Here is a 57,671-nt window from a genome sequence, read left to right on the forward strand (position 1 = left end):
TCAGGGCGCGCACGGGGCGCACCGGCCGGGCGCAGGCCCGGTCGTCCGTACCCGCCCGGAGAACCCCCTGGCGCCATGTCGCTCCCGCGTGCGAGCGGGGCGGTGAGGCGCGCTGCCGGGCGCCTGCGACGACGCCGCCCGGCATCACCCCGTACGGGCGCGACGGCCCGGAGGGCGTGTGGCCGCGATCACTTCGCGCCCGCCCCGGGCCCCGTCGGCTGTGAGTCGGCCCATAGGTCCCAGATCACATACGAGGCCCGGTAGTAGGCCCCGGTGCGCGCTCTCGCGGCCCGGGCGGGGGCCGCTCGGCTTCTCAGGTCCTTCCCTACGTAGCCGAGCAGTACAGCCGGTCGTTGCCGATGCCCGGGAGGGCCGCTAACCATGGAGCCGGCCCGGGGAGTTCACCGCTCCCGACCGGCCGGGCACCACTCGCTCCGGCCGTCGCAGACCTCGTCGCGCAGCTCCGCTCCGCCGTCGCCGGTCCCCGAGGCCTCCCCTGTCGTCACCGAACGGAGAGTCACTCCCGTATGCCCGCTCAGTCGCTGAACCCCACCGCCCTCACCGCCCGGATCCGCAAGTTCTCCGTTTCCGGGCTGTGCGCCGCCGGAGCCGCAGCGGTGGCTCTGACCATCGCCCCGTCCCCCGCGCACGCCGCCGCCCCGGCACCGCAGAGCGCGGCCGCGTCGGTGGCCGGCGTCTTCACACAGGCCGACGCCATCGCCGCGAAGGCCAAGAAGGCGCCTTCCTACCCGGACAACCTGGACGGCTGGATCCGTGAGGCCCTGGCCATCATGAAGGACAAGGGCATTCCGGGCAGCTACGAAGGCCTGCACCGCAACATCATGCGTGAGTCCGGCGGCGACCCCGACGCGGCCAACAACTGGGACATCAACGCGCAGAACGGCACCCCGTCCAAGGGGCTGCTCCAGGTGATCCAGCCCACGTTCGACGCCTACCACGTCGAGGGCACCCCGGAGGAGCTGACCGATCCGGTCGCCAACATCACCGCGGCCGCCAACTACGCCGCCGACAGGTACGGCTCGATCGACAACGTCGATTCCGCCTACTGAGCGCCGCCTGCTCCACGCACGGCACCGCCGCGGGCGGCCCGGCCGAACGGTCCGCCGGGAACACCGCGCCGTGGGCCGCCGGACCGCACCGGTCCGGCGGCCCACGCCCGGTCAGCCCACCACCCCGCGGACGATGCCCAGATCCACCAGGTCCTGGGGGCGCAGCCGCAGCAGATCTGCGGTTTCCGGCACTTGCTCCGGGGCGCGCTTGAGGATGGCGGCGGCCGCCTCCGGGGCGATCACCGAGAAGTAGCTGTCGGGGGCGGCCCAGAGGTTGCCGGGCGCGGCCAGGGCGAGAGCGCCGCCTGACCCGCCTTCGCCGATGAGGAGGGTGGTGAGCGGTACGCGCGCCGTGGCCATCGCGCCGAAGAGGTCCGCGATGGCGGCGCCCGCGCCCGCCCGTTCCGCCTCGGCGCCGTTGGCCGCGCCCGGCGTGTCGACGAGGGTGAGCACCGGAACGCCCAGCCGGCCGGCGAGGCGGACCAGGCGGGCGGCGGTGCGGAAGCCGGCCGGGAGTGTCGCGGTGCCGCACTGGGCGGCGTACGCGACGACGCGGCCCCGCCGCAGCCCGAATCCGCAGCGCATGCCCGGATCCGCGCCCCCGCAGCGGTCCCCGCTGATCTCCTGGACCCCGTCGAAGTACGCGGCGAGATACGCGTCGGCGCGCGGCCGCCGCGGGGAGCGGGCCCGTGCGACCGCCTCCCAGCCGGTGGGGGCGGGCAGGCCGCCCGACGGGTACGCGGTGGGCGGTCCGGGAGGCTCGGGCGGCCCCTCCCAGGGGGCGGCGCCCAGGTGGCGCAGCCACCGGGCCAGCGCGTCCCGCAGGTCCTCGCGGCGTACGACCGCGTCGATCTGCCCGGAGGCGAGCTGTCCCTCGGCGGTGTACGCCGCCGGGTCGGCGCCCGGCGGCCGTACCCTCGACCCGGCGAAGCCGACCTGCGCGCCGGGCAGTGCCAGGATCACGTCCGCGCCGGCGCCGAGCGTCGCCCACCCGCCTCCGGTGGTGGGGTCGCGCAGAACGGCGAGCTGCGGCACCCCGGAGTCGCGCAGCAGGGCGGACTGGCGGGCCACGCGCTGGAGCTGGGACAGGGCCCGCATGCCCTCCTGCATGCGGCTGCCGCCGGTGGCGATCAGGGAGACCAGCGGAAGGCGCCGCTCCCGGGCCACGGTGTACGCGGCCTCCAGGAGGTCGCCCGTGCGCTCGCCGAGGGAACCGCCGAGGAACCCGAACTCGAAGGACACGACGACCGCTTCCGTGCCGCCGATCGAGCCGGTCCCGCAGACGACGGACTCCCGCTCGCCGGTGCGTTCCCCGGCGCGGGCCAGGGACTGCCCGTATCCCGGCCACCCGATCGGGCCGTCGGCGTTCCCGGACCGCCCCCGGGGCCGCTCCGGGCCCGGGGGCCCGGAGAGCTCGGCGAAGCTTCCGCCTTCCACGACCGCGGCGAGCGCCTCGCGGGCCGTCCAGGTGTCAGCCATGTCGCAGCGCCCGCCGGTACGAGCCTGCGGCCGGGGCCGGAAAGAGAGAGGACACGCGTCGTACTCCTTGCTGTGCGGCAGCCGGGACCCAGGCGAACGACGATAACCGGGTACCGGGCCGGCGGGCCGTGAACCGGCACACAGCAGGGCGGCGAAGGGCCCCGCACCGATGCCTCGGATAAGGTGTTTCAGTAGAGATGCGCCCTCCCGGGGTTAGGTCGATGCGTTGGACACCTACCAGTCGTCGGACGGCACACCGGGACAGCCCCCGGGGGTTGTCGGCTACGCGGGCGTGCTCCGTGAGCTGCTGCCGATCGCCCTCTGGCGCGAGGACGCGGACGGGCGGATCGTGGAGTGGTCGCTCGCCGCGCGCGACCTGCTCGGGCATCAGCCCGAGGACGTCCTGGGCCGGTCCGCCGGGACCCTCCTGGTGCCCGACGCCAACCGGGAACTGGCCGATCGGCTGACGCGGCGCGTCCAGGCGGGCGAGACCGTCGTCGGGACCCTGCCGGTGCGCCATCGCGACGGTCACTACGTGACGATGGAGATGTGGATCGTCCCCGCCGCCGATCCGCGGGGGCGGCGCGGCACCCTGCTGATCGCCGTCGAGACCTCCAAGGTCCTGCACATGCGGGACTCCCTGGCAGCCCTGGAGAGCCTCTTCACCCGGTCGCCCATCGGCCTGGCCACGCTCGGCCCCGACCTGCGGTTCCTGCGGGTCAATGGCGCTCTCGCCCGGATGAACGGCGTCTCCGCCGCCGAACACCTGGGCAAGCGGCTGACCGAGGTCGTGCCCGGCGTCAACGCCACGGCGCTGGAGTCGATGATGCTGCAGGTCCTGGACCGGGGGACGCCCGTCGTCGACGCCCGCAGGACCGGCCGTACCCCCGCCGACCCCGGCCGCGAACGGACCTGGTCCTGCTCGTACACCCCGCTGCTCGACAACGCAGGCCGGCGGCTGGGCCTGATCGCTTCCCTGATCGACATCACCGAGGGCCAGCAGGCACAGGCCGAGGCCGAACGGGCCCGGCACCGCTTCGCCCTGCTCGCCGAGGCCGGAACCCGGATCGGCACCACCCTGGACCTGCGGCAGACCGCCGAGGAGGTCGTGCAGCTGCTCGTGCCGCGGTTCGCCGACTCGGCCGACGTGCAACTGCTGGAAGAGGTCCTCGAACCGGACGAGGCCGCCGCGTCCACCCGTGGCGTGGTGCGCCGGATGGCGGCCGCCTTCCCCGATCCGGCCGCCCCCACGGCGAAACTGGTGCCCGGCACGACCTCCCGGATTCCGCTCGGCTCGCTGTACGAGCGCGTCATCGCCGACGGCCGGCCCATGAACCTGTACCGGCCCGACGTCCCGGCGCTGATCACCGACCCCCGGGCCGACAGCCTGCGCGCGTACCTCAGGACCCTCGGCTCCGCGCGGCTGATCCCCCTCGTCGCCCGGGGCAAGGTGCTGGGCGCGGTCGTGGTGACGCGCGTCCGCAGCCGCGACCCGTTCGACGAACAGGACTGCGTCCTCCTCGACGAGCTGGTCGCGCGCGCCGCGCTGAACATCGACAACGCGCGCATGTACACCAACCAGCGGGCGGCGGCCCTCACCCTGCGGCGGAGCCTGGCGAACAGCGCGCTGCCCGACGTGGCCGGCCTCGAACTCACCGGGCGCTACCTGCCCGCCAGCGACCACGCCGTCGGCGGTGACTGGTTCGACGTCATCGCGCTGCCGGACGGGAGGACCGGCCTCGTGATCGGGGACGTGATGGGCCACGGGATCCACGCGGCGGCCGTCATGGGGCAGCTGCGTACGGCCGTACGCACCCTCGCCCGGCACGGCATCTCCCCCGCGGAGATGCTCCGCTCCCTCGACGCCGTGGTGGCCGACGTGGGGGAGGACGAGATGGCGACCTGCGTGTACGCCGTCCACGACCCGGTGGCCGCGGAGTGCGTGATCGCCAGGGCGGGCCACCCCCCGCCGGCGGTGGCCACGGCCGGCGGGGACCTCGCGTTCCTCGGCGGCCCGCCCGGCGTGCCCCTGGGGACGGGCGGACGGGACTTCCGGACCCAGCGGGTGCCGCTGCCGCCGGGCAGCCTGCTGGTCCTCTACACCGACGGCCTCATCGAAGCGCGCGACCAGGACCTCGACGAGGGCATGGGCAAGCTCGCGCAGGCACTCGCGCATCGCGACCGGCCGCTGGAGGACCTCTGCGAGAGCGTCCTCGAACAGCTGCTGCCCCGACCCGGGCTGGACGACGTGGCGGTGCTCCTGGCGCGCACCCGGCGGACCTGAGTCCTCAGAGGGTGTCGATGCCCTCAAAGGGTGTCGATGTCGAAGAAGCCGAGGAGTTCCTGCTCCGGCTCCCCCGAGGCGCCCGGCAGCGCCTGTTCGGCCCAGATGACCTTGCCCGGCGAGGTGTACCGGGTGCCCCACCGCTGGCTCAGCTGCGCCACCAGGAACAGCCCCCGCCCTCCCTCGTCCGTGGTGGCGGCGTACCGCAGATGGGGTGACGTGCTGCTCGCGTCGGACACCTCGCAGGTGAGGGTACGGTCGCGCAGCAGCCGCATGCGGACCGGAGCGGAGCCGTAGCGGATGGCGTTGGTGATCAGCTCGCTGAGGATCAGCTCCGTACCGAACGCGAGAGCGGACAGGTCCCATTCGTCCAGCTTCTTCGCGACGACGGTCCGCATCGCGCCGACCGCGCTCGGTTCGAACGGCACGTCCCACTCGGCGACGCGGTCCGGGCCGAGCGTCCGGGTCCGGGCGACGAGCAGAGCCACGTCGTCCCGCGGCCGATCCGGCAGCAGGACGTCGAGGACCGCCCGGCAGCTCTCCTCCGGGTGCCGGTCAGGGTGGTGGCTCAGGGCCGAGCGCAGCAGCTCAAGCCCCTCGTCGATGTCGCGGGTGCGGTCCTCGATCAGGCCGTCGGTGTAGAGCACGAGCTGGCTGCCCTCGGCCAGGTGCACCTCGGCGGTCTCGAACGGCATCCCGCCCAGCCCCAGCGGCGGTCCGGTCGGCAGTTGGAGGATCTCCACCGTCCGGTCGGGACGGACCACCAGCGGCGGCGGGTGTCCCGCCCGGGCCATGACGCAGCACTGGGACACCGGGTCGTACACGGCGTACAGGCAGGTGGCGCCCAGCATGCCGTCGTCGTCGTCCGCGCCGTCCTCGCCGTTGTGGTCGATGCGCTGAACGAGGTCGTCGAGGCGGGACAGCAGCTCGTCGGGCGGCAGGTCGAGGGACGAGAAGTTGTGGACCGCCGTGCGCAGCCGACCCATGGTGGCCGCGGCGTGCAGTCCGTGGCCGACCACGTCGCCGACGACGAGGGCGACCCGGCTGCCGGACAGCGGGATCACGTCGAACCAGTCGCCGCCCACCCCGGACTGCGCGGGCAGGTAGTAGTGCGCCACCTCGACGGCGCTGTGCTCGGGAAGGCCGCGCGGCAGCAGGCTGCGCTGGAGCGCCACGGCCACGGTGTGCTCCCGGGTGTAGCGGCGGGCGTTGTCGATGCTGACCGCGGCCCGCGCGACCAGCTCCTCGGCCAGGGACAGGTCGTCGTCGTCGAAGGGCTCCGGCTTCTCCAGGCGCCAGAAGTTGACCAGCCCGAGGACGACGCCCCGCGCCTTGAGGGGCGCTGTGATCAGGGAGTGGATGCCGTAGTCGATGATCCTCTGCGCCACCGGCGGGTCCTGGGCGTACCAGCCCGGTGCGTCGGACAGGTCGGGCACCAGCTCGGCCTGTCCGCTGCTGAGCCCGCGGGCCTGCGGGGTGGACGGGAGGAAGTTGATCAGCATGCCGCGGGGATAGAGGGGCTGGTCGTCGCGGATGCCGCTGACCGCCGTGCGCCGCAGGTCCGCCCCGGAGCCGGTCGGCTCGTCGCCGTGCAGGACCTGGTCCGCCAGGTCGACGGTCACGAAGTCCGCGAACCGGGGGACGGCGACGTCCGCCAGCTCCTCGGCCGTCCGCCGCACGTCGAGCGTGGTGCCGATGCCGACCCCCGCGTCGTACAGGAGCTTCAGCCGGCGACGGGCCGCGTCGGCCCGGCCCGTGAGGACACGCATCTCGGTGGAGTCGCGGATGGTGACGGCGGCCCCCTCGGGCTGGCCGTGGGGTTTCGTCGGCCGCTGGTTCACCACCAGCAGCCGGTTCCCGGCCGTGAGGACCTCGTCGGTGGCCTCCCGGCCGGACCGCAGAAGGCCGGCCAGCTGCTGGTCGAGGTGGGGCAGCTCCCCGACGTGCCGTCCCTCCGCGTCGGCCGGCAGATCCAGCAGCCGCTTCGCCTCGTCGTTCGCGAGCAGCAGGCGGCCGTCCCCGTCGGTGATCAGGACGCCCTCCCGGACGGCGTGCAGGACGGCGTCGTGGTGTTCGTACATACGGGTCATCTCCAGGGTGCCGAGCCCGTGGGTCTGCCGCCGCAGGCGCCGGGCGACCAGGGCCGTGCCGGCCGTGGCCAGGGCCAGGGCGGCCGCGCTGACACCGAGGATGACCGGGAGCTGCCGTTCCACCACGCCGGAGACGTTCCGCACGGTGACACCGGCCGAGACCAGCGCCACCACCTCGTCGTCGGCGGTCACCGGAACGACCGCTTGGATCTCCTGGCCGAGCGGCCCGTCCACGCTCTCGGTGTGGACCCGGCCGGCCAGGGGCGGCCCGATGGTGCCGACGAAGCGCTTGCCGATCAGGTCGGGCTGGGGGTGCGTGTAGCGGATTCCGCCGGTGTCCATCACCACGATGAAGTCGACGCCCGCCCGCTCGCGCGTCTCCTCGGCGAGCGGCTGGAGGATCTCGGACGGGTCCGGAGCCCGCAGTGCCTCGCGGAGCCCGAGCGAGCGGGCGAACGTCTCGGCGACCGCGACCGACCGGTTGCGGGCCTCACGCTCGCCGTCGTGGCGCGACTGGAGCACCAGGGCCAGCACCGCACCGGCGGCGAGCAGCAGCACGACCGCCACCTGGAGGACGAAGACCTGTCCGGCGACGCTTCGCGGGCCCTTCCCGGTCAGTGACCGCACCGACCCGCCCGGCACGGGATGAAGAGATCGACCACAGTCTCATTTGTACTCCCGCGCGGGCTCCGGCGGCCAGGTGTGCACAAGCTGCCCGGTGCACCGAGGCGCGCGGACCAGTGAGCCGTGTCTCACCGGGGCCGTGCCGCTTGTCTATGCAACGAGTTGCATAGAAAGATCGGGGCATGGCGCTCGAACACGCGATCCTCGTCTCCCTGCTGGAGAAGCCGGGCTCGGGCTACGAGCTGGCCCGGCGGTTCGAGCGGTCCATCGGGTACTTCTGGAACGCCACCCACCAGCAGATCTACCGCGTCCTCAAGCGGATGGAGAGCGACGGCTGGGTCGACGTCCGGGACGTGCCGCAGCAGGCACGGCCGGACAAGAAGGAGTACTCCGTCGCCGCCGTCGGCCGGGCCGCGCTCTCCGGGTGGCTGCACGAGCCGATCGAACCCGAGAGCGTCCGCCACGACCTCGCCGTGAAGATCCGCGGCGCGGCCTTCGACAACCCGGCCGCACTCATCGGCGAGGTCGAGCGGCACCACCAGGCGCACACCGACCGCCTCGCGCACTACCTGGCGGGGGAGCGGCGTGACTTCCCCGGCCCCGGGGCGCCCGGGGCGCCCGATCCGGGGCGGGAGCTCCAGCATGCCGTCCTGCGCGGCGGCATCGCGTACGAGCGGATGATGCTCGCCTGGCTCGACGACGTGCTCGCCACCCTCCACCGGCTCGCCGCCGACCGCTGAGGCGGCGCCGGCGAGCACCCCCGTACCCACCCCACCCTCACGACCTCTCAAGCCGGAAAGGCGGACACCCATGGCCGACCCGCTGCTGTTCAACCCGCGCACCTACGACCCGGCGCACTTCGACCCGGAGACCCGCAGGCTGCTGCGCGCCACCGTCGACTGGTTCGAGGACCGAGGCAAGCGCAGGCTGATCGAGGACTACCGCTCCCGCGCCTGGCTGGCGGACTTCCTCGCGTTCTCCGCCAAGGAGGGACTGTTCGCCACCTTCCTCACCCCCGCCTCCGCCGCCGAGGACCGGCCCGGTGATCAGGGCGACAAGCGCTGGGACACCGCCAGGATCGCCGCCCTCAACGAGATCTTCGGCTTCTACGGGCTCGACTACTGGTACGCGTGGCAGGTCACCGTCCTCGGTCTCGGCCCGGTCTGGCAGAGCGACAACGCCGCCGCCCGCACCCGTGCGGCCGGGCTCCTCGCCCAGGGCGAGGTGCTTGCCTTCGGCCTGTCCGAGAAGGCCCACGGCGCCGACATCTACTCCACCGACATGCTGCTGGAGCCTGACGGTGCCGGCGGCTTCCGCGCCACCGGCTCGAAGTACTACATCGGCAACGGCAACGCCGCCGGCCTCGTCTCCGTCTTCGGCCGCCGCACCGACGTCGAGGGCCCGGACGGGTACGTCTTCTTCGCCGCCGACAGCCGCCACCCGACGTACCACCTGGTGAAGAACGTCGTCGACTCCTCGAAGTACGTCAGCGAGTTCCGGCTCGACGGCTACCCGGTCGGACCCGACGACGTCCTGCACACCGGCCGCGCCGCCTTCGACGCCGCCCTCAACACGGTCAACGTCGGCAAGTTCAACCTCTGCACCGCCTCGATCGGTATCTGCGAGCACGCGATGTACGAGGCCGTCACCCACGCGAGCAACCGCATCCTCTACGGCCGGCCCGTCACCGCCTTCCCCCACGTGCGGCGCGAGCTGACCGACGCGTACGTCCGCCTCGTCGGAATGAAGCTGTTCAGCGACCGCGCCGTCGACTACTTCCGCTCCGCCGGCCCCGACGACCGCCGCTACCTCCTCTTCAACCCGATGACGAAGATGAAGGTGACCACGGAGGGCGAAAAGGTCATCGACCTGATGTGGGACGTCATCGCCGCCAAGGGCTTCGAGAAGGACACCTACTTCGCCCAGGCCGCCGTCGAGATCCGGGGCCTGCCGAAGCTGGAGGGCACGGTCCACGTCAACCTCGCGCTGATCCTCAAGTTCATGCGCAACCACCTGCTGGACCCGGCCGGCTACACGCCGGTGCCCACCCGTCTCGACGCGGCCGACGACGACTTCCTCTTCCGCCAGGGACCGGCACGCGGCCTGGGCTCCGTACGCTTCCACGACTGGCGCACCGCCTATGACGCGTACGCCCACGTCCCCAACGTCGGCCGCTTCCGCGAACAGGCGGACGCCCTGTGCGAGTTCGTCACGACCGCCGCCCCCGACGAGGAGCAGAGCCGCGACCTCGACCTGCTGCTCTCCGTCGGCCAGCTCTTCGCGCTGGTCGTGCACGGCCAGCTGATCCTGGAACAGGCGCGCCTGACCGGCCTGGAGGAGGACGTGCTCGACGAACTGTTCGCCGTGCTGGTACGCGACTTCTCCGCGCACGCCGTCGAACTGCACGGCAAGGACTCCGCCACCGCGCAACAGCAGCAGTGGGCGCTGGGCGCGGTCCGGCGTCCGGTCGTCGGCGAGGCCCGTTCGGCCCGCGTCTGGGAACGCGTCGAGGCACTGTCCGGCGCATACGAGATGGCGCCGTAACAACGGCCGGGCGCGCACCGGGACGTCCGTCCGGTGCCCGGTGCCCGGTGCACGCACCGGGCACCGGACGCGGCGTCTTCGCCGTCGGCGCGGGGCGGAAGTGCCGGTGGCCGTCGTCCCGGCGCCTGCGCGGCGCATCGCGGAACGCGGTCGGCCCGGGTCCACGGCGTGGGTGAAGGGGGCCGGCGGGACCCGGCGGCCCTGCCCTGGTGAGTGGTGGGCGACTGCGGAACCAGATCTTTGGTGCCGGTCCGGCCGGGCCCGCGGTCCGATGCGACGAGCCCCGGCAACGGTCGGCGTCGCATCATGCGTATAGGACTACTCGGCACCGGAAACGTCGCTCGAGCACTGGCCCGCGGCTGGAGCGCCGCAGGGCACGACGTGTTCCTCGGTTCACGCCTGCCGAAGGAGCGGACGGACCTCGGTCTCCCCGTGGCGGGCCTGAGCGAGACAGCCGCCCACGCGGAGGTACTGGTCAACGCCACCCCGGGCACCGTCTCCGTGGAACTGCTGCACTCCATCGGGGCGCCGGCCCTGGCCGGCACCTTGCTGATCGATGTCGGGGTCGGCCTCTCCGACGACTTCACCGAGCTCTCGCACCCCAACAGCAGCCTGGGTGAACAGATCCAGGAGGCCTTCCCCCGGCCCCCGTCGTCAAGACGCTGTGCACCATGGACTCCACCGTGATGACGGCCCCGGAGGGCCTCGACGGCCCGAGCACCGTCTTCCTCTCCGGCGACGACGCCGAAGCCGAACGGACCACCGGCCGGCTGCTCACCGACCTCGGCCGGCCCCCGTCGTCCCAGCTGCACATCGGCGGCATCACCACCGCACGCGGACAGGAGCACTTCGCCCTGCTCTTCATGGGCATCGCGGGCGGCCTGGGGGCCCACACGTTCAACATCAACGTGGTCACCCGCCCCTCTGCCCAGGACCTATCGGCCGTGCGATCCAGGTCGACGGATCATGACGGGGCGATACGCCGTCATGAACTCCCGGGTGGTGGGGAGGACTTCGTGCGGTCGTTGCCGCCCCGTGCGCCGACGGTGCGGCAACGGCCCGACGTCCGGACGATGCTCAGCGGGACCTTCCGGAAGCTCCGGGCCGGGCGGCCGCGGGTGTGCTTTCCGTGGGACGGCGACGGACGCGAAGCGGGGGATCGTCCTCACCGGGGCCCGGCCGGGGTGCGCCCGGGGCGGCCGGCGAGCCATCCCGAAGCGGACCAGCGCCGCAGCACGTTCGGCGGGGCTGTCGGAGATCAGCCCGAACGCCCGGCCCGCGCGCGGGCGTCGTCTTCCACCCGCACCCGCTGCCGCGTCCGGTTCCTTCGCCGCGGGGGAGGTCGTCCGCCGCCCTCTGCGACGCCGGGCTAGCGCGGCCAGGGACACGGTCCGACTCCCGGTCAGACCTGTGTGCGTTGCCACGGACCTGGTGTCGTAGGGTCCGGCCGTATGCATGTGGTTGCTGTTCTGGCACTTGACACGGTGTCGGCTTTCGACCTGGCCATTCCCTGCCAGGTGTTCTCGTTCGCGCTGCACCCCGACGGGACCCCGGCGTACGAGGTGCGGGTCTGCGCCGACCGGGCCGTGACGGCGTCCGCGGGGCCCGCGCAGCCGTTCCGGCTCTCGTCCCCGTACCGGTGGGACGACGCCCGTGACGCGGACACCATCGTCGTTCCCGGTGTTCCCGCCGAGCAGATACCGCACCCGCGTGTGGTCCGGCTCCTGAGGGAGGCGGTGGGGGAGGGGACGCGGGTGGCCTCCATCTGCACGGGGGCTTTCGTGCTCGCCCGGGCCGGACTGCTCGAGGGGCGTCGGGCGACGACGCACTGGCGGTTCGCCGAGGCGCTGGCCGGCGAGTTTCCCGGGACGCGAGTCGACCCGTCGGTGCTGTTCGTGGACGAGGGGCAGGTGCTGACCTCCGCGGGGATCGCCGCGGGACTCGACCTGTGCCTGCACATGGTGCGCCGCGACCACGGTGCGGCGGTGGCGACGGAGGTCGCCCGCATGATGGTCATGGCCCCCCAACGCACCGGCGGGCAGGCGCAGTTCATCGACCACCGGGTTCCGGGGAGCGACTCCGCCGATCTCGGCGACACGATGCGGTGGATGCGGGACAAGCTGGACGAGCCGCTGACGATCGCCGACATCGCCGCCCACGCGATGATGAGCAAGCGCAGCCTGGCGAGGCACTTCCATGCGCAGACGGGCACGACGCCGCTGCGCTGGCTGCTCGCCCACCGCCTGCACCGCGCGCGGGAACTTCTGGAAAGCACCGACCTGTCCATGCGGCGGATCGCGGAGGCCACCGGGTTCGGGTCCGTCGAGACCTTCCGCCACCACTTCACGCGCCACGTCGGCACCACGCCGTCCGCCTACCGGGCGGCCTTCCGCAGGTGACCCCGCCCGGCAGCCGCACTGGCCGTATCTTGCGCACCATGGGCACGCGTGCCGCTGTCGCCGATCACCGCACGGCGCGAGACTGGGCAGGTCTTCGCACCCCGGGCGCCACGACAACAGGCGTACGGGGAACGCGCTTCACCTGCTTCACGTGCTCCCACGGAGGAATTCGTTGCCCCCCATGCACAGACGACAGATGCTCCGTACCGGCGCCGCCGCGGCGGCAGGTGCCGGTCTCGCGGGCGTCGTGACACCCGCTACGGCCGCGACCGCCGCGGCGCCGGCCTCCACTCCCGCGCCGGACCGCCCGCCCCGCCGGCCGCTGCGCGTCCACACGGTGCTGTACGACGGGGTGGAGGAACAGGATTTCGCCGGTCACATCGAGGTCTTCGGGATCGCCGGGAGGGACCGCATCACGCAGTCCTTCGTCACCGCCGACGGGCCCCGCAGTGTGACGACGACGGCCGGCATGGAGATCGTCTGCCGTACCCCGTGGACACCCCGCTCGGCCGACCTGATCCTGGTGCCCGGCGGCGGGTACGGCGACGGGTCCGGCCTCCAGCGGGAGATACGGCGCGGTGTGCTGCCCCGAGCCCTGGCGGCGGCACGGAGACGCGGGCTGATCCTGGGCGCGGTGTGCAGCGGCACCATGCTGCTCTCCGCCGCCGGGATCACCGCCGGCCGTCCGTGCACCACGCACCACATCGCCAAGGACGACCTCAAGGCACAGGGCGGCCGTGTGGTCGGTGGCCGGGTCGTCGACGACGGTGACCTGGTCACGTGCGGCGGGGTCACGTCGGGCATCGACCTGGGGCTGTGGCTGCTCGAACGGTTCTACGGCCCGGAAACGGCGGTGTTCGCCGAGGAGGTGCTCGAGTACGAGCGCCGCGGGACGGTATGGCGCTCGTAACCACGGACCGCATACCGGCCCCTGCCCGCGTCTGCCCGCACACCCCGACGAATGGATCGGATCCCCATGACGACGTACGGAATTCTTCTCTTCGACACCGCGGAGGAGCTCGACTTCGCCGGCCCCTGGGAGGTGCTGACCACCTCGTCCGCACTCCGTGACGGCGCCGACGAAGCCGTGCTCATCGCCGAGCGCCCCGGTCCGGTGCGCTGCTCCAAGGGCATGCGGGTCCTGCCGGACCACACGCTCGACGACCACCCCCCGCTGGACGTGCTGCTGGTCCCGGGCGGCAGCGGAGCCCGGGAGACCGAACCGGACAACCCCCGCGTCACCAGCTGGATAGCCCGTATCTCCGCGCAGGGAGCCTGGATCGCCGGGGTCTGCACCGGGGCCTTCCTGCTCCACGCCGCCGGACCGGCCCGGGGCCGCCGGGTGGCCACCCACTGGCAGTACGAGGAGGCGCTGGAGGCACGCGGAGACGTCACCGTCGTACGGGACGCCCGCTACGTCGTCGACGGCAGACTCCTCACCAGCCAGGGGGTTTCCGCCGGCATCGACAGCGCCCTGTGGCTCGTCGGCCACCTGCACGGCCGTGACCACGCCCGCGCCGTACGCCGCGCCATCCAGTACGACCCGGCTCCCCCCTACCTCGCGGACGAACCCCTCACCCGCTGACCGGACGGCACGGCCCCTCCCGGGCATCGGGACGGACCACCGGAACCTGTTCGCGGTCGCCCCCTCGCCGCCGCATCGCGTTCCGCGGAACGCGATGCCGCCTGATGCCCCGTCACGGGCGCGCCACCCACCGGCCCCACCCACCGGTCCCACCCTCATGAACGAGGAGAAACGACATGAACCGACGGACCCTGCTGCGCACCACGACCGTGCTCGGTGCCGCGACCCTGGCAGCCGGCGCGGCCGGCCACGCGGGGGCGGCACCCGCCCCCGCAGCCGCGGGAGTCTCCGGTGCCCCCCGCCCCGACGGACCGCTGCGCGTGCACGTCGTCCTGTTCGACGGCGTGGAGGAACTCGACTTCACCGCGCCCTACGAGGTGTTCTCCGCCTCCGGGTACTTCACCGACCGCGAGGTCGCCGTCCGCTACGTCACCATGACCGGCGCCCGCGTCGTCGAAGCCGCGTACGGCACCCGGGTCCGCGTCGACCACCGCTGGGCACCCGCAGAGGCGGACGTTCTCGTCGTGCCCGGCGGCGGATACGCGCGCCCCGAGGACCCGGGGGTGTGGGCCGAGATCCGGCGCGGCACCCTGCCCCGGGCACTGGCCGCCGCACAACGCCCGGGGCTGACCATCAGCGCGCTGTGCACCGGGGTGATGCTGCTCTCTGCCGCCGGGCTGACCCGGGGGCGCCCCTGCACCACCCACCACAGAGCGCGTGCCGACCTGGAGCAGCAGGGCGGGGTGCTGAAGAACGCCCGCGTCGTGGACGACGGGGACCTGGTCACCGCCGGCGGCGTCACCTCAGGCCTGGACCTCGCCCTGTGGCTGGTGCGCCGCGAGCTGAACGCCGAGGCGGCGATCGGCCTGGAGGAGATGCTCGAATACGAAGCACGCGGCACGGTCTGGACTGCGGGACGGAGCTGACGAGGGCCGCGCCCCGCCCGATCGGGCAGACACCTTGCCCCCCTGGGAGCGACACCCGCATCCAGGCTGCACGCTGACCTTGAGGAGAGCTTGATTTCCCAACCGCGCAGCCGCACCCGGCCTGGATCCGGAACTGCCGGCCGGGCGGCAAGGACCATTACGCGGCCGGCCAGGAGGCCGGTGACCGGATCCGCGAACTGCGCCCGGGCATCGGTGACCGCGCCCGGGCCGCCGGCCGCGGGATCCGGCGGTTCCCGGACACGGGCACCGCTCCGCCGGCCGCCGGCCGCACCTACGAGGCCGCTCGGCGGCCGACGCCGGAATCCCGCATCGTCCACGCCGGCGACGGCCCGCCGGTGCTCGCCCACGCGTGTGCCCTGCCCACCGGCACACCGGACCGGAGGGGAGGGCCGGCCGCCTCGACGGGGACCTGCGCGATGTCGGCCGGCGCGTCCGGGCCACCGCCGACGTCGAGGGCGGTACCGGCTCTGCCCTTCGGGCGCACGTGCGGTGACGGTGCGTCGTAACCTGAAGCCGTGACAGCCGATCCGGACCCCGCGGTCGCCGAGGAGGGCGGCGCCGGAGCGGCTCTGAGTACGGGTGCGGTCGCCCGCAGGCTCGGTGTCGCTCCCACCACCCTCCGCTCCTGGGAGCACCGCTACGCGATCGGTCCCGCGACGCGTCAGGACGGCAAGCACCGCCGGTGGACCCCTCAGGACATCGCCCGCCTCGAAGAGATGTGCCGCCTCACCTCACAAGGCGTTCCTCCCGCCGAGGCCGCCCGTGCGGCGCTGCGTCCGCTGCCCGGCGGAGACAGTCGGCCGTCCGACCTCCCGGCACCGCGCGCCGCTCCGTCGCCCGGGGGCCGCAACGCCTTTCCGCTCGGGGACGTGAGGCAGGAGTGCCGCGGCCTCGCCCGTGCGGCCGTACGCCTCGACGCGCCCGCCGCCGAGGAACTGCTCGACGCCGCGCTCGCCGAACACGGCCTGGTCGCGGCCTGGGAGGAGGTGTTCGCTCCCACGCTCCGCGCGGTGGGGCGCAAGTGGGCCTCTTCCGGCGAGCGTTACGTCGAGGTCGAGCACCTGCTGTCCTGGCAGATCTCGTCGGCCATCCGCCGCGTACGAACGGTCCGCGGGCCGGCGGGCGTCGCCCCCGTGCTGCTCGCCTGCGTACCGGGCGAGCAGCACACCCTCCCCCTGGAAGTGCTCACGGCCACTCTGGGACGGCGGGGCCTGCCCGCGAGAATGTTCGGCGCCGCCCTTCCGGCCGAGGCCCTCTGCGCGGCGGTACGCCGGATCGGCCCGTCGGTGGTGGTGCTGTGGGCGCAGACCCGTTCGACCGCCGTCCGCGCGCCGGTCCAGCTCCTCTCGGGGATGGAATGGGGTCTGCGAGGCGCCAGGGCCCGTCCGGCTCTGCTGCTCGCCGGCCCCGGATGGACGACGACACCGCAGGTGCCGGGCACCGGGCGGCTGCACGGCCTGCGTTCCGGGGCCGGGGTCGTCGAGTCGTTGCTCCTCGGGTGACACGAGAACCCGTACCGCCGAACGGCTGTTCGCCTTTCGTGTGCGTCACACGTTCTCCCGTGTGTCATTGAAAAGCCGGATCGTCCGCGTGTGATCGAGTGGATGCCGACCGCCATCCCACGCGAAACGGTGGTGGCGCATCCGAACGGCCTGTCTTCCCAGAAGGACGAGCAACACCCGTCGATCCCCGCGGAGGACCATGATGCATCCGAGCGTTTCCACCGAGCCGGTCCCGGCCACGCGCGGGCCGGACACGGGCCGCGGTTCCTGCGCCGGCGTCGACGGGGATGTGCCCGCCGCGGTGGGCGAGGTGCTGGAGGGACTGCTTCGGGAACGGATCGCACAGGCACGGACACTCGACGAGACCTTCGCCCGGGACCTCACGGAACGCGTCGCCGACTTCACGCTCGACGGGGGCGGACGCACGCGGTCCCAGTTCCTGTGGTGGTCGATGCGTGCGTGCGGGGGATCGGAAGGGGAGAGGCCCGCGGCGCTCCGCGTGGCGGCGGCGCTCGAACTGATCCAGACATGCGCCCTTGTCCTGGACGATGTGATGGACGGGTCGTCCAGGCGCCGCGGCCGTCCCGCCCTCCACACGCGGCTGGAGGCTCAGTACCCCCCGTCGGATACGGCTCCGCCGGGCGCCGTTTCCTTCGGAGCCTCCGCCGCCGTCCTCGGCGGAGACCTCGCACTGGTGTGGGCCGACGACATCATCGCCGACACCGCCTACGGCCACGGCGTCCGGCCGAGGGTGCTGAGCCTGTGGCGCGCGCTGCGTATGGAGATGGTCGCGGGGCAGTACCTGGATCTGCAAGGGCAAGGGCGAGGGCGAGGGCAAGGGCAAGGGCCGGGGCAGGCGGCCGGCTTCCGGTCGGTCGCCAGGGCGATGCGCACCGCCTGCCTCAAGTCCGCGCTGTACTCGGTCGAACGGCCGCTCGCGCTCGGAGCCGCTCTCGCGGGAGCCGACGACAGGACCACAGGGGCCCTGTGCTCCGCCGGTCGCAACGCGGGCATCGCCTTCCAGCTGCGCGACGACATCGAGGGTATGTTCGGCGACCCCCGCACGACCGGAAAGCCGTCGGGCGACGACATGAGGGCCGGCCGGCTCACCTGCCTGGCCGCCGTCGCACGCGCGACGGCGGCCTCGCGAGGCGATACGGACTCCCTGTCCGTGCTCGACAAGGCGCTGGGCAACCCTGCCCTGACCCAGGCCGGTCTGGAGGAGGTACGGCAGGTCCTCGTCTCCACGGGGGCGCGCGACGCCGTGGAGACGAGGATCGAGAAGCTGCTGGCGGTCAGTGCCCGCCGGCTGGCCTCGGCCGCCCTGTCGTCGCCCGCGTCGGCCCGCCTCGCCCGGCTGCTGAACGCCGTGGCCGCGCCCCGGACCGGCGTGGCGCCTGCGCGCACCGGGCCCGTGCGGGACGCCGTACCGGCTCTGTCGCTGACGGCCGGGGCCGCGGAAGGAGACCGGTGATGCGAACGGTCAAGGGGCGGACCGACCACGTCGTGGTGGTCGGAGCCGGACTCGCCGGTCTGTCCGCCGCGCTGCACCTGCTCGGCGCGGGCCGCCGGGTCACCGTCGTCGAGCGCGACACCCAGCCCGGTGGGCGGGCCGGCCGTGTGGACCGGGGAGGCTACCGGTTCGACACGGGCCCGACCGTGCTGACCATGCCGGAGCTCGTCGAGGACGCGTTCGCCGCCGTCGGCCAGAAACTCACCGACCGGCTCGAACTCGTCGCACTGCAGCCCGCCTACCGGGCGCAGTTCGCCGACGGCAGTGCCCTGGACGTGCACACCGACGCCGAGGCCATGGAGGCGGAGATCGAGAGCTTCGCGGGCGCGCGCGAGGCCCTCGGGTACCGCCGCCTGCGCGGCTGGCTGCAGGAGCTGTACCACGCCCAGATGCGGCGCTTCATCGACACGAACTTCGATTCGCCGTTCCAGCTCCTGCACCCCGACCTCGCCCGTCTCGCGGCGCTGGGCGGCTTCGGCCGCCTCGACCCCCGGATCGGCCGCTTCCTCACCGACGAGAGGCTGCGAAGGGTCTTCTCCTTCCAGGCCCTGTACGCCGGAGTCCCGCCCGCCCGCGCCCTCGCCGCGTACGCGGTCATCGCCTACATGGACACGGTCGCGGGCGTCTACTTCCCCATGGGAGGCATGCACGCCCTTCCGCGTGCCATGGCCGATGCCGCCGCCGAGGCCGGCGCCGTCTTCCGGTACGGCCGGCACGTCACCCGGCTGGAACGCAGGGGGGAGAGAGTCACGGCCGTCGTCACCGACCAGCTGCGCATTCCCTGCGACGCGGTCGTGCTGACACCGGACCTGCCCGTCACCTACCGCCTGCTGGGCCGCAGGCCGAAGCGCCCCCTCGCCCTGCGGCACTCCCCGTCCGCCGTCGTCCTGCACGTCGGCACCGACCGTACCTGGCCGCAACTGGCCCACCACACCATCTCGTTCGGAGCGAAATGGAAGGAAACCTTCCGTGAGCTGACCGGCACCGGACGGCTGATGAGCGACCCGTCCCTGCTCATCACCCGGCCGACCGCCACCGACCCGCGGCTCGCCCCGGCCGGACGGCACGTGCACTACGTCCTCGCGCCCTGCCCCAACACGGACATCGGACCGAGCCGCGAGCAGTGGCACGACCTCGCCCCTCACTACCGCCTGAGCGTGCTCGCCGAACTGGAACGACGCGGGCTCACCGGCCTCGCAGGAGCCATCGAGGAGGAGTGCCTGATCACCCCCGCCGACTGGGCCGGGCAGGGACACGCGGCCGGTACGCCGTTCTCGGTGGCCCACACCTTCGCCCAGACAGGCCCCTTCCGCCCCCGCAACCTGGTCCGCGGAACGGCGAACGCCGTCATCGCGGGATGCGGAACGACCCCGGGCGTCGGCGTGCCCACCGTCCTCATCTCCGGGAAACTCGCGGCCGCCCGCATCACCGGAGCCACGGGGCCCGCCCGGGCCCGCGGCAGCCGCCGGGCCCCGAGGGCGGCACCCCATGACGCGCCGGGAACTGGCGGCCGCGGGCATCACCGAGCCCCGCCTGCGCGCCGCCTACACGCACTGCCGCGGCCTCAACGCCCGCCACGGCAAGACCTACTTCCTCGCCACCCGGCTGCTGCCCGTCGAGCGGCGGCCGGCCGTCCACGCCCTGTACGGTTTCGCCCGCTGGGCCGACGACATCGTCGACGACCTGGGCTCGCGGGCGTCCGCCGCCGAACGCGGCGCCCGGCTGACCGCCCTGGCGGCACACCTGCGAGAGGGACTGCGAACGGGCCGCAGCCCCGAACCCGTCGTCCACGCCCTCGCCGACACCGCGGCCCGGTACGGCATCGACCCCCGGCACTTCGACGATTTCCTCGCCTCCATGCGCTGCGACCTCGAAGTCACGGACTATCCGACGATGGACGACCTGAACCGGTACATGCACGGATCGGCCGCCGTGATCGGTCTGCAGATGCTGCCGGTGCTCGGCACCGTCGTACCGCGCGCCGAGGCCGCACCGCACGCGGCGGCCCTCGGAGTGGCGTTCCAGCTGACGAACTTCCTGCGGGACGTCGGCGAGGACCTCGACCGCGGGCGGGTCTATCTGCCCGCGGATCTGCTGGCCGCGCACGGAGTCGACCGCGAGCTGCTGCTCTGGAGCCGGGCGGCCGGCCGGAGCGACCCCGAATCGTCGAAGCACTCAAGGCCGCGGCGCACGTCACCAAGGGCGTGTACCGCAGGGCCGCCCCCGGACTGCCGATGCTCGACCCCGTCTCCCGCCCCTGCGTCCGGACTGCCTTCACCCTGTACGGCGGCATCCTCGAAGCCATCGCCGACGACGGGTACGCGTGCGTCCACCGGCGCGCGGTGGTCCCGCCCCTGCGGAGGGCAGTGGTCGCTCTCGACGGCCTCAGCCGGCTGGCCGTGGCCAGGAGCAGGGCGTCGCGCACGAGAGCCGGGCGCCCCGCCGGCCGGCCGCCACGCCCGTGGAGGAGCAGCTCGCATGACGTCCCCGCCACCCGCCGGCCGCCGCCGCTTCCCCCTCAGTCTCCGCCGTACGCCGACCCCTTGGGAGAAGCAGCGTCCGACCTGGCGCGACGCCCGCCCCGTCGTGATCGACGCCGCGCTCAAACGTGCCCTCGCCCGTCCGTCCGGGAACTGGTACGTTCTCGCGGGCGCCCGCGAGATCACGTCGAAGGGCTCGTTCGGGCGCACCGTCGCCGGCGTGGAGGTCGTCGCCTGGCGTGACGCGCGGGGGCGGCCGGTCGCGGGTCCCGGAGCGTGTCCGCACCTCGGCGCGCCACTGGACCGCAGCCCCGTCCGCTGCGGCACCCTCGTCTGCCACTGGCACGGGCTGGCCCTGGACGGAAAGGCGTACGCGGGCTGGGAGCCGTTCCCCGCGTACGACGACGGTGTCCTGGTGTGGGTGCGGCTGGACGAGGCGGGCGGTGAGGCACCGCTGGAGCTGCCCGTCGTACCGGCGCGTCCGCGGTCCGCCGTGGCCGCCGTGTACACCGGGACGGGTGTGTGCGAGCCGCAGGACATCGTGGCGAACAGGCTCGACCCCTGGCACGGTGCGTGGTTCCACCCGTACTCCTTCGTCGACCTCCGCGTCGTCAGTGCTCCGGGCGGTGAAGTGGAGGACGGCGACGACGCGTTCGCCGTGCGGGTGTCCTTCAGACTCGCGGGCCGCGTCGTCGTCCCCGTGACCGCCGTCTTCACCGCGCCCGAACCCCGCACCGTAGTCATGCGCATCACCGAGGGGGAGGGGGCGGGATCGGTCGTCGAGACGCACGCCACCCCACTGGAGCCGGACCTCCACGGCCGGCCGCGCACCGCGGTGACCGAGGCGGTGGTCGCCGCGTCCGACCGGCCCGGGTTCGCCGCGGCCCGCGCTCTGACTCCCGTGCTGCGGCCGCTGATGCGCGCCGCCGCCGGACGGCTGTGGCGCGACGACCTCGCCTATGCGCAGCGCCGGTGGCAGCTCCGCAGCACCGGCCGGTTCCCGGGCTGACGCCGCGGCCCCGCGCCGGCCCGGCCGTCAGCGCGTGCCGAGCCGCCCGAGCGCCCGCAGGACGGAGGAGCGGCCCCGGTCCGGCACGGTCCACAGGGCGTGCCCCTGGAGCCCCCACCGTGCGAGCAGGGCGTTCGCCGCGAGGAAGCCGCTGGTCGCGGCGCGCTCCATCAGTGCCACCGGCAGTCCCGTACGCACCAGGTCGCCGGCCACCATGACGGACGGGTCGGGCGTGCGGACCGTCGGGCGTCCCCGGTAGCCGCCGACGGGGAACAGCGGGCAGTCGTGCCGCCACTCGTGCCGCTCGTCCACCACCTTCGCGTCGCGGGTCTCCGGGTACACCCGGTGCAGCTGCCGCCGCACCCGGTCCTGGACCGCTTCCCGGTCACCGGCCCGTGCCACGGCGTAGGCGTGCAGCTCGACGACGGATCCGCCGGTGCGCAGGGCCCACCGGTGGGCCTCGCCCTCCCAGCGTTCCAGCACGCTGACGTTGTCGAGGTCGCCGTATCCGCTCGTGCCGAGGAAGCCGGGCCGGTCCGCGGCCACCGGCCGGTCCAGCCACAGACGCGACACCAGGAACGGCGGCGCGGTGCGAAGGGCCGCAATCCCGGCGCGCCAGGCCCGGTCGCCCAGCGACGGCGAGGCGGCCACCACCCGCCGCAGCCCCTCCGTGTCCAGGGCCAGTACGACGGCGTCGTGGCGGGCGGCGCGTCCTGCGGCGGTCACCTCCAGCGCGCCGCCGTCGACCGGACGCACGGCCTCCACCGGTGTCCCGGTGCGGATGCGGGCGCCCAGGCCGTCGATGTGGCCGGCCAGCGGCTCCCACAGCGCCTGCGGGAACGGTTCGCGTGGTACGTCGAACAGCAGGCCCTCGCTCGATCCCAGGAAGTAGATGTGGAACATCAGGGCCAGCTCGGCCGCGGACAGTTCGCGGGGATCGGCGAAGAAACTGCGGGAGAACACCTCGAAGGCGAGATGGTGTGCGGCCTGCGGGAACCGGATGTCCGCGAGGAAGTCCGCCGCGCTGACGCCGTCGAGCCGCTCGTAGACACCGGGCACGCGGACGTCCAGCAGCGGCAGCGCGGCCCGCGGGCTCATGCGCAGCAGGTCCGCCCATCCGAACGACGGGCTGCGGGCGACGAATCCGAGTGCGCTGAGCGGGGGAGTGCGCGGCACCTTCGCGAAGCTGTCGTACATGCCGCGGCTGTGGCGCAGCGGGTAGTCGGGAAGGCCCGTGAGGGTGTGCAGCCCGGGGTCGGCGCGTCGCAGCAGCGCCCGCAGGTTGTAGTACTGCCGGAAGAAGGCGTGGAAACCACGGCTCATCGTCGCCGTCGAGCCGTCGGTCAACTCGAGGGGCCAGCCGGCCAGCCGCCCCCCGAGCCCGCTGTCGCGCTCGTACAGGGTGACGCCGACGCCCCGTTCGGCGAGAGCGGCCGAGGCGGCGAGGCCCGCGATGCCGCCGCCGACGACCGCGACCCGCGGCGCGGGCTCCGGGGCGCGTGCACGGCCGGGGCGTGCCGGAAGCACACGCGCCTTGTGGTCGCGGCCGTGCCGCAGCGGGATGCTGACGCGCCTCACGCGTACTCCTCCGTCGTGTCCGTCGCGCCGGGCGCGTACGCCACGAAGGTGTGCGTGATCCCGGTCTGCCATCCCGGCAGGGGGAGGACCCGCACTCCGGCGAAGCCGGACCCGCGCAGCCTGGCCGCGAACGCGTCCGCGGTGTCGAACGCGACGACGCTGTGCCACAGATGGTCGTACAGCTCGGTGTCTCCATGACGCCGGCCGAGCGGCATCACCAGAGCCTTGCACACCGCCGTCCACACCGCGCGGTCCGCCGGGCGGCCGCTGAGCGTGTACTCGTGGACGGCGAGGCGCCCGCCCGGCGCGAGAACGGAGCGGACCGCTGCCAGGACCTGGTCCGCATCGTCGACATTGCGGAACAGGTACGCCGCGAACACGGCGTCGAACGGTCCGCGGACACCCGCTGTGTCCAGCAGCTCCACGGGGCTGTGCACGAAGGAGACACCGGGTGGCCAGGGCTTGGCCCGTGCCCGCTCCAGCATGCCCGCGGAGGCGTCCACGGCCGTGACCTCGGCGAGGGGAGCGGCACGGAGCAGTGCGGCGGTGGAGGCACCGGTGCCGCAGCCGAGGTCGAGCAGGCGCAGGCCTCTGCCGGCGGCCGGGAGAGCGAGCCTGCGGGCCGAGCGGCGCAGGTGGCGGTGGTAGCCCGGGCTGGCCGAGGTCATCCGGTCGTACGTCCGCGAGGCGTGGTCGAAGGCGGCGGACAGGTCGGCATCGCGCAGGAGGGACATGCGGTCCTCTTCGTGGGGGAGGCGGTTCGCCCGGGTGGGCTGTTCATGGGGTGGGCGCGCGCCTGGGCAGACGCGGGACTTCGAGGACGGTACGGAGCATGGGGCGCACGGGCGTGTGCAGGCCGATACGGACGTCCTCCCACCAGTGGGTGCGGCCGTCGAGGAAACGGAGCAGCTGTTTCGTCGGGACTTCGCGGAACAGGCGGGTGAAGAACGAAGCGCCGTCCACGCGCCCGGTGTCCAGCGCCCGCAGCATGACGGAGTCCAGCGCCCTGGACCGGGCCGGGTGGGGGGCGGGGACGAGCGGCGTGCGCCCCTCCAGCAGCGCCTCGGCGATGGCCCCCGTCTGACGCTGCGTCGCGGAGAAGGTGTAGCCGGTGGAGGGCCGGGTCGCTCCCCCCGCCGCGCCGATGAGGAAGACGCACCGGCCCGTCCTGCGGGGGAAAACGGCGTCGGTCATGGGGATCACCCCCTGCTCCGTGGCGGTGACGCGCAGATCGCCGAGGCCGAGCACGTCCCTCGTGTAGTGGCGCAGGGCGCGTTCGTAGGCCTCCCCGGTGAGAACCCGCCGGGAGAACTCCGTGTACTCCACCAGCGCTTCGTGGGCACTGAACGGCAGGACGTAGCCGAAGGAGAGGCCGTGGCCGGGCTGCGGTGTGCGAAAGTCCATGAGTTCCGCGACCGAGGGGTCGAACACCGGACGTCCGGTCTTCACGAACCAGCCCCGGAAGTGCTGGAGCAGGGTGGTGCGCGCCGGATACGGCTCACGGGGCGGACGGGAATCGAAGGCCCAGCGCGCCCGGATCCGCACGTCGCGGCCCGCCGCGTCGCGCCCGCGCACCTCGGCGCCGCCGGCGACGTCCCGGACCGTCTCGACGACGGCCTCGAACCTGCGGTGCCCGGCACGGCGCAGGCGCTCGGACATCAGCCGCTCGAAGTTCTCCGAGGTGAGCATCTTGTACTGGAGCGGGGAGGGTTCGCCCAGCACCCGGGTCCCGTCGGGTCCCGTCACCCGCAGCCGGTCCCAGCGGGCGGACAGGGCGTCGTCGTACTCCCCGCCGGGCTCCTCCCAGAAGCACCACGTACGCCGGGCCGGCCGGAGCGGGCCCGCGGGGGCGTCCACGACGACGACCGACAACGGCCGCCGCGCAGAAGGCGCTCCGCTCAGCCGGTGCGCCAGGGACAGACCGGCCGCGCCGGCGCCGATCACGACGACATCGGCGTCCCACACCGCATCTTCCACACCGTCTCTCCCTCCCCGGAGCGTCCGCGGATCCGCGCCGTCCACCGATCGGATACCGATGTTTCCGCAGGGGACCCGGCGGCGGACGCACTCACCGGGCGCGTGTCGTACCCGGATCCGGTTCCATGGACCGGCGCAGGGAACGCAGCGCCCGGCGGATGTGGCTCTTCACCGTTCCCAGGGGCAGGCCCGTGCGGTCCGCGATCTGCGTCTGTGTGAGGTCGCCGTAGAAAGCAAGGCCCACCACGCGTCGCTGAGCCGACGGGAGCCGTTCCAGCTTCTGCGTGACGAGGACACGGTCGAGCGCTTCGTCCGCGCCGCCGCGGGTGCCGGGCGCGGGGACCGCTCGTACCGTGTGGAAGCCGCCGCCACCAGCTCCGCCCGGCGCGCCCGGGCGGCGAGAGCGTCCGCGGTCTTGTGGCGCGTGATGCCCACCAGCCAGCCCGCCAGGCCGCCCTGCCCCGGGCGGTAGCCGTGGCGGCCGCGCCAGGCGGCGAGAAAGACCTGCTGGGTGACGTCTTCGGCTTCGTGGTCGTCGCCGAGGGCCCGGCGGGCCAGGGTGTGCACGAGCGATCCCCAGCAGCGGTACACCGCTTCCACGCACCGTTCGTCGCCCGCGACGAAACCGGTGGCGAGCAGCTCGTCGTCACGACTTTCTTCGGCGGGCCGCACGACGTGCGACGTCCGTGTGAGCACAGCGGAACACGTGGTGGTCCCGGGGCCTAACTGAGGCATGACCGGCTCCTCGTCCCTCGGATGAGCCCGCGCCGTTCGGGCGCGATGACACCCCGAGGGTTGTCCTCGGCCCCGAGGGACGCAACTCGCATCGTTGGTGCGTCGGTTTTCCTGACGCCGTCGCGCCGCACCGCCCGGACGGGCGAGAACGGGCACATGCCGCCGTCTCCGCCGAGGACACTCGGCGGAGACGGCGGCATGTGCCGGGGTGCGTGCCCGGGCGGCTACTCCGGCAGGGAACCGGTGCGGTCCGTTACGTCGGACACCTTCCAGCGCTGGTTGGAGCCGGAGTTCGGCGTCCACAGCGTGACGGCGGCTCCGTCGTGCGTGGCCTGGCCGCCGACTTCGAGCAGTTTTCCGGTGGCGGCGTTGACGAGGGTCCAGGTGCCGTCGCCGGTCGTCGACATGATCCACTGGGTGGCCTCGTCGCGGCGGCCGCTGTCGGCCTCCAGCACCGGGACGCCGTCGCGGGCGGCCAGGCGCTTTCCTTCCGCCGGGTTGGTGAACACGTACCGCTTCCGGTTGCCGGTGTCACCGCTGATCTGCCGCAGCTGCCACTGCCGGCCGGTGTCGGCCGTGTCCGCGCCCGCGGCCCTGATGACAAGACCGGTGCCGTTGCCGGCGGTGGCGAGTTCCTTGCCGCTCTGGACGCCGGTCAGTTGGTACGTGTGGCCCTTCCGCAGCAGGGCGGCGTCCCTGGCGACACCGGACACACCGTTGACGACGAAGGAGGTCACCGACTCGGCGGGCACGGTGAAGGTGGCCTTCCGGTCGCTGACCGCGACGGCCCGGTGCCGTTCGAGCTTGCTTTCGGCGCTGGTCACGACGGGGGTGACGGTGGCGTTGCGGGAGACGTGGCCGAACTTGGACAGGTCGACCGTGACCGCACGGGCGCCGGTGGTGCTGTTGACGTGGACGACCGTCGCCGCGTCGCCCTTCCCGGAGACCGCGGCGGCACTGGAGGTGTCGTCGACGTTGACCAGCCGGTCACCGGGCTTGATGTAGTGGGTGAAGTTGCGCGCGGTGTCGAACTTGGTGTTGGTACGGATGGGGCACGTCGCGAGCGTGTCCTTCGCGGTGCAGCTGAACGGGAGCTGGATGCTGCCCCAGTTGCCGCCCTCGGCCGACTCCCCGCCGGGCTTCATGTTGTCGTAGTCCTCGACGGGCTGCCAGAACACCCATGCCCGGGGCTCCAGTTCACGGAGGTCGTCGACCATGCGCCGGGCCAGTCCGAGACCGGGCGACATGTCCTCGAAGTCCTGGCCGTCGCCCCAGTCGCCCTCGACCTCGCTCATCCACAGCGGCTTGTCGGCCGCCTTGGCCAGGTCGCGCACGGAGGTGCGGCCGCCGGTGCCGTAGGTGTGGACGTTCATCTGGTCGACGAGGTCGCGCACCCCCTGGGGGTAGGTGTTCCAGTTCTGCGCGAAAAGGGTGGGGTTGGTCTCGTCCATCGCGGAGATCCTCGCGTCGGTCGTCGACCGCTTCAGTGCCGGGGCCAGCGCGAGGAGCACCTTCTGCTGGAGCCCGGGGCCGATGTGGGCCCCTTCCTGGCGGCCGCCGACCGGTTGGCCGTCGGCTCCCAGGCGGGTGCTCCAGTAGTTCGTGTTGGGTTCGTTGAACGGGTCGACGGTGTCGACGTCGATGCCGTGTGCCTTCTCCAGCCGCTCGGTCGCGCCCGCCAGGTAGGCGGCGAAGTCATCGACGGATCCGGTCTTGAGCTGGTCGGTGGTGGCGTCGAAACCGCCGGAGACGTAGCCGCTGGTGGTCATGAACCAGGGCGGTGAGTTGCTGAACGTCTCCCAGTGGTCGATGTCGTTCTTGATCCGGTCCACCCACCAGCGCTGATCGGCGTCCGCCTCCGGATTCCAGTCGGCCGGGTCCTCGGCGCTCCACCAGTCGGTGTCTTCGCGGGTGGTGCCCTCCGGGGCCTTCCACCAGCCCTCGACCGCTCCTCCGGCACGGAGGTAGTCCTTGACGTCGGGGGCGTTGCCGCCGCCGATGTTGTAGCGGGCGATGTTCAGGGCGAGCCCGTCGTCGCCGAAGAGGAGCCCGGCCAGCTTCTGGCGTATCTCCTCCGGGTAGTCGCCGGTGGCGTTGGCGAACCAGACCAGGCTGGTGCCCCAGCCCTGGAATCTCTCGTGCTGGTAGGAGGGATCGGGCCGGACGGTGACGGAAGAGGCCGGCGCGGAGGCCGGCGCTGCGGTCCGGACCGGTGCTGCGGTCCGGGCCTGTGCGTCCGGCTGCGGAACGGTGACCAGGGCGGCCCCGGTGGCCAGCGCGGTGATGCCGACGGCCCCCAGGAGTCGTCGTGTGCGGGTGCGGCGTGCCATCGTGTGCTCCCAACTCGTGGTTCGGGGTGTCAGAGGGCGGGCTGTCGCAGTACGACGACCTCCCTGGGCGCCAGGACGAGGGCGTTGTGGGTGTGGGTCCGGCCCACCAGGAGTTCCCCGGTGAGTCCGGGCAGCGGCACCGGCTCGTCGGTCCGGTTGGCCAGGAACAGGTAGCGGCTGTCGGCGCTGCGGCGTACGGTCTGCTCGACGCGTCCCCGTGCGGCGTCGGGCAGCTCGCTCTCCACGCCGGCGGTGGCCAGGAGCCGAGGCAGCAGGCCGGCGAGGCCGTCCGTTCCCAGCCGGGTCGAGACGTACGAGGCCGATCCCCGGCCCACGGCGCGGCAGGTGACGGCGGGGCGGCCGGCGTACGCACCCGTGCGGTAGTGGGCGAGTACCTCCACCCCCGGATCGGTGACGGTGATCCGGTCGGTCCACAGCGTGCCCGTGCTCGCGTCGTCCAGCTCCACGGAGTCCTCGGCCGGCAGCGGGCCGAACTCCTCGATGCGGATGCCGAGCAGGTCGCGCAGAGCGCCCGGATAGCCGCCGAGCCAGATGTGGTCGTTCTCGTCGACCACACCGGAGAAGTACGTGGTGACCAGGTGGCCGCCGTTCTCGGCGTACCGCGTGAGTTCCTTGGCCAGTGGCGCGGGGACCATGTGCAGCACGGGCGTGATCAGCAGCTGGTACCGGTCCAGGTCGTCCTTGGTGGTGACGACGTCGGTCCGGATGCCGAGGGCGAGGAGCGCCGAGTACCAGTCGAGGGCTTCCTGGTGGTAGTCGAGGCGGGAGGTGGGGTGCGAGTCCTGCTCGCTCGCCCACCACGACTCCCAGTCGAACACGATCCCCACCCGCGCCGGCTCCCGCTCGGTCCCCGCGACCGGCGCCAGCGCCCGGAGGGTGCGCCCGAGGCCGGTCACCGTGCGGAAGAGGTCGCTGTCGGCCCCGGCGTGCGGCACCATCGCCGAATGGTACTTCTCGGCGCCGGCCGCGGACTGGCGCCACTGGAAGAAGCACACGGCGTCGGCGCCGTGCGCGACGTGCAGCAGGGAGTCGCGGACGAGGTCGCCCGGGCCCTTGGGCAGGTTGACGGGCTGCCAGTTGACGGCGCTGGTGGAGTGCTCCATGAGGAACCACGGGCGTCCGCCGGCGATCGCGCTGGTGAGGTTGGCGGAGAAGGAGAGCTCGTCCCGGTCCTGGGGGCCGGGGTGGACGTAGTGGTCGTTGGAGACGAAGTCGACCTCGCCCGCCCAGTCGGCGTAGTTCATGCCCTTGGTGCCGCCCATCACCATGAAGTTCGTGGTGACGGGCACGCCCGGCGTGATCTCGCGCAGGATGTCCCGTTCCGCGCGCAGATGCTCCTTCAGCGCGTCGGAGGAGAAGCGTTTGAAGTCCAGCTGCTGCGTGGGGTTCGGGTGGGACGCGGCCAGCCGGGGCGGCAGGACCTGGTCCCAGTCGCTGTAGCGCTGGGACCAGAAGGCGGTTCCCCAGGCGTGGTTGAGGGCGTCCACGGTGGTGTAGCGGGCGCGCAGCCAGTCCCGGAAGGCGGTGGCGGCGTCGTCGGAGTAGTCGTAGACGTTGTGGCATCCCAGCTCGTTGGAGACGTGCCAGGCCACCAGGGCGGGATGGCCGGCGTACCGCTCCGCCATCCGCCGCACCAGACGCAGCGCGTGCCTGCGGAAGACCGGCGAGGTGGGGCGCCAGTGCTGCCGCGCTCCCGGCCACACCGTCTCGCCGGAGGCGGTCACCGGGAGGATCTCCGGGTGCGCCGTGGTGAGCCAGGGCGGCGGAGTCGCGGTGGCGGTGGCCAGGTCGACCCCGATGCCGCCCGCGTGCAGGAGATCCATGACCTCGTCGAGCCATGCGAAGTCCCACACGTCCTCGGCCGGCTGGATGCGGGCCCAGGAGAAGATTCCCACGGAGACGATGTTGACGCCGGCCTCGCGCATCAGCCGGACGTCCTCCTCCCACACTTCGCGCGGCCACTGCTCGGGGTTGTAGTCGGCGCCGTACGCGAGGCGTGGGGCGGAGTCATCGTCAGGCCCGTTCGGCTGGGACAGGAGGGTGGAAATCATGGCGGTCCCTTTACTTCTCAACGGTGAAGCCCTGCTCGTTCCCGTACTTGACGGAGGCGTCCTGCCAGGACTTCAGGCCCTGGGAGAGCGTGGTGCCGGAGACGTATGCCTTGCCGGCGGTGTTGTTGAAGATCGAGTTCGCGTAGACCTGGTAGGGCAGGTACGACCAGTCGTCGGCGACGTTCGCGGCCGACTCGGCGAAGACCTTGTTGGCCTTCTGCCCGCCGAAGTAGGGGAACTCGGTGTTCTGGAACGCGTCCGACTGCAGGTCCGCGGTGGTCGCCGGGAAGGCACCGCCCTCGATGCGGGTCTGCACACCTTCACCGGAGTTCGCGAACTCGGTGAAGGCGTAGGCGAGTTCCTTGTTCCTGCCCAGCGCGGGCAGGGCCAGGGCGCTGCCGCCGTTCTCCGCGCTGGCCCTGTCGCCCGCGGTCCACTGCGGCAGCGGTGCGGCGCGCCAGTCGCCGGAGGCGTTCTTCACGCCGGTGGTGAAGTTCGCGGGCATCCAGGCGCCGGTGGTCAGGGTCGCGATGGAGCCGTCGCCCAGGCCCTTGTACCACGCGTCGGTCCAGCCCGTGACGGGCGCGAGCAGTTTCTCGTCGAGGAGTTTCTGCCAGGTCTCGGTGTACTTCCTGGCACCGGCGTCGGAGAAATCGATCTTCACCTTGGTGCCGTCGACCGTGTAGGGGCGTGAACCGGCCTGCCACAGCATGCTGGTGGCCATGCCCGCGTCGCCCGTGTCGTTGGCGATGTAGACCTTGGGGTCGGCCTTCTGCAGGTCGCGGGCGGCCTCGACGTACTCGTCCCAGGTGGTCGGCACCTTGACCTTGTGCTTGTCGAAGACCTTCTTGTTGTAGAACATGGCCATGGGCCCGGAGTCCATCGGCAGGGCGTGGACGGCCTTGCCGGACGTGACGGCGTTCCACGGACCGGGCGAGTACGTACTGGCCAGCTTGTCGGCGCCGTAGGGGGCCAGGTCGTCGAGGCCCTTCGTCAGCGCGTACTGACCCAGTGCGTAGTACTCGATCTGCGCGACGTCGGGGACACCCTTCTTCGCCGAGATGGCGTTCGACAGGGCGGTGTACGCGTCGTTGTTGGTGCCCACGTTGGCGACCTTGACGTCGACGGCGGGGTACTTCTTCTCGAAGTCGGCGACGACCTGCTTCAGCGTGGGCTCCCAGGCCCAGACCGTGAGCGTGCCGCCCTTCTCCAGGGCCGCCCGTATGTTCTCGGCGGAGACCTGCTTCTGGTGGGAGCCGCCCTCCTCGGAGCCGCCGCAGGCGGCCGTCCCGAGGCTGAGGGCGCAGACGACGCCGATGCCGCGCAGCAGGCGGCGGGTGTTCATGGGCATGGTGGCGCTTCCACTTCTTCGTGGCGGAATTCGGACTATTCCTTGACGCTTCCGGCGGCGAGGCCGGACTGCCAGTACTTCTGGAGCAGCAGGAACGCTGCGATCAGCGGCAGGACGGTGATCAGCGAGCCGGTGATCACCAGATGGAAGACGGGTTCGCCGCCGGCCGTCGCGGCCTGGGCGTTCCAGCTGTTCAGGCCCAGGGTCAGCGGATACCAGTCCGGGTCCTTGAGCATGATCAGCGGCAGGAAGTAGTTGTTCCAGGTGGCGACCATCGTGAACAGCAGCACGGTCACCATCCCGGGCGCCAGTAGGGGCAGGCCGACCTGGAAGAAGGTGCGCACCTCGCCCGCGCCGTCGATGCGGGCGGCCTCCATCAGTTCGGTGGGGACGGCCTCGGTGGCGAAGACCCACATCAGGTACAGGCCGAAGGGCGAGATCAGTGAGGGATGACGACCGCCCACGGGGTGTCGGTCAGCCCCATCTTGCTGAACATCAGGAAGGTGGGCACGGCCAGGGCTGTTCCCGGCACGGCGACGGCGCCGATGACGACGGCGAAGACGGCGCGTTTGCCGGGGAAGGCGAACTTCGCCAGCGCGTAACCGCCCAGCACCGCCAGGAAGGTGGCACCGCCCGCGCCGAGACCGACGTACATCAGGGTGTTCAGGAGCCAGCGGGTGAAGACGCCGTCGTTGTACGTGAACGTCGTGCCGATGTTGTCCCAGAGGGCGAAGTCGCCGTCGAACCAGAGCCCGAACGAACCGGCCAGTCCCTCCTGCGTCTTGGTGGCGCTGATGACCAGCCACAGCAGCGGCACCAGGGCGTAGAGCACGACCAGGCCGGTGAGCACGGTCAGCAGCACGCTGCGCCGGGGGCGCCCGGGGGAGTGCCGTTTTCCGCGGGGCGTGCGCAGGCGGGGCGCGGAGCCGGATGTGCCGGCCGGCGGACGGGCGGGCGGGGAAGCGGTGGTGGCGGGGCTGCTCATCGTTCACGCTCCCTTGCGCATGCCGCGCAGCTGGACGACATAGGCGATCACCATCGTGATCAGGCCCATGACGATGGCGACCGTCGCGGAGTAGTTGTGCTGCTGGCCGTCGAAGGACAGTGAGTACGTGTAGAAGTTCGGGGTGTAGTCGGTGGTGATGGCGTTGGGAGCCAGGTCGCGCAGAATGACCGGCTCGTTGAACAGCTGGAAGCTGCCGATGATGGAGAAGATCGTCGCGATGACCAGGGCGCCGCGGATCGCGGGGAGCTTGATGGCCGTGACGACGCGGAACTGTCCGGCGCCGTCGATCTCCGCGGCCTCGTACAGCGAGTGCGGACGACCCGCAGCGCGGAGTAGAAGATCAGCATGTTGTAGCCCACGAACTCCCACGTCACGATGTTGCCGATCGACGCCAGGACCAGGCCGGTGGAGAGCGGGTCGGGCAGCGAGACACCGAGAGCGTCGTTGATGTCGCCCACCAGGCCGAACCGGGTGCCGTACATGAAGCCCCACATCAGGGTGGCGACCACGGCGGGCACGGCGTACGGCAGGAAGATCGAGATCCGGAAGAAGTCCTTGCCGTACAGGCGCCCGCTGTCCAGAGCGAGGGCCACGAACAGCGCGATGAACAGCATGACCGGGACCTGCACCGCGAGGAACGCCGAGACCCGGCCGAGCGAGGTCCAGAACCGGTCGTCGGCCAGCGCCTGCTGGTAGTTGTCCAGGGCCACGAAGGCGGTGCCGCCGATCAGCCGGTCACGGAAGAGGCTGAGGTAGACCGAGTAGCCGATGGGGGCCAGGAAGACAAGGGCGAAGACCGCCGCGAAGGGGCCGATGAATCCCCATCCCGTCCAAGAGCGGCGGCTCCGTTTCACCGGGGCCGGGCGCCGTCCCGTGGCCACCGGCGGTTGTAGCGTCGTCATGTCGTTCCTCGCTCGTCCGTCCCGGAACCGGCGTCGTGCACCGCCGTGATGTTTACGCAAACATCACGCTCCGCAAGGGGGCTCGAGGCTGTAATGTTTGCGCAAACATCCGATGGCGGCATGTCTACACTGCCCCGAAGACGGTGGTCAAGGGTCGTTCGGGAAACCGCGGTTCGGGCAGCGAGGGATACGGGTGGAGACAGCGGACAGCACCTCGGCGGGCAGGCCGCGGGTGAGAGCACGCACCGGGAAGCGGACCGCCGGCCGCGGCCAGAGCGCGTCCATGGCGGACGTCGCCCACCTGGCCGGGGTCTCCTCGCAGACCGTCTCCCGCGTCTCCAACGGGTACGCGGGCGTGACGGAGGGGACCCGGCGGCAGGTGCTGGCGGCCATGAAGGAGCTGGGCTACCGGCCCAACAGTGCCGCCCGGGCCCTCAAGAGCGGCGAGTTCCGCACCATCGGCGTCATCACCTTCGGCCTCTCCACCACGGGCAACGTACGCACCCTGGAGGCGATCGCCCTCTCCGCGGCGCACGAGGGCTACGCGGTCACGCTCCTGCCCGTCGCCGTCCCCACGCAGGACGAGGTGCGCGGCGCGTTCTCGCGGCTGGGAGAACTGGCCGTGGACGCCGTCATCGTCATCCTGGAAGTGCACCTGCTCGATGCGGTGGCCCTCTCCCTGCCGCCGAACGTCCAGGTCGTCGTGGCCGACTCGGACGCCGGCGACCGGTACACCGTGGTCGACACCGACCAGGCGGGCGGAACCCGCACCGCCGTGCGCCATCTGCTCGACCTCGGCCACCGCACGGTCTGGCATCTCGCGGGCCCCGAGGAGTCCTACGCGGCGCAGCGCCGCACCGACGCCTGGCGCGCCGAACTCACCGCGGCGGGCCGCACCCCGCCGCCCCTGGTGAGGGGCGACTGGTCGGCGGAGTCCGGCTACCGGGCCGGCCTGCAACTCGCTTCCCGGGAGGACTGCACGGCGGTGTTCGCCGCCAACGACCAGATGGCACTGGGACTCCTGCGAGCCCTGCACGAGCGGGGCCGGAAAGTGCCGGAGGACGTCAGCGTCATCGGTTTCGACGACATCCCCGAGGCCGGCTCCTTCCTGCCTCCCCTGACCACCGTTCACCAGGACTTCGCCGAAGTGGGACGACGCTGCGTCGAGGGCGTCCTGCGGCAGATGCGTCACGACACGACAGAACACGGCACCACGCTCGTCCCCACGCGACTCGTGGTGCGCGACAGCACCGCACCGCCGCCTTCGCGCTAGCAGTCCGGCGGGCATCGCCCCGGTGCCGCTCGTCCGCGTACCGGGCGAGCGGCACAGTCCGCCGCGGAGACACGCGCGACCGCTCCCGGCCGGCGGACCCGCCCGCGAGGACGTCCGGCGCCGCCCCTTCCGGCCGGGACCCCTACGCGGCCGCGCCGGGCCGGGAGGGCGCGCGGTATGCCTTCGGGAGCTTGAAGCCGTGGTCGCTCATCACGGTGCGCAGCCGGTCGGGATAGTCGGTGATGATGCCGTCCACTCCGTCGTCGATCAGCTTGTTCATGGTGGCCGTGTCGTTGACCGTCCACGGGACCACCTTCATCCCGGCCGCGTGCGCCCTGGCCACCATGGCCCTGGTCACGTACGGCTCATAGCCGGGATCGTTCACCGTGCCGCCCTGGGGGTCGCCGTGAACCGGGGAGACGGCGTCCGCGCCGAACGACTTCGTCGCGGCGACGAGGTCGCCGTCGAAATCGTCGATGTCCAGGCCGCCCAGCCAGGGCGACCTGCCCTCCATGCCGGCCTGCAGGAACTGCTGTCCGTTGGTCAGGGCCACGATCGGCAGCCGCGGCTCGACCTGCCGCATCCGCATGAGCGCGCCCCAGTCGAAGCTCTGGACGGTCACCCGGCCGAGCACGCCGGCCCTGCGCACCTCGTTCGCCACGACCCGGACGAACTGCTCGCGGGGCGCGGTCTCGTGCGGAGCGCCGGCCTCGACCTTGGTCTCGACGTTCATCGTGACCTTGTGGGCCCTGTACCGCTCGACGAGGGCGAAGACCTCGGAGAGCAGCGGCATCTTCGCGCCGGGGCTGGGACGCTGACCGGGGTACTGGGGAAGGGTCCGCGTCCCGCAGTCCAGTGTCCGCACCTGGGCGAAGGTGAGACCGGCGATGTACTTGCCGACGTACGGGTACTGCGGGTCCCCCGCGTACGCCGGGCCCGTGTCACGGCACTTGGCCGCGGCGATCCGCCGGTCATGGGTCACGACGGCCTTGCCGTCCTTGGTGATCTGTACGTCGAGTTCCAGCGTACTGACCCCCGTTTCGAGCGCGTTCGAGAACGAGGCGAGAGTGTTCTCGACGACGAGCCCGAGTCCTCCGCGGTGAGCCTGCAGGTCGAACGCGTGAGGCCGGCCCTGCCGACTGCTGTCGGCGGCCGTCGCCGGACCGGCCGGAGCCACCGCTCCGACGGCTGAGAGACCGACGAGTGCGGCCGCCACGAGCCGGCGCCGGGCAAAGCGCCCGGGACGGGGGGTCGGGGAGGGAACACCATGCCGTGCCTTTCGAGAGCGGCTGAAAACCCGTTGCCGTACAGCTTCCGGCGAGAGCGGGGTCCGGAGGGCGGCTGCCGGGCGTCTTTCCGGCGGCGGCCCGGTGACGATCGCGCACTGTCCCTGGTACCGGTCGGCGGCGCGCGGCCGCGTCCGGGTTCCGGTCCGAGCGCATGGACGGCATGTCCTGCCAGACCAGGGGCCTGAGCCGGTCCGCGTGGTAGAACCACCGGTCGGGCCCGACCTCGATGTGCTTGCGCACGGAGTTGCAGCCGAGCTTCCTGTGCATCACCAGGTCGTACGCGAGCGCTTCGTCGGTCGGCGCCGTGTGCAGCCCGTCCGGCCAGAAGCCCTGGTCGAGCGTGGCCATGGGGAACACGGCTTGCCGTTGAGCACGGTGCGCTGCTTGCCGCCGACGGTTTCGACCCCGATGCTGCGCATGCCGAAGTAGCTGTCGGTCCCGTGCCCCGACCGTACGGTCGGGGTGAACGGTGCCCGGTGCGGCGCCAGGAGCGGCACAGCCGCCACCGCCACCACCGGCGCCGTGGCCACCGCCGGCTCCGGTTCGGTGAGGCGGGCGCCCGGTGGCGCGTCCGGGGCCTCGGCCGTGCGCACGCAGCTCCCCACCAGCCACTGCAGGGTCTCGGCCGGGGCCCCGCCGCCGGGCCACGACTGCGTGCTCAGCCGACGGCGGCGCCGAACCACTTCGGCAGCCGGCCGAGCAGATCCTGCTGACCCTCACCGACCCACGCCACATGACCGTCCGGCCGCAACAGCACTGCGGGCACGTCCAGTTCCTCGCTGACGTCGACGACGTGATCGACCCGGTCCGCCCAGCCTGCCACCGAGAGGCGGCCGGTCCGGTCGAGCAGCAGCCTGCGGCCGCCGTGCATCAGCTCGTAGAGGCGCCCCTGCTTCAGCTTCACGTCCCGCAGCCGCCGGCCGAGCAGTTCGTGGCCCTCGCCGAAGTCGCAGTGGACCCCGACCGCGGTGATCATCTCAGCCACGTACCGGTTCACCTCCTCGAAGTCCATCAGCTTCGAGAACAGCTCGCGCAGCGCGGTCGCACCCGGATCGCTCCCCAGCAGCGTGATCTGCGCGCGGGTGTCGTCCAGCACGCGGGCGCCCACCGGGTGCCGTTCGTCGTGGTAGCTGTCCAGCAGTCCCTCCGGCGCCCAGCCTTCGACCGCGGCGGCCAGCTTCCAGCCGGGGTTGAACGCGTCCCGCACACCGAGGCTGAGCCCCTGCCCGCCGGTCGGCGGGTGGATGTGCGCCGCGTCGCCGGCAGCGCCCGGCCGGCCCGGTAGCGCTCGGCCTGCCGGGTGGCGTCGCCGAACCGGGAGGGCCGGCGCGGCGAGTGCGCGCCGAAGTCGGTGCCCGCGAAGGCCCGCACTACGCGGTCGGCTCGGTCGGCTTCTCCAGCACGACCACGTGTACGCCGTGCAGCCGCAACTCGCAGGCCGGCATCGGACCGGTCGGCCCGCCGCCGGCCACGATCACGATCACGTCAATTATTCAGAACGCCCGTTCAACGAGAGGGAATTTGGGCCGGCGGCTCCGCACGGTCCGGCGGCGCGCACACCCGCACCTCCGCGCCGGGTACCCGCGACCGCACGGCGAGTCCCACCGGCGGTTCGGCGTTCCCGCGCTGCTCGTACGCAGGCAACAGCACACGCACTGCGTGAACCTGCCCTTTCCGCAGCTTCTGGCCCTGGCCGGCAATTCTGCGGCACCACCTGGGCCTTGCCGCAAGCCGCCCGGTGGCGATGCTGGCCGGCGCCGCCGAGCTGGAGGCATATCTGCGCAAGCGCGGATGAGGCTTCGGGCGCCGGCCGGGCGCAGGTGTCCTCCCAGTGCCGTTCGGTCCGCGGGAGGCCCCTCCTGTGGTGAGCACTCGGCCGATGCCGTAGCGGCGGCAGGCCGGGGCCGGGACGGCCGTCTGCGACCACGGGGCGGACGTCCTGGAGGGAGCGGCGGGCTGACCGGTTTCCTTCGCCCCGGTGACCCGGACCCGGACCCGGACCCGGACCGGACCCGGTGCGGACCCGCGCCGGGTCCGCACCGGGCCCGCGTCACCGGGGCGTCGCGCTCAGCGGTGCCTGAACCAGTCGGCGGCCGGCAGCGCGCGGTCGTCGTAGCCGAACAACGCCTGGTTCTCCCAGCCATTGCCGGACTTCGGGTCCGTCGGGTCCCAGCCGTTGCCGGGCACCGCGGTCCATGGCGCCTCCCAGTAGAAGACGCCCAGGCCGCGGCCGTTCGGGACGGCCTCGACCACGCTGGTGATGTCCGCCAGCCAGGCGGCCTGTCCGGCGGGTGTGGCCGGGTAGCCGGGGATCAGCTCGTTCTCCTGGTCGATGATGTCGGTGTGGGCGTCCTTGCTTCCCAGGCGGAACGGGTAGGCGGTCTCCGCGACGAACACCGGTTTGCCGAAGCGTGCCGCGCTGCCGTCCAGCGTCGTCTGGAGTTCCGCGAGGGTGCCGTGCCAGTAGCCGTAGAAGGAGAGCCCGATGACGTCGAAGCGCACGCCCTGTGCGACGGCGTTGTCGAACCACCACCGGATGCCGTCCCAGTCGCCGCCCTCGGCCAGGTGCAGGGCGACGGCCGTCGTGGGTGACACCGCCTTGGCCGCGTCGTGGCCCGCGTTGAGCAGCCCGGCGAGCTGCGGCCAGTTGGAGGTGGCACCGTCGGGCCAGAGCATCCCGCCGTTGATCTCGTTGCCGATCTGCACCATGTCCGGCGTCGTGCCCTGGGCCTTGAGCGCGCTCATGACGTCGTGCGTATGGGTACGCACGTCTGCCTTGAGCTGCTCGTAGTCGTGACCGGCCCACGCCGCCGGCCTGCTCTGGGTCCCGGGGTCGGCCCAGATGTCCGAGTAGTGGAAGTCGACCAGCAGCTTCATGCCCTGCGCCTTGACGCGCTTGGCCATCGCGAGGACGCGGGGCTTGTTGTTCCAGCCGTCGGCGGGGTTCACCCACACCTTCAGCCGGGCGTAGTTCATGCCGTGGGACTTCAGGATCGCGAGCCCGTCACCGGCGGCGCCGCCGGAGCTGCGGTAGACCCCGCCGAGGGCTTCGCTCTTGGGGAGGGAGGAGACGTCCGCTCCCTTGGCGGGAACGCCGGTCCGCCCCGGAGCGAAGGTGACGTCGTCGACGTTGATCCAATTGCCCGCCCGCGCGTCGGAGTTGATGCTGATGGTGCACTGGTTGCCGGTCACGGTGACGGACGTGACGATCCGCACCCATGGGCCGGTGGAGACGGGCAGTGCGGTGCGCTGCTCGGCCGAGCCGCAGTTGCGCAGGGCGAGGTGGGCGGAGTTCTGACCACCGCTGGAGCGGACCCAGGCGGTGAGCGTCCAGGGGCCGTTGGCGATGCCGGAGAGGTACTGGTAGGTCTCCACCTTGTAGGCGGAGGGCGACCAGTGACTGAGCCGGTGACCGCCGGAACGGCCGCCGGCCTCGGTGTAGGAGGCGGTGTGCTGGTTCGCCGCGGAGTAGGTGGACCAGCCTGCCGGGGTGGGTGTGGGGGCGGAGCCGGCCTCGAAACCTCCGTTGCCGAGCGAGGTCGTGGCCTGCGCGGTGGTGGAGGGGAGGCCGGCCAGGGCCAGGCCGGCGAACAGGGGCAGGAGCAGGGCTCGTACCGTCCGGCGCGTGGTGCGAGGTCTTGGGTGGAACCTGAGTGGGAACACCGTTGTCCCTTCGGCGGGGGATATGGATGGGAATGGGGCGGGGGTCGGGGTGGGACGAACTCGCGGCGGTCGGCTGCGAGGAGGTGTCACGCCTCAAGGGCGACGACACGGACGGCGCCGGCCGGCGCGGTGAGCGCGCCCGCGACGTGCTCACCGGTCAGCAGGTCGGTGCCGGGGGAGTCCAGCGCCACCTTGGCGTCCGCTGCTGTGTGGTTGATGACGAAGACGTACGTGCCGCTCCCGCCGGAGCGGCGGACGACCTCCACGTCGCGCGGCAGCCCGGTGCGCGGAGCGATCCCCGCATCCTCGCAGGCGCGCTCGAGTACGGAGTCCAGGTCGGGGCCGGACAGCCGGCTGGAGATGTACCAGGCCGTGCCTTCGCCCAGCCGGTTGCGAGTCACGGCGGGGCGGCCGGCCGGGATGCCGTCGGCGTACGTCCACAGGGTCTCGGCCCCACGCGGTACGACGATCTCGGACCACACGTCGCCCGTCAGGTCCGGGCCGCCGGCGCCGGTCAGCCGTACCGTCTCGCCCGCCAGCAGCGGTGAGAACTCCTCGACGGTCAGGCCCAGTACGTCCCGCAGCGCGCCCGGGTACGCGCCGGGGTGCACGGCGTCGTGCTCGTCGACGATGCCGGAGAAGTACGACACCACGAGCGTGCCGCCCCGCTCGACGTAACCGCGCAGGTTGCGGCCGGCGGCCTCGGTCGTGAGGTAGAGCGCGGGGACCACGACCAGCGGGTAGCCGCTCAGGTCGGACTCCGGATGCGCGAAGTCGACGGTCAGGTGACGGTCGTACAGCGACGCGTAGAACGTGTCGGCGCGCTCGCGGGCGTCGTGGTCCTCACTGGGACGCCATTCGAGCTGCTGGGCCCACCAGGACTGCCAGTCCCACAGCACGGCGACGTCCGCTACCGTCCGGGTGGCGCGCAGGGGTGCCAGCGAATCGACCGCGCGGCCGAGTTCGACGACCTCGCGCCAGACCCGGGAGTCGGTACCGGCGTGCGGAACCATCGCCGAGTGGAACTTCTCCGCGCCGCGCCGCGACTGGCGCCACTGGAAGAACATCGCGCCCTCGGAGCCGCGGGCCACGTGGGCGAGCGAGTTGCGCGCCATTTCGCCGGGGGACTTGGCGGGGTTGCGCGGCTGCCAGTTGACGCCGGAGGTCGCGTGTTCGAGCAGCAGCCAGGGCGCTCCGCCGGCCACGGAGCGGGTGAGGTCCGCCGCCATGGCGAGGTTGACGTGGGTGCGGCGTCCGTCGGTGATCAGGTAGTGGTCGTTGGTGACGATGTCGACCTCCCGCCCCCAGGCCCAGTAGTCGATCGAGTCGCACTGGCTGAGCGCGGTCATGAAGTTCGTGGTGACGGGCACGCCCGGTGCGAGGCGGTGCAGGATGTCCCGTTCGGCCACGAAGTTCTCGCGCAGGGTCGCGTCGGCGAAGCGGCGGTAGTCGAGCTGCTGGGCCGGATTGCCGGTGGTGGGTGTGGTGCGCGGCGGGTCGATCTCCTCGAAGCCGCGGTAGCGCTGGCCCCAGAAGGCGGTTCCCCAGGCCTCGTTGACCGCGTCGACGGTGCCGTACCGCGCGCGCAGCCACTGCCGGAAGTGGGCGCCGCACGTGTCGCAGTAGCAGGCCGAGACCGGGACGCCGTACTCGTTGTGCACGTGCCACAGGGCGAGCGCCGGGTGCCCGGCGTAACGCCGGGCCAGCTCGGTGGTGATCCGGGCCGCGGCCCGGCGGTACGCCGGTGAACTGTGGCAGATCGCTCCGCGCGAGCCGAACGCCAGACGCCGCCCGTCCCGGTCGACGGGCAGGGCGTCGGGATGGGCGCGGTAGAACCAGGCGGGCGGCGCGACCGTGGGGGTGCCCAGGTCGGCGCGGATGCCGTTCGCGTCGAGCAGGTCCAGGACCCGGTCGAGCCAGCCGAAGTCGTACGCTCCCGGATCCGGCTCCAGCAGCGCCCAGGAGAAGATCCCGACGCTCACCATGGTGACGCCGGCTTCGCGCATCAGCCGTACGTCTTCGTGCCAGACGGATTCCGGCCACTGCTCCGGGTTGTAGTCACCGCCGAAAGCGAGTCGGGTGAGGCCCCTGGGCGTGGTCTCCGGCATCGATGTCCCCCTGCGGGATAGCGGTTCGTCTGGTGATGGACTGGGAACGTACACAGAACTCTTCGTGCTCGTCCAGTAGTAAAAACGATGCATCGAATCCATTGACAAGTGTCGAGCCTGTTTCTCTACTGTGAACGTTCACAGAACAGTGCTGCGCCGCCCGCATTCGTCTCGGGCGCCGTCCGGCCCAGGGAGAAGCCCATGTCGTACGCCTTGTATCGCCGCTTTTTGGCCATGTCGGCCACCGTCGCGCTGGGGGGTTCGGTTCTTGCCGGCTGCGGCTCGTCGGACGACGGTGACGCCGGCGCGCGGTCCGGTCCGGTGGAACTGACCTACTGGGCCTGGGCGCCCGGGCTCGACAAGGTCGCGGACCTGTGGAACAAGGGGCCGGGCAAGAAGGAGCAGATCACCGTCACGGTCAAGAAGCAGGCGTCGGGCGACGACCTGGTGACCAAGATCGTCACGGCCGCCAAGGCGAAGCAGGCCCCTGACCTGGTGCAGGCCGAATACCAGGCCCTGCCGACCCTCGTCAGCAACGACGTGCTCGCCGACATCTCGGGCGAGGCCGACGGCGCGCGCGGCGCCTTCGCCCCCGGAGTCTGGCAGCAGGTCACCCTCGGTTCGGACGCGGTCTACGCCATACCGCAGGACTCCGGGCCGATGATGTTCTACTACCGCGAGGACCTGTTCGGGAAGTACGGCCTGAAGGTCCCCGCCACCTGGGACGAATTCGCCGAGACCGCCCGCGCGTTGAAGAAGAAGGCCCCGGACAAGGACCTCACCACCTTCTCCGCCAACGACTCCGGCCTCTTCGCCGGTCTTGCCCAGCAGGCCGGCGCCCGGTGGTGGACGACCGAGGGCGACAAGTGGAAGGTCGGCATCGACGACGCCGCCACCAGGAAGGTCGCCGACTTCTGGGGCGGCCTGGTCGCGGAGGACGTCATCGACAACCAGCCGATGTACACCCCGGCCTGGAACAAGGCGCTCAACACCGGACAGCAGATCGGCTGGGTCAGCGCCGTCTGGGCCCCGGGCACCCTCACCACCGCCGCCCCCGACACCAAGGGCAAGTGGGCCATGGCGCCGCTGCCGCAGTGGTCCGCGTCGAAGCCCGCGACCGGCAGCTGGGGAGGCTCCACCACCGCCGTCACCAACGACAGCGAGCACAAGGCGGCCGCCGCCGCGTTCGCGACCTGGCTGAACACCGACCCGAAGGCGCTCGCGGCCCTGGTCGAGGAGAGCGGCATCTACCCGGCGGCCACCGCGGCCCAGACCGGCGGCGCGCTCGCCGAGGCCCCCGACTACTTCTCCAACCAGCCCGACTTCTACACCGAGGCGGCCGCGATCGCGAAGACCACGGCACCCGCTGCCTGGGGTCCGAACGTCAACGTCGCCTACACCACCTTCAAGGACGCCTTCGGCCGGGCCGCCAAGAACAAGGCGGGCTTCGGCGCGGCGCTCACCGCGATGCAGGACAAGACCGTCGCGGACCTGAAGAAGAACGGCTTCGGGGTCGCACAGTGACACGCCCGACGCCTCGCACGGCCCCGTCACCCCCGTCGTCCCCGCCGCACCGGGCCCACCCGCCGGCCGGGCGGCGACAACGCCACCGGACAGGGGGACCGGGGCCGGCCCCCTACGCCTTCCTCGCCCCCGCCGTGGTCCTCTTCCTGCTCTTCTTCGCCCTGCCCATCGGCTATGCCGGTTACCTCAGCCTGCGCAAGGTCGAGATCGAAGGGCTGGGCCTGGGCCGCGGCGCACGCCAGGAGGTGTGGGCCGGACTCGCGAACTACACCGACGCGCTGACCGACTCCGAACTGCTGGACGGTGCGCTCCGGGTCCTCGGGTACGGCGCGATCGTCGTCCCCGTGATGCTCGGTCTCGCCCTCGTCCTCGCCCTGCTGCTCGACACGGACCGGATACGGCTCGCGTCCTTCTCCCGGCTCGCGATCTTCCTTCCGTACGCGATCCCGGGCGTGGTCGCGGCGCTGCTGTGGGGATTCCTCTACCTTCCCGCCGTCAGCCCCTTCGCGTACCTCCTCGAATCGGTGGGGCTGTCCCAGCCCGACCTCCTCGACGGCGCACCGCTGTACGGCGCGCTCGCCAACATCGCCGTCTGGGGCGGCACCGGCTTCAACATGATCGTCATCTACACCTCGCTGCGCGCCATCCCCGTCGAGGTGTACGAGGCCGCCAGGCTCGACGGCTGTACGCCGCTGCAGATCGCACTGCGCATCAAGATCCCGATGGTGGCGCCCTCGCTGGTGCTCACCTTCTTCTTCTCGATCATCGCGACCCTGCAGGTGTTCGCCGAGCCGACCACGCTGAAACCGCTCACCAACTCCGTTTCCACCACCTGGAGTCCGCTGATGAAGGTCTACCAGGACGCGTTCGTCAAGGGAGACATCCACGCGGCGGCCGCCGAGGCGGTGCTGATCGCCGCGGCGACGCTCCTGCTCTCGTTCGGGTTCCTGCGCCTGGCGAACTCCCGCACCAAGCAGGGGGCATCCCAGTGACCGCAGTAGCTGTACGCAAGAGCGCGCCCGCCGCCGGCGCCACGCCCGGTACGGCCCAGGGACCGCCCCGCCGCCCGCGCCGCAGCCGCGCCGGACTCCTGCCCAGCGCCGCCCTACTGCTGGGAGCCGCGTACTGCCTGCTGCCCGTGATCTGGGTGGTCGTGGCCGCGACCAAGGGCTCCGACGAGCTGTTCTCCACCTTCACCTTCCTGCCGGGCACCGGTTTCGCGGACAACCTGGGCGACCTGACCGCGTACCGCGACGGTGTCTTCTGGCAGTGGATGCTCAACTCCGGCTTCTACGCGGGCTGCGGCGCGCTGCTGTCCACGGCGGTGTCGGCCGTGTCCGGCTACGCGCTCGCCATGTACCGGTTCCGCGGCCGCGAGGCGCTGTTCAACGTCCTGCTCGCCGGCGTCCTGATGCCTCCCGTGATCCTCGCCGTACCGCAGTACCTGCTGCTGGCCAAGGCCGAACTGACCGATTCCTACCTCTCGGTCCTGCTGCCGCTGATCCTGTCCCCGTACGGCGTCTACCTCGCGCGGATCTACGCCGCCGCCGCGGTGCCCGCCGACGTCGTCGAGGCCGCGCGGATGGACGGAGCGGGGGAGTGGCGGATCTTCACCCGCATCGGGCTGCCGATGATGGTGCCCGGGCTGGTGACGGTGTTCCTCTTCCAGTTCACCGCGATCTGGAACAACTTCCTGCTGCCGTACATCATGCTCGGCGACGACGAGAAGTTCCCGATCACGCTGGGGCTCTTCACCCTCCTCGCCCAGGGATCGAACCAGCCGTCCCTCTACACCCTGGTGATCACCGGCGCCCTGCTGGCCGTCGTCCCGCTGATCGCCCTGTTCCTGGTCGTCCAGCGCTTCTGGAGCCTGGACCTGCTGTCCGGAGCCGTAAAGTCGTGACCATGAACACCAACGGGGGCCGGCGCAAGGCGGCCAAGCCGCCGACGATCCACGACGTCGCCCGCGAGGCCGGCGTCTCACGGGGGACGGTCTCCCGCGTCCTCAACGGCGGGCATTACGTCAGCCCCGCCGCGCGCGAGTCGGTCGAGGCCGCGATCAGCAGGACGGGTTACGTCGTCAACCGGCACGCCCGGTCGCTCATCACCGGCCGCTCCGACTCGGTCGCCTTCCTGCTCACCGAGCCGCAGGAGCGGTTCTTCGAGGACCCCAACTTCAACGTGCTGCTGAGGGCCTGTACCCAGGCCCTCGCGGACCACGACATCCCCCTGCTGTTGATGATCGCCGGTACCGAGGCGGAACGCCGCCGCATCACGCGCTACATCACCGCAGGGCACGTCGACGGGGTCCTCCTCGTCTCCAGCCACACCGGGGACCCGGCCGCCGACCAGCTGCGGGAGGCGGGCGTGCCCCTCGTCGCCTGCGGAAAACCCATCGGCCATGCGGGGAAGGTCAGTTACGTCGCGGCCGACGACCGCGACGGCGCCCATGACATGGTGCGCCACCTGTACGCCTCCGGGCGCCGGCGCATCGCCACGATCACCGGCCCGCTGGACACACCCGGCGGCATCGACCGGCTCGCCGGCTACCGGCAGGCTCTGGTGGAAGCGGGCCTGGAGGCCGACGACCGGCTCGTCGCCACGGGCGACTACAGCCGGGCGAGCGGGGAACACGCGGCCGAGCGGCTGCTGGCGGCCGTACCGGACATGGACGCCCTGTTCGTCGCCTCCGACCTCATGGCACAGGGGGCCCTCACGGCACTGAAGCGGGCGAACCGCCGGGTGCCCGAGGACATCGCGGTCGGCGGCTTCGACGACTCGCCCGCGGCGCTCGCCACCACTCCGGAACTCACCACCATCCGCCAGCCCTGGGACCGTATCGCGTCCGAGATGGTCCGTCTCCTGCTCGCGCAGATCAGCGGCGCGGACACCTCGGCGGTGATCCTGCCGACGGAGCTGGTGAGCCGGGGCACGGTGTGACCGCCCGCCCGCGTTGATCCGCCCGCGTCGATCCGCCCGCGTCGATCCGCCCGCGTCGACCCGCCCGCGTTGATCCGCCCTCGTTGACGAACGGGCGCCGGGCTGCCCGTCCGGCGCCAGGAGGCCATGCCTCCGGGCCTGCCGCGGCGCACACCTGCGCGTCCACCCGCAAGGAACAACCATGTCCTCCGCCCGCGCGAGTGCGGGCCGGCAAAGGGAGTCCACATGAGCGATGACACCCTGGAACAGCGCCTTGCCGGAGTCCCCGCCGAAGCTCCCGGGACACGGATCTTCACCGGTCCGGCCGTGGTGGCCTCCTGTATCGGCTTCGTCCTGATCGGCGCCCTCCAGGCCTTCTACGGGCCCGCCATCCCGGCCCTGCGCGAGAAGTTCGACCTCTCCCCGTCGGGAGCGGGACTCGCACTGAGCGCCCACTTCGTCGGCGGGGTCGTCGGGGTGCTGCTGTTCGACCAGTTGTACGGGCGGGTGGGCAACCGCCCCGTCATCGGCGCCTCGTACCTGCTCATGGCCGGCGGGGCGGCCGGTTTCGCGCTCGCGCCGAGCTGGCCCGCCGCCCTGCTCGCGGCGTTACTGGCCGGTTTCGGGTTCGGCGGCATCGACTACGGGCTCAACCAGCTCTTCGCGGTCGGCTTCGGCGAGCGCTCCACCGCGATGCTGAACATCCTCAACGCGCACTTCGGCGTGGGCGCCATCCTCGGCCCCGCGCTGATCGCCGCCGTGGGAGCGGCGCACTACGGAGCCGTCTTTCTCGTCTTCGCGCTGGTGACCCTGCCGCTGATGCTGTGCCTGGGCGGGATACGCCGGACGACCGCGCGGACGGCGGGCGGCGAAACCTCCCCCGGGGGAGCGCGCCGGCAGGCGCGCGGCAGAAGCCTCGGTACGGTGCTGGCGGTGTTCGTCACCCTCTACGTGCTGCACGTGGCCATCGAAGCGGGTGTCGGCGGCTGGGAACCCACCCACCTGGAAACGGTCGGCTACAGCGCGGGTGCCGCCGCCACCGCCACCTCCGTGTACTGGCTGATGATGACCGTCGGCCGGTTCCTGGTGGCACCGATCGCCCTGCGCTTCTCCGCGCAGTCCATCATCGCCGTTTCCTGCGCGGGGATGACGGGGTGCCTGTTGCTGGCGGGAGTACCGGGACTGGCGCCGTACGCGTATGCGGGTGTCGGGCTGTTCATCGCCCCGATCTTCCCCACCGGCCTGCCGTGGCTCAGCAGGGCCGCCCCCCGCGCCCGCCGCGCCGGAGCCCTGGTGATCGCCGCGTCCATGGTGGGCGGGGTCGCCGCCGGGCCCGTTCTGGGCAGGGCCATCGAGCTGTTCGGCGTCCGTGCCGTACCGCTGCTGCTGTGCGTCCTCTCCGCCGCGTGCCTGGCCGCGACGGTCTGGCTGATCGGGGCCACCCGCCCCGCCGAGGGCCGCTGAGCGGAGGAGGTCCCGGCCGGACATCGTCCGGGCGGGAGTGCCGTCTTGGTGAGGGGAGCGGGCTGCTGGTACGCGGGGGTTGACCCGGCGGTGTGACTGTTGGGAACCTTCCCTCGCTCGGCAAGCGCTTTCTGCTCCTTGGGGCCTCCTCGGACCTTCCTTTCGCGGAAGTGCCGTGCGGGCAATGAATGAATCGTTTCACGTCGTTGCGCAAGCGCGCATGTCCACCCGACGTGGCCCGCTCGGAGACGGGAACTCATGACGGCGCCGGGCGACAGGCACCACGCACCCTCTGGAAGGAGCTCGTATGAAACGCACTGCCATGCTGGTCGCGCTGACGGCGGCCGTCGGCTGTCTGACCACCGTGCCGGCCGGTGCGGCGCCCGGGCAGGAAACCGGGCGCGGGCACGGAAGCGGCCTCGAACACTGCACCGGCACCGGACCCGTCGTGTGCCACTTCGACGTCGCGCCGGGAACGTACGACGTCGCGGTGACCCTCGGCGGGGCGCCGGCGGGCAGCACCTCCGTCGTCGCCGAGACCCGCCGCACCCTGCTCGCCGAGACCGTCACCGCGCCGGGGCAGCGTGCCCGCCGTACCTTCACGGTGAATGTCCGTACCCCGGAGGGCGAACCCACCGGCCCCGCCGGAACGCCCGGCCTCACCCTCACCTTCGCCGGAGCCGCTCCCGCTCCGGCCGCGGTCAGCGTCACCCCCGCGCCGCGCGCCCGCCAGATACTGCTCGTCGGGGACTCGACGGTGTGCGACCAGCCGGGGGAGCCGTACTCGGGCTGGGGCCAGCAACTGCCGCAGTACCTGAAGCGCGGTGCCGCCGTCGCCAACTACGGCGACTCCGGCGAGAGCAGTGTGAGCTACCTGGAGAACCCCGCGCTCTTCCCGGCCGTCCGGCCGCTCGTCCGGCGCGGCGACCTGGTACTCATCCAGCTCGCCCACAACGACAAACAGACCGACGCGGTGTCCTATCGCGCCAACCTCACCGCGCTCGTCGAGGGAGTGCGTGCGCGTGGAGGCCGCCCCGTCCTGGTGACGCCCGTCGTCCGCCGCTGGTTCAACGCCGACGCCACCCTGAACAACGACACCGCTCTGCTGGTCAACGGTCTCGGCGTGAACCACCCGGCGGAGATACGCGCCCTGTCGGTGGAGCTGGGGACCCCGCTGGTCGACCTCACCGCCCTCACCAAGAACCGGGTGGAGGAGCTCGGCCCGGAGGCGTCCAAGGCCCTCTACCTGACGGCGGAGAAGCGCGACAACACACACACCTCGGTGCGCGGCGCGACCGAGTACGCACGGCTGGTACTCGACGCCCTGCGCGAGCAGCGACTGATGCCGGAGCGGCTCGTTCGCTGAGCGGCGAAACCGATGGGGGGAGGTGCCCGGACCGACCGGTCCGGGCACCTCCCCCCATCGGGTGCGGAGTTCTCCGCGCACGCTCACCGCACCGGCCGCCGTGGCGGGCCGACGGCCGGGCGGTCGGTTCTCAGTGGCCGGCGGTGAGCTGTCCGGCGAGCTTGTCGTGCATCTCGGCGCTGGGCTTGTTCAGGCCGACGATGGTGACCTTCTTGCCGCGCTGGGCGTACTTCGTCTCCACCGCGTCGAGGGCGGCGACCGAGGAGGCGTCCCAGATGTGGGCGCCGGAGAGGTCGATGACGACGTCGTCCGGGTCGCCCCTGTAGTCGAACTGGTGGACGAGGTCGTTGGACGAGGCGAAGAACAGCTCGCCGGTGACCACGTAGACGACCTGGCTGCCGTCGGGGTCGACGACCCCGGAGACCTGGGCCAGGTGGGCGACGCGCTTGGCGAAGACGGCCATGGCGGTGACCGAGCCGAGAACGACGCCGACGGCGAGGTTGTGGGTGGCGACCACGGCGGCGACGGTGACGGCCATGACGGTGGTCTCGCCCACCGGCATCCGCTTGAGCGTCCTGGGCCGGACGGAGTGCCAGTCGAAGGTGGCGACCGAGACCAGAATCATCACCGCGACCAGCGCGGCCATCGGGATGTCCGAGACGACCGGGCCGAAGACGATGCACAGGACCATGAGGAAGGAACCGGCCAGGAACGTGGACAGGCGGGTGCGGGCGCCGGACGTCTTCACGTTGATCATGGTCTGGCCGATCATGGCGCAGCCGCCCATGCCGCCGAAGAAGCCGGTGACGATGTTGGCGATGCCCTGGCCGATCGACTCGCGGGTCTTGTTGGAGCGCGTGTCGGTGATGTCGTCGACGAGCTTGGCGGTCATCAGTGACTCCATCAGCCCGACCAGCGCGAAGGCGAAGGCGTACGGAGCGATGGTGGTCAGCGTGTCCATCGTGAAGGGCACGTCCGGCAGGCCGGGCACCGGCAGCGAGGACGGCAGGTCGCCCTTGTCGCCCACGGTCGGCACCGCGATGCCGGCGGCAACCGTGATGACGGTCAGGACGACGATCGAGACCAGCGGGGCCGGGACGACCTTGGTGATCTTCGGGAAGAGGACCATGAGTACCAGGCCGCCGGCGATCAACGGGTAGACCGGCCAGGGCACGTCCCGCATCTCGGGCACCTGGGCCATGAAGATCAGGACGGCGAGGGCGTTGACGAAGCCGATCATCACCGAGCGCGGCACGAAACGCATCAGCTTGGCGACGCCCAGGGCGCCGAGGGCGACCTGGATGAGGCCGCCGAGGATGACCGCGGCGATCAGGTGACCCAGACCGTACTCGCGGTTGAGCGGGGCGATGACCAGGGCGATCGCACCGGTCGCGGCCGAGATCATGGCCTTGCGGCCGCCCACGACGGAGATCACCACGGCCATGGTGAAGGAGGCGAAGAGGCCGATGCTGGGGTCGACACCGGCGATGATCGAGAACGAGATCGCCTCGGGGATCAGAGCCAGCGCGACCACGAGGCCGGCCAGCACCTCGGTACGGAAGACCTTCGGGGAGTCGAGCCAGTCGGGCTTGGACATGCGCAGCCCGGGGGCTGCGGACAGCGGTGAGGACATGCAACCGTTTCTGTTCGTGCGCACGCAACCGTCCGCTGGATGCACGCGCGTCGTACTCGTTCCGCACCAGGGGGCGGAAACCCCGGCGGCCCGGCCTCGACGGGGGCCCTGCCGGATGGAGCGGCGGCCGTCGTGGCTGCCGGTCGGGCGTCATCGCCCGGAAGTCTGCTGGCGGAGTCGCCCCGGCTGAACCTGTCCGGCCAGGGGCTCGCACCTCACACTCTACCCTGACGTCAGGGCAGAGTGTGAGGTGCGGCTTGTGGGTGCGCAGGTGAACGGGCTTTCGGGGCGCGTGATTCCGGGCGCACCTTCTGAAGCGATTCAAGCGTTCGGGATGCGGCGGAACGCAGAAGGCGAAGGCGTGGAGAACGACCGAGCGGCCCCGCCTGCCGCTGCGCGCGATCCGGCATGACGAGGAGGCCGGCCTCGTCATTGTTCATCCCCTCCGCTCGCGGCAAGGGCGGCTTCCGCCTCTGCACCGGGGCCGACGTCGAGCGCCTGGTGGCGATCCGCCGGATGAAGCCGCCGGACTCCTCCCCGGAGGAGGTGCGCGACCTGCTGGAGGTCACCGACCGGCTCGCCGCCGCGGACGGTCCGCCGGCCGGCGACGAGAAGGAACGGCTGCGCGAGCGGCTGGCCTCCTGCCGGGAGGCCGCCGGCGCCCGCTGCGAGACGCTGCGTGCCCGGGTGGCGGCCGCCGAGGGCTTCGCCGCCATTCTGCGCCGCAGGCTCGGTCCGGCGAACCGACGGCAGTGCGGGGGCTGCGCCGCCGGCCGGCTTCGTCCGTGTTCTGCGTTCTGCCGGCGCGGAAGGCTCGCCGTTCGTCCGGCGGGCGCCCCTCAGGCGTGGGCGGCGAGGAGCGGGGTCAGCCGGGCTCCGGGAAAGGCCCGCTCGAAGGAGTTGGCCTGCCAGCGGTCGGGGAACAGCGCGAGTACCGCCTTGTCCCGGACGCGGGTCAGTGCCTCGCCCGTGACCAGCCGGGAGCCGTTCAGGGCCGCCGCTCCCGCCGCGTCAGTGCCCCGCGCCAGGTGGTAGGGGAGTGCTTCCAGCCGTACCGGGGCGGAGAATTCACCCGCCATGCGTGCGGAGACGACGTCGAACTGCATCGGCCCCACGGCGGCGAGCACCGGCGCCTGGTCACCGCGCACGTCGGACACCAGGACCTGCACGACGCCCTCTTCGTCCATCTGGGCGATGCCGCGCCTGAACTGCTTGGAGCGGCCGATGTCCACGGGACGTACGACCGCGAAGTGCTCCGGGGCGAAGGTGGGCATGGCGGGGAAGAGGGCGGGCGGCCCGGCGTAGAGGGTGTCACCGACGCGCAGAGCGGCGGCGTTGACCAGACCGACCACATCGCCGGGGTAGGCGGTGTCGACCATGGAGCGGTCCTGCCCGAAGACGCTGTGCGCGTACTTGGTCGCGAACGGTTTGCCGGAGGCGGCGCGGGTGACGGTCGCGCCCCGCTCGAAGACGCCCGAGCACACCCGCAGAAAGGCGATCCGGTCGCGGTGCGAGGGGTCCATGTTCGCCTGCACCTTGAACACGAGCCCGGAGAACGGGGCGTCGACCGGCCGGCTGCCGCCACCCTCCAGCATGCGCGGGCCCGGCGGCGGGGCGAGGTCGACGACGGCGTCCAGCAGCAGCCGTACGCCGATGTTGGAGATCGCGGCGCCGAAGAAGACCGGAGTGGAGGTGCCGGCCAGGAACGAGGCCCGGTCGAACCCGGCCCCGTCCGCCCGCAGCAGCTGGAGTTCTTCCGCGGCCTGCTCCCAGTCGGCGCCTTCCTCGAGGGCGGCCCGCTCGGCCGGCACCGGTTCCTCGACGGCCTCGTGGGACCCGCCGGGGGTACGGGTGAAGCGCAGCATCTGCCCGGGTTCACGCACGTCGATCAGGCCGTGCATGTACCCCGAGGCACCGACCGGCCAGGTGAGGGGGGTGGGCCGCAGGCGGAACTCCCGCTCGATCTCGTCCAGCAGCTCCAGCGCCTCACGCCCCGGCCGGTCCCACTTGTTGACGAACGTGATCACCGGGATGCCCCGGTGACGGCACACGTCGAAGAGCTTGCGGGTCTGTTCCTCCAGGCCCTTGGCCGCGTCGATGAGCATCACCGCGCAGTCCACCGCCGCCAGCACCCGGTAAGTGTCCTCGGAGAAGTCCGCGTGACCGGGGGTGTCCAGCAGATTGAGCACGCAACCGCGGTGGGCGAACTGCAGCACCGCCGAGGTCACCGAGATGCCGCGGGTCTTCTCCATCTCCATCCAGTCCGACGCCACCCCGCGCCGCCCCGACTTGCCGTGCACCGCGCCCGCCTCGGTGATCGCGTGCGCGTGCAGGGCCAGCGCTTCGGTCAGCGTGGACTTGCCCGCATCGGGGTGGCTGATCACGGCGAACGTCCGTCGCCGGGCCGCCTCGCCGGCTGCCGGTCCGCCCATCGTGTTCACCGAACCGCCTTCGTCGCTGTGGGTGGCTGTGGCTGTCTGCCGCTGTCACCGGAATACGGTCACCCGTCCTCCGTACTCCTCGGCGGCCCGGGCGGAGGACCGGACGGCTCCGGCAGTCGCTTCCGTACGCCGGGCGGCGGTCGTGTTCCGCGCACCGGAGCCCATGCCGACTCCAAAGCTACTCTGACGTCAAGGTAGGGTCTTCCGCGGGGTGAGGACGGCCCCGGCCGCTGCCCCCGCGTATCGGGAGTACCGCGTGAACCTGCGGGACGGGACCACCAAAGGATCACCGCGGTCACCTCTCCGGTAACGTCAAGATATGAGTCATCCGCATCCCGAACTTAAAGCCGCTCCTCCGCTGCCCGACGGAGGCCTGAGGGTCGTCGCCCTGGGCGGCCTCGGGGAAATCGGCCGCAACATGACCGTCTTCGAGTACGCAGGCAAGCTGCTCATCGTCGACTGCGGCGTGCTGTTCCCCGAAGAGACCCAGCCCGGGGTGGACGTGATCCTCCCCGACTTCACATCGATCCGGGAACGCCTGGACGATGTCGTGGCGGTGGTGCTGACCCACGGCCACGAAGACCACATCGGCGCCGTTCCGTACCTGCTGCGTGAGCGGTCGGACATTCCTGTCGTCGGCTCGAAGCTGACACTGGCCTTCCTGGAGGCCAAGCTCAAGGAGCACGGCATCAGACCCCGTACGGTACGGGTCCGTGAGGGCGACCGGCGGGGGTTCGGCCCCTTCAACTGCGAGTTCGTGGCGGTCAACCACTCCATTCCGGACAGTCTCGCGGTCGCGATCCGCACCGGTGCCGGGATGGTGCTGCACACCGGCGACTTCAAGATGGACCAGTTCCCGCTGGACGAGCGCATCACCGACCTGCGGGCCTTCGCCCGGCTCGGCGAAGAGGGGGTGGACCTGTTCCTCACCGACTCCACCAACGCCGAGGTCCCCGGCTTCACCACGTCCGAGCGCGATCTGAACCCCGCGATCGAGCAGGTCATGCGCACCGCCCCGCGCAGGGTCATCGTGTCCAGCTTCGCCAGCCACGTGCACCGCATCCAGCAGGTCCTGGACGCCGCCCACCAGCACGGCCGCAAGGTCGCCTTCGTGGGCAGGTCGATGGTCCGCAACATGGGCATCGCCCGCGAACTCGGCTACCTGAAGGTCCCCTCCGGCCTGGTCGTGAGCATGCGGGAACTGGAGAAACTGCCGGACCACAGGGTCACCCTGGTGTGCACCGGTTCCCAGGGCGAGCCGATGGCCGCGCTGTCGCGGATGGCCAACCGCGACCACATGATCCGCATCGGGAAGGGGGACACCGTCCTGCTGGCCAGCTCCCTGATCCCGGGCAACGAGAACGCCATCTACCGGGTGATCAACGGGCTGACCCGGTGGGGCGCCCACGTCGTCCACAAGGGCAACGCCAAGGTGCACGTATCCGGACACGCCAGCGCCGGTGAGCTCGTCTACTGCTACAACATCGTCAAGCCCCGCAACGTCATGCCCGTGCACGGCGAATGGCGCCACCTCCGCGCCAACGGCGACCTGGCCATCCGTACGGGTGTCGACCCCGACCGGGTCGTCATCGCCGAGGACGGCGTCGTCGTCGACCTCGTCGACGGGCGCGCCTCCATCACCGGCAAGGTGCCCGCGGGCAACGTCTACGTGGACGGCATGACGGTCGGAGGAGCCACAGAGGCGTCCCTCAAGGACCGCGTCACCCTCGCGGAGGAAGGCGTCGTCACCGTCGTGGCGATCGTCGACGCCGACACCGGAGCCCTCGCCGAGGCCCCCGACTTCCTGGCCCGCGGGTTCGTCCACGACGACACCACCTTCGAGCCCGTCATCCCCGTCATCGAGAAGACCCTCGCCACCGCGGCCGAGGAAGGCGTGGGAGACGCGCACCAGCTCGAACAGCTCATCGCCCGTGCGGTGGCGAACTGGGCGTTCAGGACATATCGTCGCAAGCCCCTGATCATCCCCGTCATCATCGATGCCTGACCGGGCCGACCGGACCGTTGCCCGCCCGGAGACCCCCACTCCGATACGGCCGGTCGGCCCAGGCGGACCTGCGCGTACCAGGACCGCTTCCTACGGTGGCTGAATGGTCATCAGCTCTTCTCTCCGCCCCCGCCTCGTGAGTGCGGTGGCTCTCGCTGTCTGGGTGCCGGCCCTCCTGGCCGCACCGGCCACGGCCGCCCCGCGCCCCGAGCCGCTGCCGCATCCCGTCTCCACCGAGGCATCACTGCTGCACCGGCCGGGGACGCATGTGCGACTCCGGCCGGGGGCGCCGAAGCTTCCGCGTGACGTGTCCGCGCTCTCGTGGCTGGTGGCCGACGCGCGCACGGGCGAGGTGCTCGCCGCCCACGACGCGCACCGCCGTCTGCCGCCGGCCAGCACCATCAAGACACTCTTCGCGGTCACCGCGCTGCCCCGCCTTTCCGGCGCGGCCCTGCACACGGTGACCAGGGACGACCTCACCGGAGTGGGTGAGGGCAGCAGCACGGTGGGCGTGGCGCCGGGCCGCACGTACCAGGTGGCGGACCTCTGGCGGGGGGTCTTCCTGCGCTCCGGCAACGACGCCGTGCGCGTACTGGCCGAGATGAACGGCGGCTGGGAGGCCACGGCCCGCCAGATGCAGGCCAAGGCCCGTGCCCTGGGCGCGCTGGACACCCGCGTGGTCTCCCCGGACGGCTACGACGCCCCGGGCCAGGTCTCCTCCGCCCACGACCTGGCCGTCTTCGGCCGCGCCGGGCTGGCGGACCCGCAGTTCGCCCGGTACGCGGCGACCGTCGACGCGGCCTTCCCCGGCGGGACGCGCCCCGACGGAAGCTCCACCTGGACCTTCGGAATCCAGAACACCAACCGGTTGCTGACCGGGTCCCACGGGGTGAAGCGGTACCCGGGGCTGATCGGCGTCAAGAACGGCTACACCTCCGGCGCGGGCCACACCCTGATCGCCGCCGCGAACCGGGGCGGGCGCACCCTGCTGGTGACGGTGATGAACCCGCAGCGGGCGGTGGGTCCGCGGTGTACGAGGAGGCCCGCACCCTCCTCGACTGGGGTTTCGCCGCCGCCGGGCGGGTCGGCCCGGTGGGCTCGCTGACACCGCCCGCCGCCCCCCTGGCGTCCCCGGCCGGACCGGACTCCGTCGCGCGGGCCGCCGCGCTGTCCGAGAAGCCCGGCGCCGGGATCGCGTACGCCTTGCTGGGCGCCTTCGTCGCCGCCGCGTGCCTGGCCGCGGCCGCCATCGCGAGAGGGCGGGGCGGATACCGCGAGCCGGTGGTGGCGGGCCGGTTCACGTCTGCGTACGGGCAGATCCGTGCCGCGGTGCGGCGGGCCCGGCCCCGTCGGGGCCCGGGAGGTTCTGAGACGGAAGAGGGGCGGCCGGGACGCTCCTCACCTCCAGCGCGGACCCGTGTCCTGGTGCATAATGCACCCCTCGGAGACGTCGTGGCACCGGGGCCGCCGCCGGTGGCCGCGACGTGGGTGCGCACCACCGCGCCGGCCTCTTCTGCGTACGAGCCGCCGTATCTCATCAGCACATCGCCGAGAGACAGGGAACTTTGCCGCAAGTGCTGCGAGAGTTCGGGCCCGGAGGCCAGCATGAGGCGTCCCTGTCCTTACCGCACCCCCGTACTCGCACGACACCGGCCGGAGAGCGAACACCTGTGAACAGTCACGACGCCGCCCCATCCCGCGGGGAGCGCATGCTGCAAGACCACCTCGGCACCGCGCCGCGCGCCGACGCCTTCTACGACCGGCAGGTCCGGCCCCATCTCACCGAGGTGATGAGGGACTTCATCGGCCGGCAGTCGATGGTCTTCCTCTCCACGGCGGACTCCCGCGGACACTGCGACGCCAGCTTCCGGGCAGGCCCGCCGGGATTCGTCACCGTCCTGGACGAGCACACCCTCACCTACCCCGAGTACCGCGGGAACGGTGTCATGGCGAGCGCCGGAAACATCACGGAGAACCCGCATCTGGGGCTGCTGTTCGTCGACTTCACCCACCACCACATCGGGCTGCACGTCAATGGCTCGGCCCGGCTGGTGGGTGCGCAGGAATTCCGCGCCCGCCACCCCCTGATACCGGTCGACACGGCCCCGGGGCGGCAGCCCGAATTCTGGGTCCACGTCAGCGTCGCCGAGGCTTTCATCCACTGCTCCAAGCACATACCCCACCTCGAACCGGCCCGCCGCCCCAGGGCCCCGAGATCAAGCGCCCCAAGGACGCCGAGTACTTCACCGCCGCGCCGGCCGAACGGCTGCTCACGGACCGGTAACCGGCCCGCCCCGGGCGGGTCCCGCTCAGGACGAGCGGCCGCCTACCGCACACGCGGTACTTCCGCGGCCTGCGGCGTCCGCGGCGGCGCGCATCGCCTGCGTCCGCCGGACGGTCTGCCGGTCGGGGTCCTCGGCCGCATGCGTGCCGACCGCGTCCCGCGTCGGCCGGGCCCGTCTCGGGCCGACCGGACGTTGGACGAAACAACAAGCTCAAGGCTTCACCG

The 57,671-nt window shown here is 72.1% G+C and carries 35 protein-coding genes and 10 pseudogenes; 25 read left to right on the forward strand and 20 right to left on the reverse strand.

Going from position 1 to position 57,671, the window contains the following annotated elements; all coding sequences use genetic code 11:
* The first annotated feature begins 527 nt into the window (after window positions 1–527).
* On the forward strand, window positions 528–1,070 hold the full coding sequence (locus BN1555_RS32250; RefSeq protein WP_093802698.1) for a transglycosylase SLT domain-containing protein: 543 nt from the start codon (window positions 528–530) through the stop codon (window positions 1,068–1,070).
* A gap of 111 nt (window positions 1,071–1,181) precedes the next feature.
* Here the strand turns inward: BN1555_RS32250 and BN1555_RS32255 are convergent, their stop codons facing one another.
* Window positions 1,182–2,549, reverse strand: coding sequence for a carboxyl transferase domain-containing protein (locus tag BN1555_RS32255; protein WP_093802699.1), 1,368 nt, complete (start codon window positions 2,547–2,549; stop codon window positions 1,182–1,184).
* A gap of 226 nt (window positions 2,550–2,775) precedes the next feature.
* Here BN1555_RS32255 and BN1555_RS32260 point away from each other — a divergent pair, with 226 nt between their 5' ends.
* Window positions 2,776–4,833 (forward strand): SpoIIE family protein phosphatase, encoded by a 2,058-nt coding sequence (locus BN1555_RS32260; RefSeq protein ID WP_093802700.1) that lies wholly within the window; start codon window positions 2,776–2,778, stop codon window positions 4,831–4,833.
* Window positions 4,834–4,856: 23 nt separating this feature from the next.
* Here BN1555_RS32260 and BN1555_RS32265 read toward each other — a convergent pair whose 3' ends face one another.
* Window positions 4,857–7,550 (reverse strand): SpoIIE family protein phosphatase, encoded by a 2,694-nt coding sequence (locus tag BN1555_RS32265; RefSeq protein WP_093803805.1) that lies wholly within the window; start codon window positions 7,548–7,550, stop codon window positions 4,857–4,859.
* 179 nt (window positions 7,551–7,729) lie between these two features.
* Between BN1555_RS32265 and BN1555_RS32270 the strand changes: the two genes are divergently transcribed.
* The 13 genes and pseudogenes from BN1555_RS32270 (at window position 7,730) to BN1555_RS38620 (ending at window position 21,526) form a co-directional block, all read left to right on the forward strand.
* A complete protein-coding gene (locus tag BN1555_RS32270) occupies window positions 7,730–8,287 on the forward strand; it encodes a PadR family transcriptional regulator (RefSeq protein ID WP_093802701.1) in 558 nt (185 codons plus the stop codon).
* A 70-nt stretch (window positions 8,288–8,357) separates the two neighbouring features.
* Window positions 8,358–10,091, forward strand: coding sequence for an acyl-CoA dehydrogenase family protein (locus BN1555_RS32275; protein ID WP_093802702.1), 1,734 nt, complete (start codon window positions 8,358–8,360; stop codon window positions 10,089–10,091).
* 306 nt (window positions 10,092–10,397) lie between these two features.
* A pseudogene (locus tag BN1555_RS32280) lies at window positions 10,398–11,014 on the forward strand (NADPH-dependent F420 reductase); the annotation flags it as partial.
* Window positions 11,015–11,542: 528 nt separating this feature from the next.
* On the forward strand, window positions 11,543–12,490 hold the full coding sequence (locus tag BN1555_RS32285) for a GlxA family transcriptional regulator (protein ID WP_093802703.1): 948 nt from the start codon (window positions 11,543–11,545) through the stop codon (window positions 12,488–12,490).
* A gap of 181 nt (window positions 12,491–12,671) precedes the next feature.
* A complete protein-coding gene (locus tag BN1555_RS32290; RefSeq protein WP_093802704.1) occupies window positions 12,672–13,400 on the forward strand; it encodes a DJ-1/PfpI family protein in 729 nt (242 codons plus the stop codon).
* A 66-nt stretch (window positions 13,401–13,466) separates the two neighbouring features.
* Window positions 13,467–14,075, forward strand: coding sequence for a DJ-1/PfpI family protein (locus BN1555_RS32295; protein WP_093802706.1), 609 nt, complete (start codon window positions 13,467–13,469; stop codon window positions 14,073–14,075).
* 176 nt (window positions 14,076–14,251) lie between these two features.
* Window positions 14,252–15,001: a DJ-1/PfpI family protein gene (locus BN1555_RS32300; RefSeq protein WP_093802707.1), complete on the forward strand. Its 750-nt coding sequence runs from the start codon at window positions 14,252–14,254 to the stop codon at window positions 14,999–15,001.
* Between the two features lie 125 nt (window positions 15,002–15,126).
* Window positions 15,127–15,528: an SAM-dependent methyltransferase gene (locus BN1555_RS41730; RefSeq protein WP_093802708.1), complete on the forward strand. Its 402-nt coding sequence runs from the start codon at window positions 15,127–15,129 to the stop codon at window positions 15,526–15,528.
* 9 nt (window positions 15,529–15,537) lie between these two features.
* Window positions 15,538–16,524 (forward strand): MerR family transcriptional regulator, encoded by a 987-nt coding sequence (locus BN1555_RS32310; RefSeq protein WP_093802709.1) that lies wholly within the window; start codon window positions 15,538–15,540, stop codon window positions 16,522–16,524.
* 199 nt (window positions 16,525–16,723) lie between these two features.
* Window positions 16,724–17,998 (forward strand): polyprenyl synthetase family protein, encoded by a 1,275-nt coding sequence (locus BN1555_RS32315; protein WP_369689007.1) that lies wholly within the window; start codon window positions 16,724–16,726, stop codon window positions 17,996–17,998.
* A pseudogene (locus BN1555_RS32320) lies at window positions 17,998–19,470 on the forward strand (phytoene desaturase); the annotation flags it as partial. The gene BN1555_RS32315 and the pseudogene BN1555_RS32320, both read left to right, overlap by 1 nt.
* 55 nt (window positions 19,471–19,525) lie before the next feature.
* A pseudogene (locus tag BN1555_RS40880) lies at window positions 19,526–20,451 on the forward strand (phytoene/squalene synthase family protein); the annotation flags it as partial.
* Window positions 20,452–20,515: 64 nt separating this feature from the next.
* A complete protein-coding gene (locus BN1555_RS38620) occupies window positions 20,516–21,526 on the forward strand; it encodes a Rieske (2Fe-2S) protein (RefSeq protein ID WP_141662927.1) in 1,011 nt (336 codons plus the stop codon).
* A 27-nt stretch (window positions 21,527–21,553) separates the two neighbouring features.
* Here BN1555_RS38620 and BN1555_RS32330 read toward each other — a convergent pair whose 3' ends face one another.
* The 10 genes and pseudogenes from BN1555_RS32330 to BN1555_RS32370 form a co-directional block, all read right to left on the reverse strand.
* Window positions 21,554–23,104, reverse strand: a complete 1,551-nt coding sequence (locus tag BN1555_RS32330) for an FAD-dependent oxidoreductase (protein WP_255306292.1) — start codon at window positions 23,102–23,104, stop codon at window positions 21,554–21,556.
* A complete protein-coding gene (locus tag BN1555_RS32335; RefSeq protein WP_093802713.1) occupies window positions 23,101–23,838 on the reverse strand; it encodes a class I SAM-dependent methyltransferase in 738 nt (245 codons plus the stop codon). The genes BN1555_RS32330 and BN1555_RS32335 overlap by 4 nt, the downstream gene beginning before the upstream one ends.
* A 43-nt stretch (window positions 23,839–23,881) precedes the next feature.
* Window positions 23,882–25,069 (reverse strand): lycopene cyclase family protein, encoded by a 1,188-nt coding sequence (locus BN1555_RS32340; protein WP_093802714.1) that lies wholly within the window; start codon window positions 25,067–25,069, stop codon window positions 23,882–23,884.
* 103 nt (window positions 25,070–25,172) lie between these two features.
* Window positions 25,173–25,328 carry a sigma factor-like helix-turn-helix DNA-binding protein gene (locus BN1555_RS41735; protein WP_369689008.1) on the reverse strand — a complete coding sequence of 52 codons (156 nt, stop codon included), beginning with the start codon at window positions 25,326–25,328 and terminating at the stop codon, window positions 25,173–25,175.
* 194 nt (window positions 25,329–25,522) lie between these two features.
* Window positions 25,523–25,816 (reverse strand): annotated as a pseudogene (locus BN1555_RS41740) (RNA polymerase sigma factor); the annotation flags it as partial.
* Window positions 25,817–26,040: 224 nt separating this feature from the next.
* A complete protein-coding gene (locus BN1555_RS32350; RefSeq protein ID WP_093802715.1) occupies window positions 26,041–28,146 on the reverse strand; it encodes an RICIN domain-containing protein in 2,106 nt (701 codons plus the stop codon).
* A 29-nt stretch (window positions 28,147–28,175) separates the two neighbouring features.
* Window positions 28,176–30,218, reverse strand: coding sequence for a beta-galactosidase (locus BN1555_RS32355; protein WP_093802716.1), 2,043 nt, complete (start codon window positions 30,216–30,218; stop codon window positions 28,176–28,178).
* A gap of 10 nt (window positions 30,219–30,228) precedes the next feature.
* Window positions 30,229–31,569, reverse strand: a complete 1,341-nt coding sequence (locus tag BN1555_RS32360; protein WP_093802717.1) for an ABC transporter substrate-binding protein — start codon at window positions 31,567–31,569, stop codon at window positions 30,229–30,231.
* A gap of 35 nt (window positions 31,570–31,604) precedes the next feature.
* A pseudogene (locus tag BN1555_RS32365) lies at window positions 31,605–32,554 on the reverse strand (carbohydrate ABC transporter permease).
* A 3-nt stretch (window positions 32,555–32,557) separates the two neighbouring features.
* Window positions 32,558–33,477 (reverse strand): annotated as a pseudogene (locus BN1555_RS32370) (carbohydrate ABC transporter permease).
* A 283-nt stretch (window positions 33,478–33,760) separates the two neighbouring features.
* Between BN1555_RS32370 and BN1555_RS32375 the strand changes: the two are divergent.
* Complete coding sequence (locus BN1555_RS32375; RefSeq protein ID WP_093802718.1) at window positions 33,761–34,750, forward strand: LacI family DNA-binding transcriptional regulator; 990 nt, start codon at window positions 33,761–33,763, stop codon at window positions 34,748–34,750.
* Between the two features lie 142 nt (window positions 34,751–34,892).
* Here BN1555_RS32375 and BN1555_RS32380 read toward each other — a convergent pair whose 3' ends face one another.
* The 6 genes and pseudogenes from BN1555_RS32380 to BN1555_RS32400 all read right to left on the reverse strand — a co-directional run bounded on the left by BN1555_RS32380 (window position 34,893) and on the right by BN1555_RS32400 (window position 41,810).
* Window positions 34,893–35,966: a glycerophosphodiester phosphodiesterase gene (locus tag BN1555_RS32380; RefSeq protein WP_093802720.1), complete on the reverse strand. Its 1,074-nt coding sequence runs from the start codon at window positions 35,964–35,966 to the stop codon at window positions 34,893–34,895.
* A 190-nt stretch (window positions 35,967–36,156) separates the two neighbouring features.
* Window positions 36,157–36,470, reverse strand: a pseudogene (locus BN1555_RS32385) (glycoside hydrolase family 2); the annotation flags it as partial.
* Between the two features lie 227 nt (window positions 36,471–36,697).
* Window positions 36,698–37,416: pseudogene (locus BN1555_RS32390) on the reverse strand (FAD-dependent monooxygenase); the annotation flags it as partial.
* Window positions 37,410–37,523, reverse strand: coding sequence for an FAD-dependent monooxygenase (locus tag BN1555_RS38205; RefSeq protein WP_176710204.1), 114 nt, complete (start codon window positions 37,521–37,523; stop codon window positions 37,410–37,412). The gene BN1555_RS38205 and the pseudogene BN1555_RS32390, both read right to left, overlap by 7 nt.
* A gap of 583 nt (window positions 37,524–38,106) precedes the next feature.
* Complete coding sequence (locus BN1555_RS32395) at window positions 38,107–39,702, reverse strand: glycoside hydrolase family 53 protein (RefSeq protein WP_093802721.1); 1,596 nt, start codon at window positions 39,700–39,702, stop codon at window positions 38,107–38,109.
* An 86-nt stretch (window positions 39,703–39,788) separates the two neighbouring features.
* The gene (locus BN1555_RS32400; protein WP_093802723.1) at window positions 39,789–41,810 is read right to left on the reverse strand and encodes a beta-galactosidase; all 2,022 of its coding nucleotides are present in this window, start codon (window positions 41,808–41,810) and stop codon (window positions 39,789–39,791) included.
* A 201-nt stretch (window positions 41,811–42,011) separates the two neighbouring features.
* Here BN1555_RS32400 and BN1555_RS32405 point away from each other — a divergent pair, with 201 nt between their 5' ends.
* The 6 genes from BN1555_RS32405 (at window position 42,012) to BN1555_RS32430 (ending at window position 49,083) form a co-directional block, all read left to right on the forward strand.
* Window positions 42,012–43,334: an ABC transporter substrate-binding protein gene (locus BN1555_RS32405; RefSeq protein WP_093802724.1), complete on the forward strand. Its 1,323-nt coding sequence runs from the start codon at window positions 42,012–42,014 to the stop codon at window positions 43,332–43,334.
* 134 nt (window positions 43,335–43,468) lie between these two features.
* Window positions 43,469–44,326, forward strand: a complete 858-nt coding sequence (locus BN1555_RS32410; RefSeq protein WP_255306293.1) for a carbohydrate ABC transporter permease — start codon at window positions 43,469–43,471, stop codon at window positions 44,324–44,326.
* Window positions 44,323–45,237 carry a carbohydrate ABC transporter permease gene (locus tag BN1555_RS32415; RefSeq protein ID WP_093802728.1) on the forward strand — a complete coding sequence of 305 codons (915 nt, stop codon included), beginning with the start codon at window positions 44,323–44,325 and terminating at the stop codon, window positions 45,235–45,237. The genes BN1555_RS32410 and BN1555_RS32415 overlap by 4 nt, the downstream gene beginning before the upstream one ends.
* The gene (locus tag BN1555_RS32420) at window positions 45,234–46,274 is read left to right on the forward strand and encodes a LacI family DNA-binding transcriptional regulator (protein WP_093802729.1); all 1,041 of its coding nucleotides are present in this window, start codon (window positions 45,234–45,236) and stop codon (window positions 46,272–46,274) included. Before BN1555_RS32415 ends, BN1555_RS32420 begins: the two co-directional genes overlap by 4 nt.
* A gap of 225 nt (window positions 46,275–46,499) precedes the next feature.
* Window positions 46,500–47,717 (forward strand): MFS transporter, encoded by a 1,218-nt coding sequence (locus BN1555_RS32425; protein ID WP_176710205.1) that lies wholly within the window; start codon window positions 46,500–46,502, stop codon window positions 47,715–47,717.
* A gap of 307 nt (window positions 47,718–48,024) precedes the next feature.
* Window positions 48,025–49,083 carry a rhamnogalacturonan acetylesterase gene (locus tag BN1555_RS32430; RefSeq protein ID WP_093802730.1) on the forward strand — a complete coding sequence of 353 codons (1,059 nt, stop codon included), beginning with the start codon at window positions 48,025–48,027 and terminating at the stop codon, window positions 49,081–49,083.
* A 130-nt stretch (window positions 49,084–49,213) separates the two neighbouring features.
* On the opposite strand, the gene BN1555_RS32435 is transcribed toward BN1555_RS32430, so the two are convergent.
* Window positions 49,214–50,716 carry a SulP family inorganic anion transporter gene (locus BN1555_RS32435; RefSeq protein WP_093802731.1) on the reverse strand — a complete coding sequence of 501 codons (1,503 nt, stop codon included), beginning with the start codon at window positions 50,714–50,716 and terminating at the stop codon, window positions 49,214–49,216.
* A gap of 839 nt (window positions 50,717–51,555) precedes the next feature.
* Complete coding sequence (locus BN1555_RS32445) at window positions 51,556–53,148, reverse strand: peptide chain release factor 3 (RefSeq protein ID WP_093803809.1); 1,593 nt, start codon at window positions 53,146–53,148, stop codon at window positions 51,556–51,558.
* A gap of 328 nt (window positions 53,149–53,476) precedes the next feature.
* Here BN1555_RS32445 and BN1555_RS32450 point away from each other — a divergent pair, with 328 nt between their 5' ends.
* From BN1555_RS32450 to BN1555_RS40895, 3 genes and pseudogenes are all read left to right on the forward strand, one after another.
* Complete coding sequence (locus BN1555_RS32450) at window positions 53,477–55,162, forward strand: ribonuclease J (protein WP_093802732.1); 1,686 nt, start codon at window positions 53,477–53,479, stop codon at window positions 55,160–55,162.
* A gap of 103 nt (window positions 55,163–55,265) precedes the next feature.
* Window positions 55,266–56,266: pseudogene (locus BN1555_RS40890) on the forward strand (D-alanyl-D-alanine carboxypeptidase family protein); the annotation flags it as partial.
* Window positions 56,267–56,979: 713 nt separating this feature from the next.
* A pseudogene (locus BN1555_RS40895) lies at window positions 56,980–57,165 on the forward strand (pyridoxamine 5'-phosphate oxidase family protein); the annotation flags it as partial.
* Window positions 57,166–57,671: the final 506 nt, after the last annotated feature.

The organism is Streptomyces sp. Wb2n-11 (assembly GCF_001049855.1).
Taxonomy (GTDB): domain Bacteria; phylum Actinomycetota; class Actinomycetes; order Streptomycetales; family Streptomycetaceae; genus Streptomyces; species Streptomyces altiplanensis.

Excerpts from the sequence above, each read along its gene's own strand:
- BN1555_RS32250 (WP_093802698.1), top strand. The coding sequence starts at position 528 with ATGCCCGCTCAGTCGCTGAACCCCACCGCCCTCACCGCCCGGATCCGC.
- BN1555_RS32255 (WP_093802699.1), bottom strand. The coding sequence starts at position 2,549 with ATGGCTGACACCTGGACGGCCCGCGAGGCGCTCGCCGCGGTCGTGGAA.
- BN1555_RS32270 (WP_093802701.1), top strand. The coding sequence starts at position 7,730 with ATGGCGCTCGAACACGCGATCCTCGTCTCCCTGCTGGAGAAGCCGGGC.
- BN1555_RS32275 (WP_093802702.1), top strand. The coding sequence starts at position 8,358 with ATGGCCGACCCGCTGCTGTTCAACCCGCGCACCTACGACCCGGCGCAC.
- BN1555_RS32285 (WP_093802703.1), top strand. The coding sequence starts at position 11,543 with ATGCATGTGGTTGCTGTTCTGGCACTTGACACGGTGTCGGCTTTCGAC.
- BN1555_RS32290 (WP_093802704.1), top strand. The coding sequence starts at position 12,672 with ATGCACAGACGACAGATGCTCCGTACCGGCGCCGCCGCGGCGGCAGGT.
- BN1555_RS32295 (WP_093802706.1), top strand. The coding sequence starts at position 13,467 with ATGACGACGTACGGAATTCTTCTCTTCGACACCGCGGAGGAGCTCGAC.
- BN1555_RS32300 (WP_093802707.1), top strand. The coding sequence starts at position 14,252 with ATGAACCGACGGACCCTGCTGCGCACCACGACCGTGCTCGGTGCCGCG.
- BN1555_RS32315 (WP_369689007.1), top strand. The coding sequence starts at position 16,724 with ATGATGCATCCGAGCGTTTCCACCGAGCCGGTCCCGGCCACGCGCGGG.
- BN1555_RS38620 (WP_141662927.1), top strand. The coding sequence starts at position 20,516 with ATGACGTCCCCGCCACCCGCCGGCCGCCGCCGCTTCCCCCTCAGTCTC.
- BN1555_RS32335 (WP_093802713.1), bottom strand. The coding sequence starts at position 23,838 with ATGTCCCTCCTGCGCGATGCCGACCTGTCCGCCGCCTTCGACCACGCC.
- BN1555_RS32350 (WP_093802715.1), bottom strand. The coding sequence starts at position 28,146 with ATGGCACGCCGCACCCGCACACGACGACTCCTGGGGGCCGTCGGCATC.
- BN1555_RS32355 (WP_093802716.1), bottom strand. The coding sequence starts at position 30,218 with ATGATTTCCACCCTCCTGTCCCAGCCGAACGGGCCTGACGATGACTCC.
- BN1555_RS32360 (WP_093802717.1), bottom strand. The coding sequence starts at position 31,569 with ATGCCCATGAACACCCGCCGCCTGCTGCGCGGCATCGGCGTCGTCTGC.
- BN1555_RS32375 (WP_093802718.1), top strand. The coding sequence starts at position 33,761 with ATGGCGGACGTCGCCCACCTGGCCGGGGTCTCCTCGCAGACCGTCTCC.
- BN1555_RS32400 (WP_093802723.1), bottom strand. The coding sequence starts at position 41,810 with ATGCCGGAGACCACGCCCAGGGGCCTCACCCGACTCGCTTTCGGCGGT.
- BN1555_RS32405 (WP_093802724.1), top strand. The coding sequence starts at position 42,012 with ATGTCGTACGCCTTGTATCGCCGCTTTTTGGCCATGTCGGCCACCGTC.
- BN1555_RS32425 (WP_176710205.1), top strand. The coding sequence starts at position 46,500 with ATGAGCGATGACACCCTGGAACAGCGCCTTGCCGGAGTCCCCGCCGAA.
- BN1555_RS32430 (WP_093802730.1), top strand. The coding sequence starts at position 48,025 with ATGAAACGCACTGCCATGCTGGTCGCGCTGACGGCGGCCGTCGGCTGT.
- BN1555_RS32435 (WP_093802731.1), bottom strand. The coding sequence starts at position 50,716 with ATGTCCTCACCGCTGTCCGCAGCCCCCGGGCTGCGCATGTCCAAGCCC.
- BN1555_RS32445 (WP_093803809.1), bottom strand. The coding sequence starts at position 53,148 with ATGGGCGGACCGGCAGCCGGCGAGGCGGCCCGGCGACGGACGTTCGCC.
- BN1555_RS32450 (WP_093802732.1), top strand. The coding sequence starts at position 53,477 with ATGAGTCATCCGCATCCCGAACTTAAAGCCGCTCCTCCGCTGCCCGAC.